Here is a 57,671-nt window from a genome sequence, read left to right on the forward strand (position 1 = left end):
AAAAAACCGTTCAACTGCCGAATTAATAAACAAAGTGTTTAAAGTAACAACTATCTGCTGATTTTTACGCCAGTAATAGTTATTTAAAGACATATTCAGTTTGTTATCATCAGAACATTACACAGTTAAGTGGATGAATAATGAGTATTAGAGCGTACAAAGGCATACAGCCAACATTAGCCAGCGGTTGCTATATAGATGAGTCAAGCGTGTTGGTTGGTGATATTGAGTGTGGAGCAGATGTCAGCATTTGGCCGTTAGTTGCCGCACGGGGTGATGTTAATCACATAAAGATAGGCGCTAGAAGTAATGTTCAGGATGGCTCTGTACTACATGTTAGCCGAGTAAGTAAGGAAAACCCGAAAGGCCATCCTCTTATAATAGGTGAAGATGTGACTGTGGGTCATAAATGCATGTTGCATGGCTGCGAGCTGGGTAATCGCATTCTCGTTGGTATGGGCGCTATTGTGATGGATGGTGCTATTGTCGAAGATGATGTGTTTATTGGCGCTGGCAGTTTAGTGCCACCAAACAAGCGCTTACAAAGCGGCTACCTTTATGTGGGTAGCCCCGTTAAACAGGCTAGGCCGTTAAAAGAGTCTGAGCGCGCTTTTTTGAGAGTGTCCGCCGATAACTATGTCAGACTTAAAAATGAGTATCTGCAAGAGAAATAAGCCACAATTTGTATACTTAAATTTTCAGGCTCTACAGTGAGCCTGAAATCTTAAGTTCAGTTAAATTTAATTTATCGACTTTAGCTGCAAATAGAATCGGCGTTTATATGAATGACGCCATTTTCATCCCACAGCTCTTCCTCTACTCGCTCATTGATCAATTCTTCTAGGTCAAACTGGTGGTTTTGATAAAAAGCCGCCATTTTGTTGACCCCTACTCCACTAATATGGCAATGCATGATTAAGCCAGAAACAATGAGCCGAATGACCATTTTTTCTTCTAGTACTTCAAAACCATCTTGAATTTGAACGGCTTGGTTCACAGCATTTCTCGTACTGTTTTTATAACCGGTTCAATAAGAGGCCTTACATTGCGCCAAACATAAAAGCTTTCGGCTGCTTGGCCAACTAACATACCTAAACCGTCAGCTGTTTTGATAGCTTGATTACATTCATGTGCCCAAGCCATAAAAGAAGTTGCATGTGACTTGTATGTCATATCATAAGCAAATGATGCGTTGGTAAAAATACGTGGTGCGATGTCCGGTAAGTCACCGTCTAAGCTTGAAGACGTGCAATTAACAATTAAGTCGAAGTCCGTTTCGGGTAAATCACTAAAGCCTGAAGCACTAACAGCCCCTTCATTTGCAAACATATCAGCAAGTTGCTGGGCTTTGCTGGCGGTACGGTTGGCAATATGAATGTTACTCACCTTGGCCAATATTAAGGGCAGAATGATGCCTCGTGTTGCCCCACCAGCACCGATGAGCAATAAGCGCTTACCGTTTAGCTCTCCCCACAAGCGTTGTAAATCCTGTACTAATCCAGCTCCATCGGTGTTGTCACCTAATATTGTGCCATCTTCACGCTTATATAGCGTGTTAACAGCCTCGGCCACTGTGGCACGCGGGGTTAATTCATCTGCGAAACGAAACGCGTCTAACTTAAAAGGGGAAGTAACGTTCGCGCCTGTATATCCCTTTGCAAAAAACGTGTTAATTGCATCACTGAACCCATCAGCATCAGGTTGCTGGCGTCCGTATTCGATATTCTGCTCAGTTTGCTTGGCAAACAAGCTGTGGATCAAAGGGGATTTACTGTGCTCAATAGGATTACCAAAAACTGCGTATCGGTCCATAATCTCAAAGGTCGTATTAAATTTGTGAGGCAAGACTAGCGTAAATTACGATTCGACTAAATAGTTAACTGTCCCATATACCATTAGGATTAAAGATTAAAAGCACAAAAGAAGAAGCGACAAGATCATGTCGCTTCGACCATTGTTAGAACGTGTAACCTACCATAATAGAATACACCCAAGGATCTATATCCACAGACACTTGCGCTGGCAAACCCAGTACATCAAATTTCGCTTTTGTATCAATATCGATATAACCCACAGAGGCGTTTATCAACCAATGTTCATCTAATGTGTAATCCATGCCTATTTGCGCGGCAATACCAAATGACTCATCAAGACTTAAATTGCTAAAAGACTGAGCTTCTCTACTACCCAGAAATTGTTCATCGAAAAAAGCTGTGTAGTTCAGGCCAACTCCCAAGTACGGCTGGATCGTCTCGGATACTGGAAAATAATAGAGCATGCTTAATGTAGGAGGCAATTGCTTACTTTCAGCTAATTTACCATCACCGAGACCTAATTCATTATCGAGTGTGTTAATCAGGGTAATATCATGTGTAAATGGGCTGGCAGCTAGCAATTCTAAACCTAAGTTACTACTAAGCATATAAACGACATTTAAACCGAGTTGGGTATTACTGTTTACCGATGCGCCCATACCCACATTACCTGCGCTTTGCACCGTCACATTTGAACTAGATTCATCAGGAGCGACCGTCGTTAAACCTGCCCGCAGAATGATATCTCCGGCGTCGTGAGCATGGGCTGTGCTCACTATGGAGGCTGTTAAAGCTAAACTGGATAACACTATTTTGAAGACTTTCATTTTTACCTCTGCGTATAAATTATGACGGCAGTGTAATGAGCAGATGGAAGTGATTATTGATTTGCATCAATATTTTTAGCAGGGAATTAACGACAAGAAGTCATTGGGAGTGTAAATTTGAGCTGGATCAATTTAGCGATTAATTGGCACTGAGCATCATCAATTAGAGCCCAGTACCTTTGCGGAATATAGCTGCGATACTATTCGTTTAGCCAATCTCGAGGATGGAGGAAATCTCGATAAAGTATAGCTTCTGGACTTTCTGGTTCTGGGGTGAAATCGTATTCCCAGCGCGCGAGCGGTGGCATTGACATTAATATCGATTCTGTACGCCCCCCGGTTTGCAAACCAAACAAGGTTCCCCTATCCCATACTAGGTTAAACTCCACGTAACGGCCTCGCCTATATAACTGAAAGCTTCTTTCTTGCTCAGAAAAGGACATGTCTTTACGTTTTTCTAAAATAGGCACGTAAGCATCTAAAAATCCATTACCTACTGCCTGCATAAATTCAAAACTACGCTCGAAGCCCCATTCATTTAAATCATCAAAGAATAGCCCCCCGACTCCGCGGGTTTCATCTCGATGCTTTAAATAAAAATACTCGTCACACCATTTTTTATATTTACTGTAAACACCGTCCCCAAAAGGCTCACACAAATCCTTTGCTGTTTGATGCCAATGGAGTACGTCTTCATGCACAGGGTAGAAAGGCGTTAAGTCAAAACCGCCACCGAACCACCAGATTGGTTCTTCACCTTCTTTTTCGGCAATGAATATTCGTACATTGGCATGGGAAGTTGGAACATGTGGGTTTTTAGGGTGAATGACGAGAGATACGCCCATAGCTTGAAAGCTCCGCCCAGCAAGCTCTGGGCGAGATGCTGTAGCAGATGCCGGAAGTTGCCCGCCATATACATGAGAGAAGTTAACACCACCTTGCTCAATTACGTGACCATTGGTGAGCACTCGCGTGCGTCCGCCGCCCCCCAACTCTCGCTGCCAATTGTCTTCTATGAAGCAGCCTTTGCCATCGGCCATCTCTAATGTTTGGCAAATGTTGTCTTGCAAGTTAAGTAGAAATTGCTTTACCGATTCTATATCGGTCACTTGTGGTTGGAACATGGTTTAATTATCTCTAATGGTTTGGCCGCTATGACCATGAAGAATTTTACTGGGGCTGAGGGATCCGCCAAGAGAACCTTCGATTAAGACGACTTGATCAGAAAAATAAGATTTAACTTCATCGCTGTTCAACGCTGGAGGATTCCCTGCGGTGTTTGCACTAGTGGAAATAAGCGGTTTATTGACTCGGCTGCATAAATCCTTGATGACAGGATGGGCACTCACTCTCACCGCAATGAATTCAGAATCCCCTGTGACCCATGCCGGTGCATTTTTTGCTTTTGGCAGCAACCAAGTCACTGGACCAGGCCAACTTGAGAAAATCTCTGTTCGTTTGGTCATTTTAATTGCGTCGTCATTAACGTAGGGCAATAACTGTGAGTAGTTGTCTGCTACTAAGATCAGTCCTTTACTGACATCGCGCTCTTTCAAAAGTAATAACTTTGATACCGCTTGCTCATTGTCAGGATCACAACCTAAGCCAAATACCGCTTCTGTTGGATAGGCAAAAACCTTCCCTGCCAGAAAGTCGATTAAAAAAGGATCGTCAGAGTGATTTGTTGTCATTTTTATATTGCTTGTGGTTTAGATGGCCCTGAGTGTAAAACAGGACGCACAAAGGATAAACCTAAAGACGTTATTGCGCTGGCTGTTTGTGACCACATTTACGTTCTGGGCACTGCCAAATTGCCCCTGCAGCTGCTTTCTTTTCCTGCATAACAGGCCAAGCGCATTTTGGACATCCGTGGGCTACCGGTGTGAAATTAAGTGCATAGTTGCATTTCGGATATTGATCGCAAGGATAGAAGTTTTTGCCATATTTGTTCGCTCGCTTGATTAAATGCCCTTTATGGCAAGATGGGCATTCTATTTTATCTGTCTCGGGGGCTTTATTCGATTTGATATAATGACATTCAGGAAAGTTGCTGCAGCCGATGTACATGCCATAGCGCCCTTTACGGATCACTAACTCAGATTCGCATTCGGGACAATGAGAGCCTTCAATAACGGTAAGTTCTGTATTGTCGGTGTCATGAAGGGGCTTACTATATTCACAGGTTGGATAATGACTGCAACCGATAAACGGCCCGTTTTTACTGTGCCGTAATTGCAGTGGAGCCTGACACTCAGGACACGGCCCAGGATCAAAGACGGATTCGTGAGTGTCAAATAATGAATGATCGATTTTAGACATGCAGCGGATTTACCTTGGCAATCACGGGTTTATTATTTAAACCCGTGTTGGTGGGATTAATGTAACGGCCCTTCAGGTTCATCAAACAACAAATCTTCCATTTGTGCATAGGCGTTTTCTTTACCAGGCACGTTAAATAGCACCATGAGTACCACCCATTTCATATCCTCTAAGCAAAATTCTTTAGAGTCTATTTCCATAACACGGTCAATGACCATTTCTCGCGTTGTGGAATCAAGAACATTAATATGCTCTAAGAACATCAAAAACCCACGGCATTCAATATCTAGGCGCATTTCTTCGTCATGTGTGTAAATACGTGTGACAAAAGAAGTTGGCCCTTTGACTAGGTAGGGTTTGATATCGGTTTCTTGCAAGGCTGCAAGCTTCTCGAGCCAAGATAACGCTTTATATATTTCATCTTGATGGAAACCAGCACGCACCAGCTCATCTGTCAGCTCGTCCTGATCAACGCGGATTTCAGTTTCACTATGAATAAAATTTTCAAATAGATACATGAGGATATCAAACATGTTACTTCTCCCCCAATTTAAGGTAACCACCTGGGACCGCTGTCACTAGCCCACGCAATTCATATTCTAACAATTGAGACATAACCTCAGCAACTGGCATGCCACATCGCTCAACAACTATATCCAACGGTGTGGTTTCAAAATCTACACTATCTAACAATTTGTCAGATGCCAAGCTTTGTCTCGCGCTTTTTTGCAATTCATTCTGTTGGGTATTCAAAAAGTTAAGCGTCAAATGTTGATATTCATCACTGATGTCACTGACACATTCCACCAGCTTTGCGCCTTGTTTTATCAAGTAGTGACACCCTTTTGACAACACATTATGAATGTTACCCGGTACGGCAAAAACATCTCGATTCTGCTCCAACGCATAACGCGCGGTGATTAAAGAGCCACTCTTTATCGCTGCCTCAATTACCAATGTTCCTAAGCTCATACCGCTGATAATTCGGTTTCTCCGTGGAAAGTTTTCAGGTTTCGCTGGTGCATCAGGATAAAACTCAGATACTAACGCTCCATTTTGCTCAAGTATCCTGCTTGCCATATTCACGTGACGTTTAGGATATATATTACTGAGACCTGTCCCCAGCACGGCAATGGTCTTTCCTAATGCTTGCAACACACCTTCGTGAGCCAAACCATCAATCCCCAATGCAAGCCCACTAGTAATCGTCCACCCACTTGTCGATAAGCCTTGAGCAAAATACTTTGCATTTTGCTTGCCAGCGGCAGAAGGGTTACGGCTGCCCACAATGGCGATTTGATGCGTGTTTAATAAATCTTTATTTCCACAACAATATAATAGTATGGGTGGTCTGGCAGTTTGCAATAGCACTTTAGGGTAATGCGTTGAGGTAATATTAAGTAAAGAATGGTGATTTTGCTCAGACCACAGCATGCATTTATCAAGTTGTTGCTCATTTGGCCTTAATAATTGTTGAGCTTGAGCCTCGGAAAATCCGTATGCGGTTAGCTGTTTTGAATCAGCAACAAATAAATCCGCTATTTGTATGTCATATTTTTGCACAATAACTCTGAGCTTTGCGACCGAAAAACGCGGTAGTTGAGCGAGTACCAACCATTGACGGTTTTCTTCTTCAGAGGGTCCTAGGTGTTTCGCTGTGTTTTGTTGGTACATAGGGCTCCACTTAATCTGGTAGCCCTAAGGTTTAGCAACGATAGCGCCTTTTCGAATAACTGTAGACGAACGCGTGACGAGTGCATAACTTACTTTAGAAAAGACGTTAAAAACTAAAAGCTCCCCTACCTTCATCCAAGGTTGAGGTAATACATCACCTTGTTTAAATAATCGCTCTATAGTTTGTGTTTCGTTTAGGTATTGGGCGGGCTCTGCATCTATCACGGCCGCACCCTGTTGATATATCCCCATGACCGTGCCACGAGCAATGTCGTCGCTTCCCACATCAATAATGACTACACTAAACTTGCCTGACAACTGATACTGGGAAACATCAGCGATAATATTCCCTCTTTGCTCTGTGGCAGCGGTTATGTTCGTCACCGATTCAACTTCCTTGGTAGCTAACTCTTTTATCAGCCGATCCCCTCTTTTCACTTCTAGTTTTGCAGATGACAAAGTAACTAAGGATTGCTGAGGCATCTCTGGGGCGAGCGATTGCCCTTGGGCCACGTGGCGTATATGAATACCAAGAAATTCGCCATTTTGATTGAACAGTGACTGCTGTTTGCGTACAACACGGTATTCGCCCATGGGTAATGCCTCTTGGTTGACCAAAACAAGGTCACCGTTGGCGAAATACTCTGTGCCTTTGGTGTTACCCACAATGGCTGGTAAGTCTGCATACTCCTGCTCGCTTAACACCAACTCATGATTAAAATAGGGTTGAATTTCGTGCCAAGGGAGCACAGCAATGGGTTGTTGGGACTTCAAAACCTGTTTTGTTGACGGCGAGCGCACAATATAGGGTTTTTGCTCACCACGAATTAAATCAACAATAGGCTGGCCCTTAGCATTGATACTTAGGCGCAATTGATCACCTGGAAATATTAAATGAGGATTGATGATTTGTGTATTCGTGCGCCATATTTGCGGCCAGTGCCAAGGTTTATGTAAAAAAAGGTTTGAAATATCCCATAGGGTATCTCCAGGTTTTACAACGTAAGTTTTGGGCGCGCTATCTTTTAGTGTAATCACGTTAGCATAGGTAAAAAATGGCAAAAGCAATAGCACAAGGCTCAAGCGAAGAAGATTATTAAACATGTGGCGAAGTACCTTGTTTTTGAGGCTATTATGTTTTTATTCCATATCGGTTAGAATAGCCTGTTATTGCAAAGATTAAATAGCCTGATGCTCAGGTTAGTATGATTATTAATACCAAGAGCACCGATCCCCTCTTCGATAGACCATTCTTAGATTTGGGCACTAGGTACAGAATTTTTTGAACACCTCTCAGCAAATTTAACGATTTGCATGGGAACAAAACGAGTTAAGTGTAGAACATGGCCATATTAGACGTATTAAGATTTCCTGATGAGCGCTTGCGCACCGTTGCCGCGCCGGTAGAGAAAATAGACGGCACCATTAAAACATTAATAAGCGACATGCTAGAAACCATGAAAGATGAGAATGGAATCGGCTTAGCAGCAACCCAAATAAATGTGCACAAACGTGTAGTGGTGATTGATGTATCAGAGAAACAAGATAATCCACAAGTGTTTATCAATCCTGAAATTACCCACATGGATGGCACAACAATCAGTGAAGAAGGTTGTTTATCTGTCCCTAATAATTACGCCAAAGTAGAACGCGCGGAAACAATAACCGTAAACGCGTTAGACGAAAATGGCGATGCATTTACCTTAGATGCTGACGGGCTATTGGCAATCTGCATTCAACACGAGCTAGACCATTTAAAAGGGAAGCTTTTTGTGGATTACTTGTCGCCGCTTAAGCGCCAGCGCATTCGCACCAAACTAGAAAAAGAAGCCCGCTTAGCAGCCAAGGGGTAAGAGGTTACATTGAAATCAGGACTTAACATTGTCTTCGCTGGTACGCCAGAATTCGCAGCGACCCATCTAGCGGCATTGCTCCAATCTGAGCATCAGGTAGTCGCAGCTTACACACAACCCGATAGACCGGCTGGACGAGGTAAAAAACTTCAGGCTAGTGCAGTTAAGCAGCTCGCAGAACAGCATGACATTCCAGTATATCAACCCGCGTCTCTTAAATCAGAAGAGGCTCAACAGCAACTGGCCGCGTTAAATGCTGATGTTATGGTCGTTGTCGCTTATGGTTTAATTTTACCGCAAACGATTTTGGATACGCCTAAGCACGGTTGCCTTAACGTACATGGTTCACTGTTACCCAAGTGGCGTGGCGCCGCGCCTATTCAAAGAGCGATCTGGGCGGGAGACGCAGAAACAGGTGTCACTATTATGCAGATGGATAAAGGCTTAGACACAGGTGATATGCTGCATGAGTTACGCATTACAATAGAACCGACCGATACCAGTGCGACTTTATATAGCAAGTTAGCGGAGCTTGGCCCAAAGGGATTAATCGAAACTTTGGCTTCTCTGAGTGACATCACGCCTAAGGCACAAGATAACCAGTTGGCGACTTATGCAGAAAAACTATCCAAACAAGAAGCTAAAATCGATTGGAACATGACAGCAGCTCAGTTAGAACGCAATGTACGTGCGTTTGACCCATGGCCCGTTGCATTTTTCGAAACAAACAACGCCGCCGTAAAAGTGCGTAGCGCTCAAGTACAAGCAACATCAGCGCAAAGCGCCGCTGTGCCCGGGCAGATTGTGCAGGCTGATAAACATGCTATTGGTGTACAAACTGGTGAAGGTATCTTGTTAATCAACACGTTACAGTTACCGGGCAAAAAACCACTCGCAACACAAGATATCTTAAATGGCCACAGTGACTGGTTCAGTGTGGGCACAATCCTTTCATGAGCCGAACTAAAGGTAGATATCAACAGAATTTACGCGCCGATGCTGCTCGTGTGCTTTTTCAAATATTAGAGCAAGGTATGTCAGCAAGAGAATGCTTACCCAATGCTCAACAAGATCATAATGAAAAAGACAAAGCATGGTTACAAGAAATGACCTACGGCGTGCTTCGCCAGTTGCCCTTGCTCCAACATTGGTTAAGATTGCTGCTAGATAAACCATTAAAGAAAAACGTGAAAATAGTCGAGCATTTAATCATGCTGGGCTTTTATCAACTTGCTTTTTCTCGGGTATCAACCCATGCGGCGGTCTCTGAATGTGTAAATGCATGCGCTCCGCTCAATGCCGTCGCTACCAAAGGATTGGTCAACGCTGTTTTACGCAACTTTATCCGTCAGGAAATGGCTAACGAGTTACCTGATAATGAACAAATACTAAGCGGTCAGCCGAAATGGTTATATAAAAAATTATTAACTGCTTACCCTGAAAAACACACGCCAATATTAGAGGCGATGCAAGTAAAAGCGCCTATTTGGTTACGTGTAAATCAAAATCAAAAAAGCACTGATGAATATTGTCGCCTCCTGGATGAAAATGACATTTTCTATGAAAGGCAAGATGAACAACCCCAAGGCTTAATATTGTCTAAAGGATGTGATATCACCACATTGCCTGGCTATGACGAAGGGTGGTTTGCTGTTCAAGATGGCGCGGCGCAACTCGCAGCAAATTTGCTTAACAGCCAACCTAATGAACGTATTTTAGATTGCTGCGCAGCCCCAGGGGGGAAAACGTGCCATATATTGGAGCTAGAGCCAAAGATAGCTAGCTGTGTTGCAATGGATATCGACCCTAGCCGTCTTCAACGGATAGAAGAGAACTTAACGCGACTAGGCCATCAGGCAAGTCTTATCTGCGGTGACGCAAGTGAACCTAAAGCATGGTGGGATGGTGAGCAATTCGACCGCATTTTACTTGACGCCCCCTGTTCTGCGACTGGCATTATTCGTCGTCACCCAGATATAAAATGGTTACGCAAATCCAGTGATATCGATACACTTGTTGCATTACAAGCCAAGATTATTGATGCCATATGGCCATTACTAAAACCCGGCGGCACCATGTTATACGCGACCTGTTCTATTTTACCGGCGGAAAATCAGTTACAGATTTCCGCATTTTTAGAAAGAACAGCGGATGCTGCTTTAGATCCTGAGTTCAACAATGACGCAATAGATAAACCAGGCCGACAGATTTTGCCTGGAGAAAAACACATGGACGGTTTCTATTACGCGCGGCTGCTAAAATCGTAAAAAACCGTATATTGTCTAAACAGAGCAACACGTTAGAATGAATCTAGAATGAAAATAATAATTATCGGTGCAGGCCAAGTCGGTGCAACGCTCGCAGAAAACCTAGTGGGTGAAATGAATGAGATCACCGTAATAGATTCTGACCAAGACACACTGAGGCAATTGCAAGATCGATTAGATTTACGTGTAATTAACGGCGTAGGCTCCCACCCCGATGTGTTAAAAAAGGCCGGCGCTGAAGATGCCGATATGCTCATCGCCGTGACCAGCAGTGACGAAAGCAACATGATGGCCTGCCAAGTGGCATATAGCCTATTTAAAACACCGACCAAAATTGCACGTGTCCGCTCAGAGCAATACATTATTTATCAAGAACAACTGTTTAAGCACCAAGATGTGCCAGTGGATCACTTAATCGCCCCTGAGCAATTAGTCACCAAAGCAATTAAACGGCTTATTGATTACCCTGGTGCGTTGCAAGTGGTCGAATTTGCTGATGGCAAAGCCAGTTTAGTTGCAGTAAAGGCATACTATGGAGGCTTGCTAGTTGGACACGCACTATCCACCTTAAAGCAGCATATGCCAAACGTAGAAACGCGCGTCGCGGCAATTTACCGCCGAGGTCGACCTATTCGTCCGCTAGGTACAACCGTAATCGAAGCTGATGACGAAGTTTTCTTTATTGCGGCGACTAAGCATATTCGAGCGGTCATGAGTGAACTGCAAAAGCTAGAGTCCAGTTACAAGCGCATTATGATCGCTGGAGGTGGTTTAATAGGTGCAGGCTTAGCGAAACTACTAGAGCATAACCATAACGTAAAACTAATTGAATATAGTCAAGAGCGTGCGAAATACCTCTCTGCACATTTAGACAAAACCATCGTCTTTTATGGTGATGCATCAGACCATGAATTGCTTACCGAAGAAAACGTTGAACAAGTTGATGCGTTTATCGCTGTCACAAATGACGATGAAGCAAATATTATGTCAGCCATGCTCGCCAAGCGCCTAGGTGCTCAAAAAGCCATGGTATTGATCCAGCGCAGTGCATATGTGGATCTGGTTCAGGGTGGAGAAATAGATATCGCTTTTTCTCCTCAACAAGCCACTATTTCGGCGTTGCTGACTCATATACGTCGCGGAGACATCGTTAACGTTTACTCTCTAAGACGCGGGGCGGCTGAATCGATAGAAGCGATTGCCCATGGGGATCAAAATACCTCTAAAGTCGTCGGGCGGGAAATTCGCGATATAAAGTTACCCCCTGGCACCACAATTGGCGCTATCGTCAGAGCAGACGAGGTGATTATCGCCCATAGTAATACCAAGATTGAAGCTAACGATCATGTTATTTTATTTTTGGTCGACAAGAAGTTTATTAGTCATGTCGAAAAACTGTTTCAACCGAGCGCCTTTTTCTTTGGGTAATTACATAGCACTGTTAGCCTAAAGACTAGATTGGCGAACGAAACGAAATAACCTAAAATCCGCTCCAACATCTGGCTAAATTAAAGGAATATACATGAAAAAATTAAGTATTGTACTTACTGTTGCAGCACTCAGCATTCAACCTCAAGCCCATGCAGAGGGTTGGTTAGACTCAATCAAGAGCATGCTTGGAATGGAAACACAGCAAGAAGCTGCGACGCCCTCAGTCTCAGGCATGGTTTCCTCAGTAACAGAATCTCTTGGCGTCACACAAACTCAAGCATCTGGTGGTCTAGGGGCGATTTTTAACTATGCGAAAGAGAATATATCCTCTGATCAATACAGCCAACTAGCTGACGCACTTCCCGGCGTTGGTGGCTTGTTAGAATCGGTACCAGATATAAGCAACATGACAAGTGAAGGCGGTTTAGGTGGTATTTTAGATAAAGCAGCCAGCTACAATGAATCACTCAAAGCAATCAATGATGTGAAGAAACAATTTGAAGCTCTAGGCCTAAAACCCGAAATGATCACGCAATTCGTTAGTAAAGCGCAAGCTTATTTAGATACGCCCGAAGGTCAACAAGCCAAGCAATTGCTAACGCAAGGTCTAGGTAAGTTATTAGGCTAAGCCATTAGAACGCATTTTCTATTGAGTAAAATAGAATAATTTAGAAATGAAAAAGCCACTGTGTGGCTTTTTTTAGTTCAGATAGATTCGGTTAGCGTCAAAAATTTCTCCGAAAATTGCACTTTCCTCAAAAAAGCTAAAAATTCACACAAATGCTCTTTGCATTACTTAAGTTTAGGGTTAAGGTTTTTATACGCTGCTCAGGAAGAGGTCGTGTCAGCTCGATATGTCATGGTGAATTTATGGAGGAATATTATGCTAAATTTCAATTCATCCCCGCAAAAATCCCTTTTAACATTACAGATGCTATTAAGCATATGTTGTATGTTGCTATCGTTTTTTACTGTCGCTCAAGAAGAGTCTGAAGAAGATGCTCTAGCGAGAATGCAAGCTCAGCTCAATGGTGAAGTAATGTCACGCCCGTTTTTAGCTGAGCGCCCCAAAGAAGTTGATAACTATATTGAGAGCATGCTTAAAAAGAACGTTAAGCCTCCCGAATACCAAGGCACTTATTGGCGCCGTGGCTACACATGTCGTGATTTACTACGTTACGACTGGACACAGTATCGAAACTGTCGCTACTACCATAGATACTATGGCCGGTATTATTACTAAAACCACAATTTAATCAATAACATAAGTAAAGGTAATTACTATGAAAAACTATGCTCGTGCAGTCAAAGTTGCATTCGTCGGATTCGCTATTTTGGCCTTAACAAGTTGTGCAGCGGTTCACACCTCAATCGCGAAAAAGGATTTAGACGTTCAAACTAAACTCAGCACCTCAATCTTTGTTGACGCAGTGCCACCAGAAAAACGTAAAGTGTATTTAGAAGTGCGCTCCGCTGTAATGGAGTTTGATCGCAACGCATTTAGACAAGCTCTTAATGAACAAATTTCTGGTAGCGGTAATGGCTACTCTTTTGTTGATAGCCCAGATGAAGCCCAGTACACCATGAGTGTATTTGTACGTAATCTTGAAAAAGCGTCTCCTAGTGCAGCTGAAAACTATTTGTCTAGTGGATTCCAAGGTGTAGCTGCTGGTTCAGCCATTGGGTATGCAACAGGTGGAAGCTATCGTGGAGCGGCTGCAGCGGGTCTTATTGGCGGTTTAGCATCAACCGCGGCAAACGCATTTGTTAAAGATGTGACCTACTTACTTGTAGCGGATATTCAAATTCGTGAGCGTGCTAAAAAAGGCGTTATCGTACGTCGTGATTCTAAGGTAAACAGCAAAATTTCTGATGATGGCGCAACGACCCAGACCTACTCTGAAGCAACAAATCAAAAAGAATATCGCACTCGCGTTGTTACAACGGCAAACAAAGCAAACCTCGAGCTAGAAGAAGCTCAGCCGCTTATGTTTGAGAAAACAGCTTACGCGATGGCATCATTCTTCTAAGCATCAATGCTTGGTTAAAATTAAAATTACAGGTATAAAACGGCTACTCAGAGGTGAGTGGCCGTTTTTTTATGTATTGATAGATACTTAGCGTTAACACTATTCTAATCTGTACCAAGGCCCTACTCGCCGAAAGCTAAGGGGCCTATTTGCACAACGACTTCAGGCTTTTGAATATGATTGTTTAAAAAGCAACTGGTCGCCAATCCGGCATTAGCTTCGCCAAAATGTAGGCGAGAACAACACAAGTAGGGAAAACACTTCTAAACGACCAAATAGCATTGCGAGGATCAACAGCCATTTCCCCGTATCAGACACATCAGCAAACGAACCGGAAACGGTTCCTAAGCCAGGTCCTAAGTTATTTAGCGTAGCGGCGGTTGCGGTAAACGCAGAAACGTCATCCATTCCGGTCGCAATCAGACACACCATAATGACAACGAAAATCATCGCGTATGCTGAAAAGAACCCCCACACCGCCTCTACCACTTTGTCAGGTAAGGCTCGGTCGCCTAATTTCACTGTATACACAGCCTTAGGGTGGATCAGGCGGTCAACTTCCCGTTTGCCTTGCAAGTAAAGCAAAAGCACGCGCACAACTTTTAGCCCACCACCGGTAGAACCTGCACAGCCTCCAATGAAGCTAGAAAAAATCAGCATGATAGGCAAAAAAGCAGGCCAGCTAGAAAAATCCGTAGTGGCAAAACCAGCCGTAGTACTAAAGGATACGGATTGTATTAATGCTTGATCGAGCGCTATCCCCGCATTGTCAAACCAACTAAATTTCATTAAAACAAAGAAATACACGGCAACAAGCACAAACTGGATCAAGAAAAAGGCACGTAATTCAGGATCATAAAAATATCCCATTAAAGTCCGGCCACTTGCTGCTGCATAGTGAAGGGCAAAATTTAGTGCAGCGATCCATAGGAAAACAACACAAACGATGTTGATCCAGGGACTATCAAAGTAACCCAGGCTGGCATCATAGTTGGAGAATCCACCGATGGCGACAGTTGAAAATGCATGACACAGGGCATCAAACCAATCCATACCTGCAAACCAATATGCAACACCACAACTGATAGTTAACGTAAGATAGATGTACCAAAGGTGCTTTGCCGTATCAGCGATACGTGGGGTCATTTTCGAATCTTTCACTGGGCCCGGTGTTTCAGCCCGATAAAGCTGCATTCCCCCGACGCCTAAAATGGGAAGAATAGCGACAGCTAATACAATGATCCCCATTCCACCGAGCCATTGGAGTTGCTGACGATAAAATTGCACCGCTTTGGGCAAATAATCGATACCCTGAATTACAGTTGCTCCGGTTGTGGTTAACCCTGAGAAAGCTTCGAAAAAGGCATCCGAAATAGACATCTCGGGTTGCTCTAAGAGAAGCAAGGGTAATGCCCCGAAGCTTGCTAACACAGTCCAAAAAAGAACAACAATTAGGAAACCTTCTTTAGCGCGTAAATCTTTACGATGCAGGCGATTAGGGTACCAAAACAGTAAACCAGTGCCCAAACACAATAGAAATGCGAGAAAAAAAGGAAGCCCGCTACCGTCTTTGAAGTACAAAGAAATAATAGCAGGAGGGATCATGGTCACACTGAATAACGCAACAAGTAAGCCTAAAATCCGAGTTATCGTTCGGTACTGCATTACTTAATTTTTACCGTCTTCAGTACACAATGCGATGTGCTTGAAAATACCAACATTAGTAATCGTTCTTTCTTAATCTTTTTATTTACCAAGGGATATACCTTGATTGTCCGTCCCTACAAAATCAAAAGCAATACACAAAGCCGAATAATAATAAAAACAGTCTTTTACGAGCACGAGGCGAGACGCCACTCTGTGTTATTTTTGCTCTAAAGGTGCCAAGGTAAATGTAAAGCTATACAACAAACCAAGGACATGGCTACTTTTATTCTTTAGAAATCAGTAACAAACAGGCACAGATTCAGTCACACAATTTTTTAACAAACAGAAGGGTAAAAACCGGCGCCAATTGGCTTATCTATTCGCTAATTTTCAATACGTTAAAAAAAACCACCAAACAAGATTAACATTTATTTAACACGCAGCACGCTATCCCTTATCGTTATTGGCTTATACTTTTACATCAATAAACTGTATTTTTTTCAGACAAAAATAGTTTAAGATTTAACCTTCCCTCTCTCCCGATTTACGTGTAAAGTCTTTCTCCCTTTTGGATAACACCAAATATTAATTAATAATGTTATCCACATTGGTAATTTCTTCAAAGTAGTCCAAATTTGATCGCCGCATTTAAATTCACCCCAATAAATTCAAGGGCTGTGGATCGTTGACTTGATCCACAACGATCGGTTTATTTACAACGCAAAAATTTATTCAACAGAGTTATCCACAAAATGATCTGATCTCCACATGGATGAATAGCGCTGTGTATGGCATCCTTTACCCGTTTAAATAATTCCTGAGAACAAAATACCTTATGAGCAACTCTGATCCCGCTACTACGCCCGTCATTCCTAATAACCCATTTATATTAGTTGATGGATCTTCTTATTTGTTTAGGGCTTTTCACGGCATGCCCCCTTTAACTAACTCTAAAGGACAGGACACTGGCGCAGTCTATGGTGTGATAAACATGCTGCGTAGCCTGATCAAACAATTTAACCCCACACATATGGCTGTTGTCTTTGATGCCAAAGGCAAAACTTTTCGGGACGAGATCTATACAGAATATAAAGCGAACCGCCCTTCAATGCCTGAAGAGCTGCGCAGTCAAATTGCCCCTTTGCATAAGATCATTCAGGCGATGGGCTTGCCCATTATTGTAGAATCTGGGGTTGAAGCAGATGATGTGATCGGCACCTTAGCCGATCAGGCGAGTAAACTTGGGATCCCTACCCTTATCAGCACAGGAGACAAGGACATGGCTCAACTAGTTAATGAGCATGTCACACTCATTAACACCATGAATAACCAAATAATGGATCCCCAAGGTGTTGTGGAAAAATTTGGTATTCCCCCTGAGTTAGTTATCGATTTTCTGGCGCTCAAAGGTGACAAAGTCGATAACATTCCAGGAGTTCCTGGCGTTGGCGATAAAAGCGCAGTAGGTCTACTGCAAGGGATTGGTAGCATCAACGAGATTTACCAAAACCTCGACAAAATAGCCACGTTGGACTTTCGCGGAGCCAAGAAGATGGCTGATAAGATGCGAGAGTATGAAGAACAGGCTCGTCTTTCATACACATTAGCAACCATCAAACTTGATGTTGAAATGGATTGCAGCCCAACCAGTCTTTCACCAACAGAGGCTAACTATAGTGAACTACGAGATCTATTCGCTGAGCTGGAGTTTAAACGTTGGCTGAAAGAAGCAACTGACGCACTAAGTGGAAACGATCAACTAAGCCAAGCAGATCAAAGTAACGACGAGTCAGCACAAAATACAGATATAAAAGCCAATTATCACACTATCTTGACGCAAGATGCTCTAGACGATTGGTTGAAAAAATTAAATAACGCAGCGCTTTTCGCTTTTGATACCGAAACGACCAGCTTAAATTATATGCAGGCAGAGCTCGTCGGTATGTCATTTTGTATAGAAGAAGGTGAAGCCGCTTACCTCCCCCTAGCTCACGATTACGCAGATGCGCCAGAGCAATTAGATCGTGACACCGTATTGGCCCTATTCAAGCCTTTGTTAGAAGACAAGAATAAAGCTAAGGTCGGACAACACCTAAAATACGATAAAAATGTATTAGCGAATTACGATATCAAACTTCAAGGTATCGCTTACGATACGATGCTCGAATCATATGTGCTTGATAGCGTCGCAACCCGACATGATATGGATAGCTTAGCCCAGCATTACTTAGGTCTATCGACCGTTCATTTTGAAGATATTGCCGGCAAGGGTGCAAAACAACTAACGTTTAATCAAATTCCGTTAGAGCAAGCCGCACATTACGCTGCTGAAGATGCAGATATCACACTAAGGCTGCACAATCATATTTGGAAAAAGCTAAATCAATCACCGGAACTAGCATCTGTGTTAAGCGAAATTGAAGTGCCTTTAGCAACGGTACTGGCTAAAATGGAGCAGTTTGGCGTGTTAATAGATAGCCAGAAACTCGGTCAACAAAGTCAGGATCTTGCCTCACGGATCCTTCAGCTCGAAAACGAAGTTCATATTTTAGCAGGTGAAGAGTTTAATCTAGGTTCGACTAAACAATTACAAGAAATACTGTTTAAGAAGTTAGACCTACCCGTTTTGAAGAAGACACCAAAAGGGGCTCCATCCACGTCAGAAGAGGTACTGCAAGAGTTAGCACTTACATACCCACTACCTAAGCTACTGATGGAGTTTAGGGTCTTAAGTAAATTAAAAAACACATATACGGATAAGCTACCTAAGATGATAAACCAACGCAGTGGACGCGTTCATACCTCATATCATCAAGCTATTACCGCGACAGGAAGACTATCGTCTACTGAACCTAACTTGCAAAATATCCCGATTAGAACAGAGCAAGGTCGCAGAGTACGCCAAGCGTTTATTCCACGACCAGGCTACAAGATCGTAGCGGCAGATTATTCTCAAATTGAATTGCGGATCATGGCTCATCTTTCCCAAGATAAAGGGTTATTAAAGGCGTTTTCTCAGGGTAAAGACATTCACACCGCTACCGCTGCTGAAGTATTTAACGTTTCCTTGGAAGAGGTGACAACAGAGCAAAGACGCAACGCCAAAGCCATTAATTTTGGTTTAATTTATGGCATGTCAGCATTCGGACTATCGAAACAGCTAAATGTGTCACGCCAGGATGCGCAGCATTATATGGATCTTTACTTTGAACGTTACCCGGGCGTACTTAAATACATGGAAGACGCACGTGTTGTCGCCAAAGAAAAAGGCTACGTATCAACCGTATTTGGTCGTCGTCTTTATTTGCCCGATATTAATGCTAGCAATGGGTTACGACGCAAAGGCGCTGAGCGGGCTGCAATTAATGCCCCAATGCAAGGTACAGCAGCAGATATCATCAAAAAAGCGATGTTAAAAGTTGATGCCTGGATTGATACCTTGCCCAATGATCAAACCAGAATGATTATGCAGGTTCACGATGAACTTATTTTTGAAATAAAAGAACAAAATGTCGAAAGCGACAAAAATACTATCGTTGACCTGATGGAAAAAGCAGTTTCCTTAGATGTACCACTGATAGTTGAAGCTGGTGTAGGTGAAAATTGGGACGAAGCCCACTAAGAAAAGCGATATAAACACAAAAAATAACCGCTTTATGTAATTAAATTACAGAAAGCGGTTGGCATTTGAATGAACTTTGCTAATATCTGTGCTGTAGGGTACAGAGGTATGTATTTTCAGACCTTTGCTTCAGCCCCAGCAATTTGCTGGGGTTTTTTTATGCCTGAAGCTTCTCTCAAAAACCTTTTAAAAATTTTTTGAACATCCAATGAACTAAATCGAAAAGTCATACTCTGAATAAGTGTGTGTGTTCTAGATGTGAAAAAACCTTGTTCTTAAACAAGGTTTTTTTTTGCTTTTTCCCTTGAGCTAATCTTGTTCTAGCGCTTCATCAGCAACGTAGCCGAACCACTTGTCTAAAACGCGTTCACAGTTATCCAAGCCTAATCCATTTAGTGACGAGAACAAATGAATCGTTACGTCACCACAAAATGCAAGGGATGCCTCTCGCGCCATCAGCAATTGCGCTTTGCGCTTACCAGACTTAAGTTTATCAGCTTTAGTCAGCAGACCTAATACGGGTAAATCAGCGGCGACTGCCCATTGAATAAGCTCTTGATCTAGATCTTTAAAGGGGTGGCGAATATCCATCAACACAACAAGCCCTTGTAGACTTTCACGTTTTTGCAGATATTCACCCAAGGATTTTTGCCACTTAAGTTTGATGGCCATGGGCACTTTTGCATAGCCATAACCCGGTAGATCGACTAAACGACGCTCTTCATCTAGATCAAAAACGTTGATCAGTTGAGTGCGCCCTGGGGTTTTACTGGTTCGGGCTAAGCTTTTTTGCCGCGTCAAACGATTAAGCGCGCTAGATTTTCCCGCATTTGAGCGCCCAGCGAACGCTACTTCAATTCCCTTATCCGCACCGAGGTGGCTGATATCTGGCGCACTTAAATTAAACTTAGCTTGACTATAATGACTCACACTTGCTCCTAATAAAAAACGATTTTCTGATCGTCGCCTCAATCTATAATCGTATTATATCAGGTAAATACACATCGAAAGTGGTTGTTATGTCGTATAATATTGCGCAAATCCTTTGGAATTTATTTTACTGGCGCTGTAAATGTGTAAAATACGCAGTTACTATTCTGATAATGGTCAATTAATCAGCAGCTTAATGAGAAAGAATATGAAAATGATGGGTTTATTAGTTAGCGTTTTTTTAGGTTTATCTGCTAGTGCAATGGCAGCCGGTGATGTTGAAGCAGGGAAAACAAAATCTGCTTCGTGTGGAGCTTGTCATGGTGCTGACGGTAACAGCATGATTGATATAAACCCCAAATTAGCTGGTCAACATGCTAGCTATCTTGTTAAACAATTAAAAGAATTTAAACTTGCCTCGCAAACAGGCGGTGAAGAAGGCCGCAACAATGCTGTTATGAACGGCATGGCGGCAGTGTTATCAGAACAAGATATGTTAGACATAGCAGCTTATTTTGAGAGCCAAACGCCTTCTGAAGGAGAAACTCCAGAGGATGTTATTGAGGCGGGCAGTAAGCTTTATCGTGGTGGTGACTTAGAGCGTGGCATTACTGCATGTACCGCTTGTCATGGACCTCGCGGTAACGGGACGAGCTTGTCGGGTTTTCCTGATATCAGCGGCCAACATACAGCTTACTTAAAAGCTCAACTAGAAGCGTTTAGATCAGGCCAGAGAGCAAACTCTCATAACGGCATGATGGAAGACATAGCAAAACGCTTGACCGACCAAGACATTGATATCCTGTCTAAGTATATTTCAGGCCTTTATTAATCAGCATAAAACGACCCTTCTGGGTCGTTTTTTTTACACTAAAAAGCATAAATTCGAAAAGTAATAACAGAATACTATGTAAATGAGTTGTAAAATATTAGTTATCGTGTATTCTCTGTCACCAGAAAAACAATAAGGAATGCAAACAAAGCGTTTGCTCATGGAAGACAATTAGCAAGCAGTGCTAAAACTTAGTGCCTTTGGTGAAAAGGCAAGGACGATAATAATAAAGTGTCAGGAAGACCTATAACTATATTCTGTTTTCGTTAAAAAAAATAAAAGAGAAAACATGAAGGACCACCACTCTGTGTTCAGGATGAACAAATGTCGGGATTCGTGTCGTAAGACACATCTGTGATACGAAAGGCGATAGCTTAGCTATCGCCTTTTTTCTTAGTTAAATTTCACTCCTTGTGTGCCGAACCATATTTAACCAGCCTAATTTAAGGTAAAATCTGCGCAAATATTGTGGAGGTTAAAATGCCTAGAAAAAAGAAGTCTCGTAAAATCGGTCAAATAGGTACGCCATTGGCACCTAAAACTAACCGTAAACCCGCACCAGCCAGCCCCAAACGCAACAAGAAAACCTTGGGAAAGCCAGCAGGAACGCGCAATAACCCAGAACAAACTAATTCTCAGAGTAAACCAAATAAAACAGTTAAAGACCCTAGAGTAGGCAGCAAAAAGCCAATACCGTTAGTTGTTGATGACAAGCCTAAAGCGAAAGTTGCAAAGCCTAAGTTCTTTTCACCGGCCCAAGAGCTAGAAAGTATTGAGCAAAATGAGCGTTTCGCCCTACTCTTAGAAAAATTTGATTCAGATGTAGCATTAACTCGCGATGAAAAAGCTTTTGTGAATAAGCTAACTGCAAGGCATCAAGAGTTATGTGATTTACTTGGGATAGCAGATGAAGATGACAGTGCTGAGAACAGTGAAAGCTCAACTGAAAATGATCTTTATGAACAATTCGATTCTATAGACATAAACAAGTTTAAGTAAGTATTCATATGAGTTCTATTGCTATAACACTTATCGTTGTTGCACTTCTCATTGTAGCGTCATTAGCATTCTATGCTGGTAAGCTTTTGTTTATGCTGAATAAGCAAAACAAAAAAATGGCGCAAACTAAGAAACAGCGAGTTGAGCGACTACTTGAAAGTATTTACACCATTTCTTTGGCCATGGAGCAGCAACAATGCAACCTGTCAGAGGGAAGCATTCGCTTATATCATCTGCATGAAAGCTTACCTATTGATGACAAACCTGATTTCCAAGGCCGCTACCCTGGGCTATATGCTTTGTATGCCAAAGTAAGTGATTTGCCAACACATGAAGCACGAGACAAACTTTCAACCCTTGAGCGCAGAAATCAAGATGACATGCGTGAAGCGATAGAAAGTGAGCTTGAAAGCCAAATTTTAAAAGACGTAGCGAAGTTAAAAGCGTTTACCCCCTAAACGCTTTTAACTTTAGTCGTTTCATAACAAAAACAATCAGTAGTATGGTCATTTACCATACCGACCGCTTGCATAAACGCGTAACAAATTGTGCTACCTACAAAAGAGAAGCCCCGCTTTTTCAGCGCCTTCGCCATCGCATCAGATTCGCTTGATGTCGTTGGCACTTGGCTTTTATCGGTCCACGAGTTAAGAATCGGTTTAGCGTCGACAAACGACCAAATGAAATCTGAAAAGTCAGACCCTTCACGCTCAATTTCTAAAAAACCTTTCGCATTTTTTATAATCGAATTTATCTTCAACCTGTTTCTTACAATTCCTTTATTTTGCATCAAACGCTCTACATCTTGTTCGGTCATTTGACTAATACGAAGTGGGTCAAACTGATGGAATGCTTGATAATAGTTATCTTGTTTTTTAAGGATCGTAATCCAGCTTAGCCCTGCTTGCTGACCGTCTAAACACAGTTTTGCGAAAAGCTCGTACTTATTTTGCACAGGACGACCCCAAACATTATCGTGATAATCTTGATATATCGGATCCTGAGAAACCCAGGCACAACGAGTATGGTGCATTTTTCGTCCTTTAAACGCTCAATAGCGTATTAATATGGTTATTTAACCTACATTCATTGCTGCACAGCAGGTATACTGTCCGGCGTTTTTTCGAATTATTTTGTGGCAGCAATGAATGAATAAGTTTGATAGTACAACCTTTCAAGGATTGATTTTATCACTCCAAGACTACTGGGCAAGACAAGGGTGCGTAATCATTCAACCCCTCGATATGGAGGTTGGTGCAGGTACGTTCCACCCAATGACTTTTTTACGCTCGATTGGTCCTGAGCCTATAAGCAGCGCTTATGTTCAACCGTGTCGTCGACCGACTGATGGTCGTTACGGTGAAAACCCAAATAGATTACAGCATTACTACCAGTTTCAAGTCATGCTAAAACCCTCACCGAGCAATATTCAGGAACTTTACTTAGGTTCGCTGAAAGAGCTTGGTTTTGATCCGCTGGTACATGATATACGCTTTGTAGAAGACAACTGGGAATCCCCTACACTTGGTGCTTGGGGGCTTGGTTGGGAGGTTTGGTTAAACGGCATGGAAGTCACTCAATTTACCTATTTCCAACAAGTAGGTGGTATTGAATGTTCGCCGGTGACAGGTGAAATAACTTACGGTTTAGAGCGCCTTGCTATGTATATTCAAGGGGTCGATAGCATTTACGATCTTGTTTGGACCGACGGCCCTATGGGCAAAGTGACTTATGGCGACGTTTTTCACCAAAACGAAGTTGAACAATCAACGTACAATTTTGAATACGCGGATGTAGACGCGTTGTTCGGTATGTTCGACCACTGTGAAAAAGAAAGCCAAAAAATGATTGAAGCCGGGCTACCGCTACCGGCTTATGAACAAGTCATGAAAGCATCACACGCATTCAACTTATTAGATGCTCGCCACGCCATCTCAGTAACAGAACGTCAACGTTACATTCTACGCGTGCGTACACTTTCAAAAGCCTGCGCAGAGGCTTATTACCAAGCACGAGAGAAGCTTGGATTCCCTATGTGTAAGAAGGAGGCTTAATTCATGCGTTACGAAAACCTACTCATTGAAATCGGTACCGAAGAATTACCACCGAAAGCCTTGTGCAAACTCGCTCAAGCGTTTGCTGATAATATGCAAAATGCCTTAGACGCAGCAGAACTAAAATATGCTTCGGTCGAATGGTTCGCCTCCCCTCGCCGTCTTGCAGTGAATGTCATTGATTTAGCTGAGCAACAAGAAGATAAACTCATAGAGAAGAAAGGTCCTGCAGTGTCCGTCGCATTCGACGAAGCAGGTCAAGCGACGAAAGCGGCCCAAGGTTGGGCGCGCTCGAACGGTATTACCGTTGAGCAAGCGGAGCGCTTAACTACAGACAAAGGCGAATGGCTTTTGTTTAAGGGTGAATCCAAAGGTGAAACCATATCTAGCTTATTACCATTGATGATTGATGGTGCGCTTAAAAAGCTACCTATCCCAAAAGCAATGCGCTGGGGAAGTAGCTCGATTCAATTTATACGCCCAGTACATACCGTCACAATCCTATTCGGAGCGGATGTTATCAAGGGTAACATTCTAGGTATTGATTCAGACCGTGTTATTCAGGGGCATCGTTTTCATGGTGAAAAGCAATTTAGTTTAGCTCATGCCAATGATTATCTTGCACAATTAGAAGCGCACTATGTACTCGCTGATTTTGCTGCCCGTAAAGCCAAGATACAACAACAAGTCAAAGCAACAGCACAAAAAGAGAATGCTGTAGCAGATATGAATGACGAGCTTTTAGATGAAGTAACAGCGCTAGTTGAATGGCCTGTGGTACTCACTGCTAGTTTCGACGAATCTTTCCTAGAGGTGCCAAAAGAAGCCCTCATTTACACGATGAAAGATGATCAAAAATACTTTCCGCTGCTTGACCAAAATGGTCAGCTCAAGTCACGGTTCGTTTTTGTCACGAATATCGAAAGCAAAGATCCTAAGCAAATCATCAGTGGTAATGAAAAAGTTATTCGCCCTCGCTTAGCAGATGCAGAGTTTTTCTTTAATACCGACAAGAAAACCACACTTGAGTCACGCCTTGAGAGCTTAAAAACAGTCTTGTTTCAGAAGCAGCTTGGTACGCTCTACGAAAAGTCTCAGCGTATAGCTGAGCTAGCCGGCACAATTGCATCCATGCTTGATAGTGATTCAGCTCTGGCGTCTCGAGCGGGCTTATTGTCAAAAACAGATCTAATGACAAATATGGTCATGGAGTTTCCTGACGTTCAAGGCGTCATGGGGATGCATTATGCTAAAAATGATGGCGAAAGTGATGCCGTAGCATTGGCGCTTAATGAACAATATATGCCCCGCTTTGCCGGAGACCAACTGCCGACTTCCCATATCAGTAGTGCAGTCGCTTTAGCAGATAAAATTGACACGCTAGTAGGTATCTTTGGTATTGGCCAAGTACCTAAAGGCGATAAAGACCCTTTCGCTCTTCGACGTGCTGCCATTGGTGTGTTGCGAATTAGCGTAGAAATGAAGTTACCGCTAGATCTGACAGAGTTAGTACAAGCATCAATTGATTCTTTCGCTGATAAACTTACACATGTGGACGACCTGACGTCTCAAGTGGTAGATTTTATTCTCGGCCGTTTTAGAGCCTGGTATCAAGATCAAAACATCGATATCGATGTTATCCAAGCGGTCGCCGCAAGACGACCAACTAAACCTGCTGATTTCGCTGCGCGAATTGAAGCGGTGTCAGGGTTCAAACGCCTTAGTTCAGGCCTTGCCTTGGCTTCTGCCAATAAGCGCGTTGCAAACATACTTGCTAAAAATAAAATCACCGGTAGTACAAATATTGATCCGAGCTTGTTTGAAAGTGAACATGAGACTGCCCTAGCAGACGCATTGAACTCGATAGAGGCCACCGTAAACGCGTTTGTTAATGATGCAAACTACCAAGGTGTATTTGACCAACTGGCAACCTTACACGTGAAAGTAGATGATTTCTTCGACAATGTGATGGTAATGGCTGAAGATGAAAAGGTAAGAAACAATCGTCTTGCCTTGTTGTCGAAGTTAAGAACTTTATTTCTACTTGTCGCTGATATCTCTATGTTGAATCAGCAGCAGTAAAGACGGCAAATTAATTTATGGCTTCAGGTACTCACATATGAACAAACTTACACAACTCTATAGCGTTATCGCAATAAGCTTACTTAGTGGGTGTGCGAGCTATACAGTAGAGCCGTACAAAGATGTTCAGCAACTTCCTGAACTTTATTTACGAGGGGTGTTTACGTGGTGGGAAGCCGACCCACAATATTTGCTTAGAAATCAAGGTGGTAGCGTTTATGCTACCACTATTGAACTGATTGCAGACGGCCAACCTTACGATTTTAAGTTTGCAGATAAAGATTGGACGCCTGGTTCAAGCTGTGGTTATAGAAGCAAATTTAGGGACCAAGATATAACTTTAAATGAGCCTGTCTACGCTGATTGCAATACCACAGATGAAAACTTTAAATTTATCCCAAAAGAAACAGGTCGCTATACATTTTCGATTAACTTTTCGAATATTGATAAACCAATCGTTAAAGTATCTAAATTGTGAACTAATTTGTATATAACTTAATCTATCTTTTGTGCTATATATCAATATGTTAGATTAATTCGAATAGACGGTGATTTTGTATTTTGATAAGTTTCAGCGGTAAAATTTATATCAAAGTAGCGCGAGCCATCGCAATTGGCGCGATAGGCACATCGCTAATTACCTCTGTCATTCTCTACTTTAACGCCATCAGTAGCGAACAAAGTAAAGCTGAAGCACTAATCGAGCAAATTGGTGCAACAATACGTAGCACTGCGTCCATTGCTTTATACGTTCAAGATCAGGAGCTGGGACAAGAAATTGTTCAAGGCCTCGTGATCAACGATTTGATTGCTGGTGCTTCATTATCAGACTCTCTTAGTCTAAATGTTAGTTATGGTGATCTTAGTGATAATAAGGGTGTAATTCGTACACAGGTACGCCACCCTTTTATTCCCGAACAATCCATAGGTCATTTACTGATCCATCCAAATCGGAACTATATTCAACGTATTGCGCAACAAAATGCGATTAACGATGCTCTGTTGCTCTTACTTTATTCCGCCATAGCCGCGCTTTTCGTATCCGTATTAATCCATAAATTATTAACTCAACCAATTCAAAACCTCACTCAGAGTTTCCTTAAAATAGATCCGCGCAATACTGAAACCATGCGTACATTGATCCACAAAGATAACGATGAAATTGGTCAACTCGTTCAAGGTATCAACGACCTAATGGGTGAATTGAAAATAACCTTAGAAAATGAAACGGGTTTACGTAAAAAAACGCAAGCGTTAGAGAGCAAGTTCCGACTTATTTTTGAGCAAGCGAGTGCAGGTATCTGTTTGATTAATAGCGATAATATGATTTCTGTTGCTAATCCTGCCTTCAATGTCATTATGCCAAACTGGGCTGAAGGCGTACCCTTTACGCATTTATTTGAAAATGTCGATCAGCTTGCTAGTTTACTCATCAGGATCAGAAACGAAGAGTCGGTCAACCATCTATCTATTGATTTAAAGTGTCAGTCACAATCAGGGCAAGCAAATAAATGGGTACACTGCTTATTCTCACGGGTAACTAGTCAGCGAGCGACTATTCGTCAGACATCTTCTAACGGTCATAGTCCTCTTATCGAAGTTATTATGTATGATATTACTGTTCGGGCAGAAAAAGAGCGTAGAGCTCGGTTTGAAGCTGATCATGACGCATTAACACACCTAAAAAATAGACGTGCTGGAGAATCTGTCATCGAATCCTTGATTCAAAAGGTCAATGTGATGGATATGGCCCTAGTCTTATTTATGATTGATTTAGACAAGTTCAAACCAGTGAACGATACCTACGGTCATGATGCTGGTGATAGGGTGCTTATTGAAGTGGCGTCTCGATTAAAGACAGTTTTTGATGGAAAGGACGAGCTTTGCAGCCGTTGGGGGGGCGACGAGTTTGTGGCAGCTTACGTAGTTAACACAATCAACATCGCAGAGATTGAAGCCTTAGCCCAATCAACATTGGATAGCTTAAGGCACCCAATAGAGATATCGAGCGATATTAGCTGCAAAATTGGCGGTAGTATAGGTGTCGTTATAGCGCCTCAGCATGCTAACACCACTAAAGCCCTATTAGCATGTGCTGATAAAACGATGTACAAAGTTAAAGAAAATGGTCGCGACCATTTCGAAATCTACAACCCTGACTGGCAATAACAATCTACATTTCAGTATATTCGTATAGATAGCTGATTACGACAATGCAGAGTTAACCGCTGCTAGCGCGTGCAACTCGGTAGTATCAAATAACGGTACGTCGGTATCTATTTGCTTAACGAGTAAAGATATTTCGGTGCAACCTAGGATGACGCCTTGGCACCCATCAGCTGCTAAAGCGCTAATGATGTTTAAATATTTCTTTCTCGATTCATCTTTGATTTTACCCTTACATAATTCCTGATAAATAATATTGTGCACGACAGCCCTATCGTCAGCGTTCGGAGTAATAACTTCAATGCCAAATTTATTAGTTAAACGTGAGGTGTAAAAACTCTGCTCCATGGTAAACGCTGTACCTAACAAGCCTACACGCGATATATTTTCTTGCTGTAGAACTTCTGCTGTCGTATCAGCAATGTGCAAAACAGGAACTGATATAGACGCCGTTATTTCGGGAGCAACTTTATGCATAGTATTGGTACAGATTAATAAAAAGTCAGCACCGGCTTTTTCAAGATTAATCGCCTCTTCGCTGAGTATTTTCCCTGCCTCTTTCCAATCGCCTTTTTGCTGCAAAAACGCAATATTTTCAAAATCTACGCTACGTAGGATCAGACTTGCGCTGTGTAATCCCTTTAAGCGATGATTTACTTCTTGATTAATGAGTCGATAGTACTGAGCCGTCGACTCCCAGCTCATGCCACCTAGCATACCAATTGTCTTCATTTTCACCTCACCTCACTATAATTGGGTTTCTACCAATCCCATTGAATAAAAACAGCGTAATATATTGCAAGGAAGACAGCGAATAAGATACATATTATGGACATTCATAATCCGTTTTCGCTATGTATATGTTGTAGTAAGTGAGAACTTTTATCCGCAAATCCCCTAACATTATTTCTATCAGGCAGATTTTCTTGGCTACAACAAAAAAGCCACACCTAAGGTGTAGCTTTTCATTTCACGAATGTTGAACGCTTAAAGAAAGGTACTAAACGTCTAGGTTAGCAACTCTTAATGCATTATCTTCAATAAATGCACGCCTAGGCTCTACGTGATCTCCCATAAGCGTTGTAAACAGTTGGTCTGCTGCAATCGCGTCTTCTACTTTAACCTGTAGCATACGACGTGAGCCAGGGTCCATTGTTGTTTCCCATAGTTGCTCTGGGTTCATTTCACCCAATCCTTTGTAGCGTTGAATGTATTGACCTTTCTTAGATTCAGCCATCAACCAATCTAAACCTTCAGCAAACGAGAATATCGGCTTAACCTTATCGTTACGTTTAACGTAACCACCCTCTTCAATCAGACCGTTAATAGCTTCGTTTAATTCACGTAAGCGGGTGTATTCGATTGATTCAATAAACTCCTGATCGATTTTGTATTCAGTATCGATACCATGTAAACGGATAATAAGCGCGATGTAGTAATTATTGCGTTCGCTATTAACTCTAACTTCGTAGCTATAAGTAGCACCATCAACTTCATTTCTTGTAAGACTATCAGTGAAGCTTTTAGCTACGACATTTAAGCTGGCTTCGTCCTGTAGGTCTTGTAATGAAATAACTTTACTGTACACAAGGCTGGTTAAAATGACTTCAGGCATAACACGACTGACACGCTTAATCATTTTCATGGCGTTTTGGTATTGATTAACCAACTTCTCTAGCGACGGTCCGCTAAGCCCAGGGGCTTCTTCATTCACATGAATTGACGCATTATCTAACGCGATGGCTGTTAAATATTTAGTTAAAGAGTCGTCGTCTTTCAGATATTGCTCTTGTTTGCCTTTCTTGGTTTTATACAAGGGAGGCTGAGCGATATAGATATAGCCGCGCTCAATAATCTCTGGCATTTGACGGTAGAAAAAGGTCAGTAAGAGCGTACGAATGTGCGAACCGTCCACGTCCGCATCGGTCATGATAATAATACGGTGATAGCGCAGTTTTTCAGGGTCGTATTCATCACGTCCGATACCACAACCTAAAGCGGTGATCAGTGTTGCGACTTCTTGAGAAGACAACATTTTATCGAATCGCGCTTTTTCAACGTTAAGGATCTTACCTTTAAGCGGTAAAATTGCTTGGTTTTTTCTATTTCTGCCCTGCTTGGCTGAACCGCCAGCAGAGTCCCCTTCCACTATATAAAGTTCAGAAAGAGACGGATCTTTCTCTTGGCAATCGGCTAGTTTTCCTGGCAGACCGGCAAGATCTAATGCGCCTTTTCTGCGGGTCATGTCACGCGCTTTACGCGCAGCTTCGCGAGCACGTGCAGCATCTATTATTTTATTAATAATGATTTTACTGGCTGACGGATTTTCTAATAGAAACTCATTCAGTTTTTCGCCCATTACGGTTTCAACTGCAGGACGTACTTCTGAAGAGACTAATTTATCTTTAGTTTGAGAAGAAAATTTAGGGTCTGGCACTTTTACAGATACAACAGCTGTTAAACCTTCACGCGCGTCATCACCGCTGGCGCTGGTTTTATTCTTTTTATTGTGGCCTTCTTTCTCCATAAACGCATTAAGAGTACGCGTTAAAGCGCCACGGAAACCTGCTAAATGGCTACCCCCGTCACGCTGAGGAATATTATTCGTAAAACAGAATACATTCTCTTGGAATGAGTCATTCCACTGCAACGCCACTTCAACTGAAATTCCGTCATCACGTTCGCTATTAAAATGAAAAACTTGTTGATGAACAGGAGTTTTATTTTGGTTCAAATATTCTACGAATGCTTGAATACCACCTTCATACATAAAGTGATCACGTTTACCATCACGTTCGTCTTCAAGAATAATACTGACGCCTGAATTCAAAAATGAAAGTTCACGAAGACGCTTTGCTAGAATATCGTAGTGAAATTCAATCCCAGTGAAGGTTTCTTCGCTTGGCCAAAAGCGGATGCTAGTACCTGAGGTATCAGACTCTCCTATTACTTCTAGTGGCTTTTGCGGAACACCATGTTGATACTCTTGTTCATGCACCTTACCAGCTCTGCGTATCAATATTTGTAATCTACGAGACAAGGCATTTACAACCGAAACACCTACACCGTGTAAACCACCTGATACCTTATATGAATTGTCATCAAATTTACCGCCAGCATGAAGAACGGTCATGATGACTTCTGCTGCAGATACACCTTCTTCTTCATGAATCTCGGTAGGAATTCCACGGCCATCATCTTTAACAGACACTGAGCCGTCCGTATGGATTTTGACATTAATGTTAGTACAGTGACCGGCAAGAGCTTCATCAATTGAGTTATCTACAACTTCAAATACCATATGATGTAAGCCTGTACCATCGTCAGTATCTCCGATGTACATTCCAGGACGTTTACGTACAGCGTCTAATCCTTTTAATACTTTAATACTCGACGAATCGTACTTATTCTCTTCTGCCATTCGATTAACTCTCCTCTCTCACCTGGCCATGTTCCACGTGAAACATTTTTTTATTTTGGTATTTATCTATAAATTCTAGCTGATGCGCTTCTATAGCAGTCACGAAAAGCTGTGTGTTTGATTCAAGAAGCTTGTCTATAAACACTTCTCTTTTTGCTGCGTCTAATTCCGCACCAACATCATCTAATAAGAAAATACAGGTCTTTTGGGTGTAGGACATCAAACACTGTGTAGTAGCCAACTGTAAGGCCGCTACGAGCATTCTTAGCTGTCCGCGTGACAAAACCTCATGTGCGGGTTTGCCATCTATCTTGAATCTAACGTCAGCCTTATGAGGACCAACGCTAATGTAACCATTTCTATAATCTCGGTCTGAGGCTTTCGCTAGCGCTTCAATTAAATCAAGGCCTTTTTCCCATCCCCTATAATACGAGATTTCAACGCAAAACTCAGGTAAAAAATGCTCCAAATTAGAAGTAATTAGCGGGATAAGCCGTTCCATCATCGTATTTCTGAACTGAGTGAGCGTTTCGCCATACTTTGCTAGATGTTCAGTCCAATATATTCTCTGAGGATCCGCGTAACCAACTTGGTGTTTACGACACAAAGCATTGTTGTGTTTGAGTAACTTTGTATAACTATTGGAGCAAATAAGAAAAGGATGTTCCACGTGGAACAAACACCAATCGATATACTTGCGTCTTAACTTAGGAGACCCTAACAAGATATCTGAACTTTGTGGTGTAAATATTTGAACGGGCAACTGGCTAACTAATTCGGAGATCTTATTTCCCCTCACCCCATTTATACTCACACTAACCACGTCATTAATATTTCTGGAAATACCTAAGCGCTTAACTGATTCTTGATCAGTACACTGACAAAAAACGGTAAACGATTCTTGATCACTTTGAATAACGTGTTTGTGTTTGGTTGTGCGAAAAGAGCGCCCAAAACCTAGGTAGTGGATAGCCTCTAAAATTGAGGACTTACCACTACCATTAATCCCAAGTATAAAATTGACACCATGGCTGGGGTTAAGACTAACCTGTTGCAGATTTCGCAGATTGCGGATCTGGACTGAGTCCAGCTTCATAATAAACTCAACAAAAAACGAACTATAGTCTCATCGGCATAATGACGTACAACGCAGAATCATCAGAACCATCTTCGATTAATGCACTGCTATTTGAATCAGCAAGAGTGAACTTAACTTCTTCAGCGTTTAATGCGTTAAGAACATCTATAAGATAAGCAACATTGAAACCGATCTCTAAATCATCGCCTTGATAATCTACATCAACGATTTCGACAGCTTCTTCTTGCTCTGGGTTATTAGCCGTAATTTTGACTTCGCCCGAAGATAAATTAAGGCGCACACCTTTGAATTTTTCATTAGATAAGATAGACGCACGAGAAAACGCATTCTTTAAACCAAGTTTGCTAGCGATAATGTTCTTATCACCATCTTTGGGTAATACTCGACGATAATCAGGAAAACGCCCATCAACTAACTTACTGGTAAAAATAAAGTCGTTTGAAAAAATACGGATGTGATTTGAACCAACCTGCACCTTTAAAGACTTATCGCTGTCTTCGATTAGCCGTGTAATCTCCATAACCCCTTTACGAGGGATAATAACCTGGCGGTTAGGTAAAGTTGCATCTGTATAGTTTAAGCGGCATAGCGCTAATCTGTGGCCGTCTGTGGCAACCGTCCGGATAACATTATCTTCGGTTTCTAACGACATACCATTTAAATAATAACGGACGTCTTGCTGCGCCATAGAAAAATGCACGCTGTCGATCAGGCGTTTCAAATTAGACTGGGAAATTTCAAACTCTAACTCACCCTGCCAATCTTCCAGATTTGGATAGTCAGTAGCTGACAATGTCGACAAGCTATATTTGCTTCGACCACAGCGTATAATGGCTTTGCTACCGTCAATGTGAAAACTAATTTCGCTACCTTCAGCTAAGCCACGAATAATGTCTAAAAGCTTCTTAGCAGGAACGGTAATTTCGCCCTCTTCTAATTCACCGGTTAGGGTTACGTTTGAAATTAACTCCACTTCCAAATCAGTCCCCGTCAACCACAATGCATTATCACTTACTTTGATTAATACATTGGAAAGGATCGGCAATGTGTGTCTACGTTCTACCGCCCCAGAAACTAACTGTAAAGGCTGTAAAAAATTTTCCCTGCTTATGCTGAATTTCATCTTAATTCTCGTAACTTTTTATGAAGATAAGGTGCGAATTAAATTTTGATAGTCTTCTTTTATATCATGACTCTCTTCTCTAAGCTGCACTATTTTCCTGCATGCGTGCAACACAGTCGTGTGATCTCTACCACCGAACGCATCACCAATTTCCGGCAAACTATGATTGGTCAATTCTTTAGATAATGCCATAGCCATTTGCCTCGGCCTAGCTACGCTACGACTTCTACGTTTAGATAAAATGTCAGCCATTTTAATCTTATAGTACTCGGCCACTGTCTTTTGAATATTATCAATTGTCACCAACTTTTCTTGCAACGCTAACAAGTCTCTTAGCGCCTCACGAACGAAATCAATTGTAATCGGACGACCAGTGAAATTTGCATTAGCAATAACACGGTTGAGAGCTCCTTCAAGCTCACGTACATTTGAACGCAGGCGTTTGGCGATAAAAAACGCCACTTCATCAGGTAATATGATTTTATTTTCTAACGCTTTTCGCATCAAAATTGCCACTCGAGTTTCAAGCTCTGGTGGTTCAATTGCGATAGTGAGGCCCCAGCCGAAACGCGATTTAAGTCGGTCCTCTACCCCATCAATTTCTTTAGGGTAACGGTCAGAGGTCAGAATAATTTGTTGGTTGCCCTCTAAGAGCGCATTAAAGGTATGAAAAAACTCTTCTTGAGAACGCTCTTTGTTGGCGAAGAATTGAATATCATCGATAAGCAATGCATCTACAGATCTGTAATATCGTTTAAATTCTTCAATTGCATTATTTTGCAGCGCTTTAACCATATCTTGCACAAAGCGCTCAGAATGCATGTACACCACAGTCGCATCTTTCTTATTGTCAATAATTCCATTACCCACAGCGTGCAACAAGTGAGTCTTACCTAAACCCGTCCCACCATAAATAAATAAAGGATTGTAAGCTTTACCTGGATTATCAGATACCTGCTTCGAAGCGGCCCTAGCTAATTGGTTAGACTTACCTTCTACAAAGTTATCAAACTTATAATTGAAGTTGATGTTACTTTTATGCGATGCGGCAAGTTTAGCGTTAGGGGTTGCGCTATTAGTTTCCGTTTGCGTACTAGCACTACTGCGCGCTGTTTGATGCTTCTGCAGAGATTTAATGCTGTTCTCTACAACCGATGAAGTAGAAGCGGTAGCAACACTCGCAGGGTTACTTTGTTGTACATTGTTAGTGGCAGATTTAACTTCGATTCTCAACTGGGGTACGGCATCATTGGTGCAAAACTCAACAAACAATGCTTCTATTTGAGCAATATACTTATCTCGTACCCAATCCAAAACAAAGCGATTAGGTGCAAAAAGAGTAATGGCGCCGCTTTCTTCATTTGCCACCAACGGCCTTATCCACATACTAAATTGCTGCGTCGGCAAATCTTGCTGAAGTCTTTCGAGACAACGATTCCATAAAGACATTAAAAAACTTACTCCGAACCAACAAAATAAAGGAAAAATGAAGACCAATTAGATAAAAAGACAAAAGAAGGTAAATTAAAAACTGGGCTTTAACGATTAACTATTCAGCAACAAAACGATGAATATAGGCTGATTATCCCTTTAATCTGTGCATAAGTAAATGGTGGGTTTTCAGTAAAAAGGGTAAAACCAAAATACAAGTATAACCATATGATTAGTATAGTTATTATATATTAATAGAGTTGAGACAATTTTGATAACTTTATAGATAACAATCAATAATCAGGCCATATTTCGGCGTTATAGCGAAAAATCATTAAAATAATGTGGATAAATCCCCTAATGATGCAATAGTTACCCAAAGGGGCACAAAAACAGCTAATGATCATTAATTACACAATGATCTGGATAACTCATTGACAAACGTTGGCCGGATCTCTAGAATTCAGCGTCCTTTTTGAGCATGCAAGTGTTCATTTGTTTTTAACCTTATGTAGCGGAACTAGGTCATGAAAAGAACTTTTCAACCAAGTAACTTAAAGCGTAAGCGTTCACACGGTTTTCGTGCCCGTATGGCGACTAAAAATGGCCGCAAGGTTATTGCCAATCGTCGTGCTAAAGGCCGTGCTCGTTTAACAGCTTAATCATTTAAAGTGGGTGAAAATTCATTTTCTCGGGAGTTGAGACTTTTAACTCCCACCCACTTTGAATTTGTTTTCAAAAATGCCACCCCTGCTGTATCCCCAAATTTAACTTTACTTGCCCGTCACAATAATAGTGCTAATCCTAGGCTAGGTATAACTGTTGCTAAAAAACGTGTCAAAAAAGCACACGATCGCAATCGTATTAAACGTATTGTACGTGAAAGTTTTCGCAATCATCAGCAAAGCTTACCTAACATTGATATAGTAGTTGTCGGCAAAAGTGGGCTTGATAAGCTCTCAAATCAGGAACTATTCCTAGTTTTAAGTAAGTTATGGAAAAAGTTAGCCAAGCGCTGCGAAAAATCCCAATAAGTTTGATTAGACTATACCAGCTATGGCTTTCACCTCTGCTTGGTCAAAATTGTCGTTTTCATCCAACTTGTTCTTACTATGCAATTGAAGCAATAAAACAGCACGGAATAATAATTGGTGGTTGGTTAAGTATCAAACGCATACTAAAATGCCACCCGCTGCATTCTGGTGGGATAGATCTGGTGCCCGAAAAGAAGAAGCAAAACAAGCACTGAAATATTTGAATTTGCCCATATAAACACAACGGATAAATTCACAAAACGTATGAAGGTCGTCGCCTAGGCAATACGGCTTAAATTAATAATGTAGTTAATATAGAGTATTTTATGGAATCCCAACGCAGCTTTTTATTAATTGGCCTTGCCATGGTCAGCTTTCTTTTATGGCAACAATGGCAAGTGGACTATGGTCCTCAACCAGTGCAACCTGTAGAAAGTCAACAAACAACGGGTAGTGATGCCCCATCAGGGAATGGTGACGTACCAATCGCTACCCCAAATAATCAAAATGCGTTACCTAGTCAAAGCGTGGCAGGTAAAGTGATTTCAGTAACGACTGACACACTGCAATTGAGCATTAATACAGTTGGCGGCGACGTAATTTCAGCAAACTTACTTAAATACCCCCTTGAGCAAGGTTCAGAAGGCACTTATAGCCTACTTCGCCCTAGTGGCCCAACTATCTTTGTCGCTCAAAGTGGTTTAGTCGGTACCAACGGCATAGACAAAACTGCTCGTCCTACCTACTCAGTTGCCCAAGATAGCTACGTAATGCAGGGTGACACACTCACGGTTCCTCTTACCTACACAGCAAAATCAGGTTTAATTGTCACCAAAGAGTTTATATTCAATAAGAATAGTCACGACGTAAAAGTGAATTATCATGTTGAGAACACCTCTTCTGACGTAAAAAGTGTTAAGCAGTTTGGGCAGTTAAAACAAAGTACCGCAGATCAAGGCGGCAGCATGTTTATGCCGACTTATCGCGGCGGCGCATTCTCAACTGAAGATGAACGTTACGAAAAGTATTCTTTCGATGACATGCAAGACAAAAACCTAAATCAAACAACGCCTGCTGGTTGGGCGGCAATGATTGAACACTATTTTGTTTCTGCTTGGGTACCGCCACAAGATCAAACTAACAGCCTTTACAGCAAAATGACCCAAAATGGTAACGCCATAATCGGCGTTGTCGGGCAATCTGTAGACATAGAGCCTGGTCAAAGTGTTGATATTCAGAGCTCTCTTTACCTTGGCCCTAAAGATCAGGATACCCTGAAACAAATCGCTCGCGGCTTAGATTTAACGGTTGATTACGGCTTCCTATGGTGGATATCGCAACCGCTATTTACCTTCTTACAATTCATTCACAGTTTAGTGGGTAACTGGGGTTTCTCGATTATCCTTATCACTATCGTCGTTAAAGGGGCTATGTACCCTCTAACGAAAGCACAGTATGAATCAATGGCAAAAATGCGTGCCTTAAAACCTAAGATGGACGCATTAAAAGAACGTTATGGCGACGACAAGCAGAAAATGCAGCAAGCCATGATGGAAATGTACAAGAAAGACAAAGTAAACCCTATGGGCGGTTGCTTCCCTCTTCTTCTACAAATGCCAATCTTCTTAGCCTTGTATTGGGTGTTGTTAGAAAGCGTTGAATTACGCCACGCTGACTTTATCTTCTGGATCACCGATTTATCTGTAAAAGACCCGTACTTCGTGTTGCCTATATTAACCGGCCTTAGTATGTATCTTCTTCAGAAGCTACAGCCTATGACGATGACAGACCCAATGCAGCAAAAAATAATGCAATTTATGCCTGTTGCAATGAGTTTATTCTTCTTCATATTCCCTGCAGGCTTAGTGCTGTATTGGTTAATCAGCAACATCATTACCCTTATCCAGGCGAAGATAATTTATGCGTCAATGGAAAAACGCGGTCTAAAAACCAAGTAACCACACATTGGTCAAAAGCCCGCCCTTCACAACAATGATAGGCGGGCTTTTTTATATTCAGCCCTAGCATTACAATAAAATTATTCAATCAATAGGAAATCACCATGCCCTCATTTGATATTGTGTCAGAGATTAAATTAGAAGAAGTTAGAAATGCGGTAGATAACGCCAACCGAGAGCTTTCTACTCGTTTTGACTTTCGCGGCGTAGAGGCAAGCTTCGAGCTAAAAGAAAGTGTTGTTACCATGTCTAGTGACAGTGACTTTCAACTAAAACAAATGCTAGATATTCTTCGCGGCACTTGTGTAAAACGCGGTGTTGATACCGCCGCTTTTGAAGAAAAAGACGTACAACACATAGGTAAAATATACAAACAAGCCATTGCCTTTAAAGAAGGTATTGAACAGCCTGTGGCGAAAAAGCTAATCAAAATGATAAAAGATGCAAAGATTAAAGTTCAAGCTTCAATTCAAGGCGATCAAGTGCGTGTTACTGGCAAAAAACGCGATGATTTACAGCAAGTCATGGCATTGGCTAAAAGCGGTGATTTCGATCAACCACTGCAATTCACTAACTTTAGAGATTAGGCATCACAGTGACTTCTGAGCAACATACCCCAGACCAAGACACCATAGTAGCGCAAGCGACCGCTAGCGGCCGTGGTGGCGTAGGCATAGTGCGTGTCTCAGGCACATTAGCAGCCAAGGTGGCTGAACAGATTATTGGCCACGTACCACCTGTTAGAAACGCACAGTACGTTCCGTTTGTGTCAAACACTGGGGAAGCACTCGATCAAGGTATTGCCTTGTATTTCAAAGCCCCTCACTCCTTTACAGGCGAAGATGTATTAGAACTTCAAGGGCATGGCGGCCAAGTTGTTTTAGACATGCTAATCAAAGCGACATTACAAATACCTAATGTACGCCTTGCAAGGCCTGGTGAATTTAGTGAGCGAGCCTATTTAAACGACAAGCTCGATTTAGCCCAAGCTGAAGCAATTGCCGATTTAATTGACGCCAGCTCAGAGCAAGCAGCTCGCGGAGCCTTGCGCTCATTACAAGGCGAGTTTTCAACGCAGACTAATCACCTCGTTGAACTACTGACGCATCTGAGAATATACGTAGAGGCCGCAATAGACTTTCCCGATGAAGAAATTGATTTTCTCAGTGACGGTAAAGTACAAAACGATTTATCTGCAATAACTGCCCAGTTATCAGCAGTAAAAAACAAAGCCCAACAAGGCAGCTTGTTGCGTGAGGGCATGCGGGTCGTGATTGCTGGTAGACCAAATGCAGGTAAATCAAGTTTATTAAATGCCTTAGCTGGTCGCGATGCAGCCATTGTTACTGCGATAGCAGGGACAACCCGTGACGTATTAAAAGAACATATCCATATCGATGGCATGCCATTGCATATAATTGACACAGCTGGCCTTAGGGATAGCTCTGACGAGGTAGAACGTATTGGGATTGAACGTGCTTGGCAAGAAATAGAACAAGCAGACCGAGTTTTGTTTATGCTAGACAGCACCGACACTCAAGAAAGCGACCCATATAAGATTTGGCCTGACTTTATGCAACGCTTGCCTGACAAAATGGGGCTTACTGTCATTCGCAACAAAGCGGATCTGTCAGGTGAAAGCATTGGTAAAGTCGAATATAAAGGCTATCCCGTTTTTCAACTCTCTGCCAGTCACAAGCAAGGTATCGACGTTCTCGCTGAACACCTAAAAGAATGCATGGGTTTCCATTCCTCAAATGAAGGGCAATTTATCGCGCGGCGCCGGCATATCGAAGCAATTGAACGTGCTGAAGAACATTTATTATTGGGCAAACAACAGCTAGAAGACAACCTAGCAGGCGAGTTACTTGCTGAAGAACTTCGCTTAGCACAATCCTACTTAAGCGAAATTACCGGTGAATTTAGTTCAGATGATTTGTTAGGAAAGATATTTTCATCGTTCTGTATTGGTAAATAGTCGCAAATTCTTTTAATCATCCCCAACACCCCAGCAAAATGTGATGCGTCACCTTGGCGCGTCTCGTTTTCAGCAGCGATTAGTGTAACGTTCAAAAAACACACATATAAATCATTTATCTTGTCACTAGGTAGTTGATAACAAACCTTAAGTTAAATATACCTAACCCCAAAGTTTATTTTTAATCGTAGTCACATTATCCCTTGAGTTCAGACGTAGTCGCGCACATCTATGCAAGGTACAATAACGACTGTAATTTAATGAGAAAGAAACTCCATGATAGATTTTGAGATAGTGGTTGGCAGTATGTTAGGTGCGAGTGAATACGTTGCTGACGCATTACAAGAAACACTGAGTAAGCACGGCCTAACGTCCAATATTCATTTAACACCTGATTTAAATGATGTATCTCGAGACGCCACCTGGATAATTTGCACCTCAACCCATGGGGCCGGAGATTTGCCAGATAATATTCAGCCATTTGCTAAGCAGATAGCAAAAACAGATACAAGTGATGTATCTTTCATCGTCATTGGATTAGGCGATAGCAGTTATGACACCTTTTGTTTTGGCGCAGCTCAAATGGAAAAAGTACTTAAAAATAGTGGTGCTAGAATGGATGCCCCTGCCCTAAATATAGATGTACTCCACCACCCAATACCAGAACAAGCCGCTGTTGACTGGTTAGAAACCTGGTTAAGTAGTAGAGGATAACATTTGAATACTTGGTTAAATGAAGCCGAACAAAAAGCGCTCAATCAAAACCTTAGTAATGATGCTCGGGTGCTCTACTTATTGGGCTTAAAACCTTCTATCGACCAAGCAACGGGCAAAACACCGGCATTAAATTACAAGTCTCTTTTGGCTATGCTTAATGCCAAAGAAACAAAGTTCACGCTTGGGCGTCAGGTAAACGCTTTAATAAAAGAACTGCTTCAAGTTGAGTTAGTGGCCTTTGTTGAAGATGTCGATTTAAGCAAAAGCTTCAACGGTAAAATACTGTTGTTACCTTTGTTAATGCTAAAATCCGATAATTACACTCAGCTGCATTTACAGTGGCAAAAGATGAGTGCTGATTGGACACCAAACAGCGCGTTATATAAAGATTTGGCTAAACTTGTCGGGATTATCGACAGCGAATTTTCCGACCACGAAATCGGCGATTTTGTCGCTTATTGGTTAGGCAGACCTGAAACCCAGTTCACCCAATTTCAGTGGACTCAAAAATTTGTTTTTAACGTCAAACAAAAGCGTTTAGCGAAAAATATGAGTGCTATTCATAAAGTCGGCAATCAAGTCGTCACGGCTAAACCTGGCGTCGTGGCCGATGAAAACGCCAAAAACCTTGTTGCTAAGTATAGTGGCAAGCTAAAGTCTACCTCTAATTCATGATCATCAACGGAACATTACCATGCAAAGTTTGAAAGACAGAATCGAACAACTCGGTAAAACACTTGGCAAGCAAAATATTCCTGAATCTTATACCGACTACAAAACGGTAAGATTAGAACATGAAGCATTAGCTAACCGAGATGTGCGTCAGTTACAAAAGGAAGGAAAGCGCAGTCGCATTCAAACCTTGCACGGTCGTTCTGATCTAAATCCAAAGTGGACATTCGATAACCTCATCGAAGACAGCGAAGATGTAAAAGAGGCTATCAGCATCGCCCATTCGTTTATTGCAGCTCATGAAGATACAGCGTGGCGAAAAAGCGGTTCACATATGATGATATTTTACGGAGACTATGGCCGTGGAAAATCGCATACCGCAGGTGCCATTGCTCACGAACTTATTAATCAATATGAAATTACAGTGTTATATCGGCAGCTTTCAACCTTATTAGAAATGCGGTTTTTCTCATACGACTACAGCGCAACTGATAAAGTAGGTGAGAAGTTTCGCGAAATTAATCAGGAACTACTCGATGTTGATTTGCTGATACTCGATGAAGTATGTGTCAATGAGTCATCCCTTAAAAAGAATGCGCAAAGTTGGTTAGGTAATCTGCTCAGACAACGTTTAGCACACAATAAGAACTGTATATTGATAACCAACCATAATTTAGCTCAGCTTGAGCAAGCCCTCGGTAGCTACTGCTTTGAGTCTATTAAAGAGTACGACACCTACAAAGTACGCTTTGAAGGGCCAAGCAGGCGTAAAGAAATCATCCCTTCTCAAGTAGAAACTCACAGAGCAACCGGTTACCAACCTAACCAAGTTAAATAATCCAACGTGCTTGTGGTTCAGTAGGTGTAAATGGCGAGTACTAAAGATCTTAATTCACTAAGATCTTTAGTGGTTAGATCTGCCAAAAAGATCTTTTACTCACTCGTTAGATAAACAATTCTCCTGTCAATTCGAACCAAAAAAGCTCCTTTAATACCTTTCTACTGCCCGAAAAACTTAGCTCAGCGACTAATTTGAAAAAAAAGAAATAATTTTTTTGGTCTAGATCTACTAGTTATACACAAGATGATCGACGATCGAGATCTACTAAGGTAAAGTCAGCTATAATCACGATTGCAGGAAGATCTTAGTGAATAAGATCACATTTTATGCACAGTTAGATCAAAACTTATCCTTTATTGTGCACAAGATCCTGTATAACTGCTGTATAATCGTTACATATCCACTTGATAATAATTGTCTCAGATCGGCTTGTGGATAAGATCGCTACTTACCCCCAAGCTATACAATTTAGATCAATGAATGATCACAACAAAACTTTGCTCGTATCTGTTTGATATATAATGAATTAATAGCCTTACACACAGATCTTGCGATCACTAATAGTAATAACATTAAGTAAAGATCTAAATAGATCTTATAAAGATTAAGCAAGATCGGTTCGATCTTCTGACTGAATTTTAAGCATTTAAATTCAGCAAAATAACATATAGAATACGCGCCCCTTTTTTGGGATATGCATGATTGAAGAGGTATGAAATGTTTTATCAACAACAATTTGATGTCATCGTTGTCGGTGGTGGTCACGCGGGTACTGAAGCGGCACTTGCGGCTGCGCGCATGGGCTCAAATACGCTGCTACTGACCCACAACATTGAAACCTTAGGTCAGATGTCATGTAACCCAGCAATTGGTGGGATCGGCAAAGGCCATTTGGTTAAAGAAATCGATGCTTTAGGTGGCAGCATGGCCACAGCTATCGATAAAGCTGGGATCCAATTTAGAACGCTTAATTCAAGCAAAGGCCCCGCAGTTCGTGCTACTCGCGCTCAAGCAGATAGATCTTTATATCGATCTGCGATACGTGACATTGTTGAACATCAAGATAATCTGACCATTTTCCAACAGTCTTGCGATGATCTCATTGTTGAAAATGACCAGGTCACAGGTGTAGTCACACAGATGGGCCTTAAATTTCACGCCAGAAGCGTTGTGATTACTGTAGGCACGTTTTTAGGCGGTACCATCCATATTGGTATGGAAAACTACAAAGGAGGCCGTGCTGGCGATCCTCCTTCCATTGCTTTAGCCGATCGCTTACGCGCTTTACCTTTTCGTGTTTCACGTTTAAAAACAGGTACACCGGCCCGCTTAGATGCAAGAACGCTTGACTACAGCGTGATGCAAGAGCAGTTGGGAGACAGCCCTACCCCAGTATTTTCATTCATGGGAAAAAGAGAAGATCACCCAAGACAAATTGCGTGTTATATCACTCATACCAACAGCAAAACCCACGATATCATTCGTGGTGGCTTAGATCGTTCTCCTATGTACACAGGGGTTATTGAAGGGATCGGGCCGCGTTATTGCCCATCAATAGAAGACAAGATCAATCGTTTTGCAGATAAAGATTCACACCAAATATTTGTTGAACCAGAAGGCTTGAACAGCATTGAAGTTTACCCAAATGGTATATCAACGAGTCTGCCGTTTGACGTTCAATTTGAGTTAGTTCGTTCGATCAAAGGGTTTGAAAATGCACATATTATTCGACCTGGTTATGCGATCGAATATGATTTCTTTGATCCACGAGATCTAAAGCAAACCCTAGAAACGAAATTTATCAAAGGGTTATTTTTTGCTGGCCAAATCAACGGTACCACGGGCTACGAGGAAGCCGGCGCACAAGGCTTAGTTGCAGGTGCGAATGCCTCACTGCAATGCCAAGGCAAGGATCCTTTGATCTTACGTCGGGATGAAGCATACATGGGTGTATTGATCGACGATCTAGCCACCATGGGTACCAAAGAGCCTTATCGTATGTTCACCAGTCGTGCTGAATATCGTTTGCTGTTACGTGAAGATAACGCCGATATCAGATTGACAACAAAGGGTCACGAACTTGGCTTAGTTGATGAAGAACGCTGGCAAGCCTTCAACCGTAAGCTAGAGGCAATCGAGCTTGAGCGTCAACGTTTACGCGATACTTGGGTTCATCCTAAACACGCCGCAGCTGACGTATTAAACCCGTTATTGAAAAATGCACTGAGTAAAGAAAATACTTTAGAGGATTTGATTCGTCGTCCCGAAATGACCTACGAAACCTTAATGAAAGTAACTGACTTTGGCCCAGGGATCGCCGATCCAAAAGCGGCAGAACAGGTAGAAATACAGATCAAATACGCTGGATATATTGAGCGTCAACAAGAAGAGATCGCTAAATCTCGAAAGAACGAGAATACCTTGATCCCGGTTGATTTTGATTACAGCCAGATATCTGGTTTGTCTAATGAAGTTGTCGCAAAATTGACTGATGCAAAGCCAGAAACCTTAGGCCTGGCCTCTCGTATATCTGGTATAACACCAGCTGCAATTTCATTATTGCTTGTTTATTTGAAAAAGCATGGATTGCTTAGAAAATCAGAGCGTAAATCAGCCTAATGACCGATAATTTCCATACCTTAGCGGCAAAATTGCAAGAATACATAAGCCTGACAGATTTACAGGTTTCTGAAGAGCAAATCAGTAAGTTAGTCGGGTTCGTGCAATTAATTCATAAATGGAACAAAGCGTATAACTTGACCTCAGTGCGGGATCCTGAATCTATGTTGATAAAACATATAATGGATTCTATTGTGGTGGCGCCTCATTTACAGCAAAGCCATTATATCGATGTAGGAACTGGCCCAGGTTTGCCTGGGATCCCCCTTGCGATCATGTTGCCGCAAACACACTTCACTTTGCTTGATAGCCTAGGTAAACGCGTCAGGTTTATGAAACAAGTCGCTTATGAACTCAAACTCGACAATATTCAACCTGTGCAAGCCCGGGTCGAAGATTATGCTAGTGCTCATGAACTTAACGGAGTGCTCAGTCGCGCATTTGCCTCATTAAATGACATGTTAACTTGGTGTCAGCATCTTATTGATAGCAACGGAACATTCATTGCGCTTAAAGGGCAATTACCCCAACAGGAAATCGACGAATTGCCTGAGGGCTTTGTTGTAACTGATACTATTGCGTTACATGTTCCTGAATTAGAGGGTGACAGGCATCTAATCAAGATTGTTAATACCAATCCCCGTTAATAAGTGTCCCCTCACTAACGTGGAATGGTATAAGACATAATTGAGCATTTCTTTTTCGCCTTAAAAGCATTATCTTCTGCAGATAATTTTTTTACTACGCTAGTTAGTTGTATAAAACGGATTAGCGATAAATAACACTGGAATATTATTTTGGGAAAAGTCATTGCCATTGCCAATCAAAAAGGTGGCGTCGGTAAAACTACTACTGCGGTAAATGTGGCTGCTTCTATGGCAGCGACCAAGCGTAAAGTCTTGTTGATCGATTTAGATCCCCAAGGCAACGCCACTATGGGTAGCGGTGTTGATAAATACGACGACCCCAATACCTGTTATGAATTATTGATTGAAGAAAAACCCATTCAAGAAGTGGTGATTAAAGAGACCTCAGGGAAATACGATTTAATTGCTGCCAATACGGACGTAACCGCGGCGGAAATTAAGCTGATGGAAGTGTTTGCCCGAGAGGTGAGGTTGCGCAACGCATTGGCGCCTGTGCGTAATTATTACGACTTTATCTTTATCGACTGCCCGCCTTCACTTAACCAGTTAACGGTGAACGCAATGGCCGCGGCTGATTCTGTTCTTGTACCAATGCAGTGCGAGTATTACGCCCTTGAAGGTTTGACGGCATTGATGGATACCATCAAAAAGCTCGCGTCGGTGGTGAATCCTGAATTAACAATTGAAGGGGTATTGCGCACCATGTACGATCCGCGTAATCGCCTTGCGAATGATGTATCTGAGCAGCTAAAGCGACATTTTGGTGAACAAGTGTATCGTACAGTTATTCCGCGCAATGTGCGCTTAGCAGAAGCGCCAAGTTTTGGTACGCCAGCTATGTACTATGATCGCTCATCAACAGGATCGAAGGCGTATTTAGCTCTTGCAGGTGAAATATTGCGTCGCAGTAAGAAAGAAAGCGTTGCTAAAGTTAGTTAACTGAAATTAATACGGGTCGAATAGAGAAATACATGTCAGCGAAGAAACGTGGGTTAGGAAGAGGTTTAGATGCATTATTGGCTACAAGTCAGGCGTCGCGTAATGCACAGGACAACCAGCCTGAGCAAAACGACAGTGAACTACAGCAGTTAGCAGTCGAATTCCTCAAACCAGGAAAATACCAACCCCGTAAAGATATGTCTCCAGATGCATTAGAAGAACTTGCATCTTCGATTCGCTCTCAAGGCGTTATTCAGCCAATTATCGTGCGTACCCTAGGGAATAATGAATTTGAAATTATTGCCGGTGAACGTCGCTGGCGAGCTTCCCAGTTAGCGGGTTTAGAAACTGTACCTTGTTTGGTTAAAGATGTACCCGATGAGGCTGCCGTCGCTATCGCACTGATTGAAAACATTCAGCGTGAAGATCTTAACGCAATGGAGGAAGCTCAGGCGTTAGAACGTCTGATGAGCGAGTTTGAATTAACCCATCAAGAAGTGGCTACAGCCGTCGGTAAATCTCGTACCACAGTGACCAATTTAATGCGTCTTAATAATTTACATGATGACGTTAAACTCCTATTGGAACACGGTGATATAGAAATGGGCCACGCCAGAGCATTACTGGGCTTAGAAGGGGATGCTCAGTTAGAAGCTGCTCATATTGTGTCAGGTAAAGGATTAACCGTTAGAGACACCGAGAATTTAGTGCGTAAATTCCTCGAACCTGCCACTCCTAAAGAAGAGAAAAAGCTCGATCCTGATGTGGTACGTTTACAAGATAAATTATCGCAGAACTTAGGTGCTCCTGTGCAGATTGCGCACAATGCAAAAGGTAAGGGTAAGGTCGTAATTAACTTTTCGAGTTTAGATCAATTAGACGGAATTTTGTTGCACATAAAGTAATGTTACAAATAGGCAGTCGAAATACCCTTTTCAGTTGTAAATTCGTCGCAGATAAGTATACTTTCGGCGCTTTTGAAGGTATCAGCAAGTAGAGGAATAAGTTGATAGCGAGTTTAACCGCACCTGGTCGAGCGTTGGCGAAAAATATTTTTTATTGCCAAATGACTATTATCATCGCCCTAAGTGTATTTTTTGCGGTAATTTATGGACAAAACTCGGCAATATCATCCCTGTTTGGTGGAGTAATATGTTTACTCCCAAACGTCATTTTTGCCTACTTTGCGTTTAAATATGCCGGTGCGAGTAAGAACAAACTGGTTGTTCAGCAATTTAATAAAGGCTCAAAACTCAAATTCTTCGCCACAATCGTATTATTTATCGTGGCATATCAATGGAAAGGGCTACAGCCTTTGCCGTTGATGTTGAGTTACGTTGTGACATTAGTCAGTCAATGGCCAGTAATAATTTTTTTAGGTCGCGTTAAACAGTAACGAGACCAATACAGATTTTTTAACTTTACATACTTGGGTGGCAAAATGGCAGGATCTGCTGGCGAACAAACCATTAGTGGTTATATTCAGCACCATTTGACCAATGCAGCGGTCGGCGAAGGTTTCTGGACCTTTCACGTCGATACATTAGCGTGGTCTGTGGTACTCGGATTAGTATTTATATTGAGCTTTCGCGCGGTCGCGAAAAAAGCAAGTGCAGGCGTGCCAGGCAAATGGCAAGCTTGTGTAGAACTTATTGTTGAATTTGTTGATGACACAGTAAAAAGTACCTATCACGGTAAGAGTGCGTTAATTGCTCCTTTAGCATTAACCATTTTCGTATGGGTATTACTGATGAACTTGATGGATTTAATTCCAGTCGATTTCCTACCGACGGCTGCTGCATTAATTGCAGGTGAGTCAATGGATGTCATCGCTGCGGGGCAGTCACATACTTATATGAAAGTAGTACCGACAACTGATGTAAACATGACCTTTGCCCTATCGCTTGGTGTGTTTGCGTTGATGATCTTTTACTCGGTAAAAATCAAAGGTTTCGGCGGTTTCATGAAAGAGCTTTATGCTCATCCTTTTAATACGCCTTGGTTATACTGGTTCAACTTTATTCTTGAGTTGGTGTCTTTGGTTGCCAAGCCGTTGTCATTATCACTACGTTTGTTCGGTAACTTATATGCCGGCGAGCTTATCTTTATTCTTATTGCAGGAACGATAGGTGTATGGCAATTGCCAATTCACTTCTTGTGGGCTGCATTTCACTTGTTAGTTATTCCATTACAGGCGTTTATTTTCATGATGTTGACCATCGTGTACTTAAGCCTAGCGAGTGAAGAACACTAGTTTTACAACGTTTTATTTTTTTAACATTAACTTAAACACAAAGGTGAAAATCTATGGAAATCTTAGGAAATCTTTATATCGCGGTTGGTATTTTGATAGGACTATGTGCATTGGGCCCAGCGATCGGTTTCGGTCTTCTAGGTGGTAAATTTCTTGAGTCAGCTGCTCGTCAACCTGAGCTAGCTCCTCAACTACAAGTTAAAATGTTCATTGTTGCTGGTCTTATCGATGCAATCGCAATGATCGGTGTTGCAATCGCTCTTTTCTTATTGTTCGTTGAAAGCGCGAAGTTTGCTGTTTAAGCACCTAACTAGACAATAACGAATATAGGAGGAGCGGTTTTGAATATCAATGCCACTCTATTTGGCGAACTAATAGCATTTATATTCTTCGTGTGGTTCTGCATGAAGTTTGTATGGCCCCCAATTATGGGCGCTATTGAAGAACGTCAAAAGAAAATTGCTGATGGTCTTGCTGCGTCTGAACGCGGTGAAAAAGATCTAGAACTTGCTCAAGCGAAAGCGACAGAGCAGTTGAAAGAGGCGAAAACTCAAGCAGCTGGAATTATCGAGCAGGCTAAGAAGCGTGGTTCTCAAATTGTTGATGAAGAAACGCAACGTGCCCACCAAGAGCGTGAGAATATCATTGCTCAAGGTCATGCTGAAATCGAAGCTGAGCGTAACCGTGCAAAAGAAGATTTGCGTAAGCAAGTCGCAGTGTTAGCTGTTGCCGGTGCTGAGAAAATTCTTGAGCGTCAAATTGATGCTGCAGCGCAAAGTGACATAGTTGAAAAACTTGTCGCCGAGCTATAAGGGGAATTTGAGCTATGTCTGAATTGACAACGATTGCTCGCCCTTACGCAAAAGCTGCGTTCGATTATGCGGTTGAGCAGAAAATTATCGCAGGCTGGCAGGAAATGCTGGTTTTCGCAGGTGAAGTAGCAAAAAATCCAGACATCAAAAATTTAATGTCTGGGGCCGTTGCGCCTGACACCCTAGCGGAAGTTTTTAACCAAATCTGTGGTGAACAACTTGACCAACATGGTCAGAACCTAATTAAGGTTTTGGCTGAAAATAAACGTCTTCAAGCACTTCCTGAAATATCAGAGTTGTTTAACGAATTTAAAACTGAATTCGACAAAGAGATCGAAGCAGATGTTATTTCTGCTACCGAACTTAATGAAAAACAACAGGCTGAAATCAGTGGGGCTCTTGAAAAGCGTCTTGCACGAAAAGTTAAGCTGAATTGTAGCGTCGACCCTACCCTGATCGCCGGAGTTAAAATCAAAGCCGGTGATACAGTGATTGATGGCTCGGTTAAAAGTAAATTAAACCGTCTCACAGACGCGTTACAAGCATAACGGGGAAAAGAGCATGCAACTGAATTCCACTGAAATTGCAGAACTGATCAAACAGCGAATTGAACAGTTTGAAGTAGTAAGTGAAGCTCGTAACGAAGGAACTATCGTTGGTGTAACTGACGGTATTATCCGTATTCATGGCCTTGCAGATGTAATGCAAGGTGAAATGATTGAGCTTCCTGGTAATCGCTACGCTATCGCATTGAACCTAGAGCGTGACTCTGTTGGTGCGGTTGTTATGGGCCCTTACGCTGACCTTCAGGAAGGCGCAAAGGTAACTTCATCAGGTCGTATCCTTGAAGTACCAGTTGGTCGTGGTTTGCTAGGTCGTGTTGTTAACACGCTTGGTGCACCGATCGATGGTAAAGGTGCAATTGACGCTGATGGTTTTGAGCCTGTAGAAAAAATTGCCCCTGGCGTAATTGAACGTCAGTCGGTTGATCAGCCTATTCAAACTGGTTATAAATCAGTTGATGCCATGATCCCAGTTGGTCGTGGACAACGTGAATTGGTTATCGGTGACCGTCAAACAGGTAAAACTGCTTTGGCCATTGATGCGATCATTAACCAGAAAGATTCTGGCGTTAAATGTGTTTACGTAGCGGTTGGCCAAAAGGCTTCAACAATTGCTAACGTAGTACGTAAGCTCGAAGAGCACGGCGCAATGGCTCACACTATTGTAGTTGCAGCATCAGCTTCTGAATCAGCAGCATTGCAATACCTTGCTCCTTATTCAGGTTGTACTATGGGTGAATACTTCCGTGACCGCGGTGAAGATGCGTTGATCGTATACGATGACCTATCTAAGCAAGCTGTTGCTTATCGTCAAATTTCACTATTACTACGTCGTCCGCCGGGTCGTGAAGCATATCCTGGTGACGTTTTCTATTTGCACTCGCGTCTTCTAGAGCGTGCGGCACGTGTTAACGAAAACTACGTAGAGAATTTCACCAAGGGTGAAGTAAAAGGTAAAACAGGCTCTTTGACTGCATTGCCAATTATTGAAACTCAAGCTGGTGACGTATCAGCATTCGTACCTACTAACGTAATCTCAATTACCGATGGTCAGATTTTCTTAGAAACTGACTTGTTTAACTCAGGTATTCGTCCTGCGGTTAACGCTGGTATTTCAGTATCTCGTGTTGGTGGTGCAGCCCAGACTAAAATCGTTAAGAAGTTAGGTGGTGGTATCCGTCTAGCGCTTGCTCAGTACCGTGAATTGGCAGCTTTCTCTCAATTTGCATCTGACCTTGACGAAGCGACTCGTGCTCAATTAGAGCATGGTGAGCGTGTTATGGAATTAATGAAGCAGAACCAATATGCACCACTTTCAGTGGCTGATATGTCTGTTTCATTGTTCGCTGTTGAAAAAGGCTACTTGAAAGACGTTGAGCTAGACAAAATCCTAGATTTTGAAGCCGCGTTGCACTCGTACATGAACAGCGAGTACGCTGAGCTGATTAAAACTATCAATGATACAGGTAACTTCAACGGTGAAATTGAAGCCACGTTAGCTGAAGCTTTAGAGAAATTTAAAGCAACACAAACTTGGTAATCAATGGCACTGCCTTAACGGCAGTGCATTCGTTGAATAATCGGAGATAGATTTATGGCTAGCGGTAAAGAGATAAAAGGTAAGATCGGGAGTATTAAAAATACTCAGAAAATCACCAGTGCAATGGAGATGGTTGCTGCGTCTAAAATGAAAAAGGCGCAAGACCGTATGACTGCAAGTCGTCCATACGCTGAGAATATTCGAAACGTGATCGGTCACCTGGCTAACGCTAACCTTGAATATCGCCATCCTTATTTAGAAGACCGTGAAGTAAAGCGTGTCGGCTATATCGTTATCTCAACTGACCGTGGTTTGTGTGGTGGATTGAACACCAACGAATTTAAAAAGGTCACTAAAGATGCGAAGAAATGGCAAGAACAAGGTGTAGAAGTTGATTTTGCAGCTTTAGGTTCTAAATCTTGTGCGTTCTTTAATCGTTTCGGCGGCAATATGTTAGCTGCTGAATCAGGCCTTGGTGATGCACCAAGTGTAAAAGACGTCATTGGTTTAGTGCGTATTATGCTCAACGCCTTCAACGAAGGTAAAATCGACCGCCTGTATTTGGTGTTTAACAAGTTTGTTAACACCATGGCTCAAGAGCCACTGATCGATCAATTGTTACCTTTGCCTAAATCTGAAGATAAAGCATTAAAGCACCGTTGGGACTATATCTACGAACCTGATCCAAAACCTATTTTGGATACGTTATTGGTTCGTTACATCGAGTCTCAAGTATATCAAGGCGTAGTTGAAAACGCTGCGTCCGAGCAAGCTGCTCGTATGGTCGCGATGAAAGCGGCCACAGATAACGCAGGTGACTTAATTGATGACTTACAACTGATATACAACAAGGCACGTCAAGCGGCAATCACACAAGAGATCAGTGAGATTGTAAGCGGCGCGGCTGCGGTGTAGGCAAAGGTTTTAGAATTTAAGAGGAATTAACATGAGTCAAGGTAAGGTCGTCCAAATCATTGGCGCCGTTGTGGATATTGAATTTCCACAAGATTCGGTTCCAAAAATATATGACGCATTGCGTATCACTGAAGGTGATCTGCAAGGTTTGACCCTAGAAGTGCAGCAACAACTTGGTGGTGGCGTAGTGCGTACAATCGCATTGGGTACGACTGATGGCTTGCGCCGTGGTTTAGCAGTAGAAAATACTGGTGAAGCTATTCAGGTTCCAGTTGGTAAGGCTACTCTTGGCCGTATCATGGATGTATTGGGTAACCCAATCGACGAAGCAGGCCCTATTGGTGAAGAAGAGCGTATGTCTATTCACCGTGAAGCGCCTACTTATGAAGATCAATCAAGTTCAGTTGAACTACTTGAAACAGGCATCAAAGTTATCGACTTGGTATGTCCGTTTGCTAAAGGTGGTAAAGTTGGCTTATTCGGTGGTGCCGGTGTAGGTAAAACCGTAAACATGATGGAGCTTATCCGTAACATCGCAATCGAGCACAGTGGTTACTCTGTATTCGCTGGTGTTGGTGAGCGTACTCGTGAAGGTAACGATTTCTATCATGAAATGAACGAATCTAACGTACTTGATAAAGTATCGCTAGTTTACGGCCAAATGAACGAGCCTCCCGGAAACCGTTTACGCGTGGCGTTAACTGGTTTAACCATGGCTGAGAAATTCCGTGACGAAGGTCGTGACGTGCTTTTCTTCGTAGATAACATATACCGTTATACACTTGCTGGTACTGAAGTATCTGCATTGTTAGGTCGTATGCCATCTGCGGTAGGTTATCAGCCTACGTTGGCTGAAGAGATGGGTGTGCTTCAAGAGCGTATCGCATCTACTAAGACTGGTTCAATCACGTCAATTCAAGCGGTATACGTACCTGCGGATGATTTGACGGATCCATCACCTGCTACAACGTTCGCTCACTTAGATGCGACGGTTGTATTGTCACGTGACATCGCCTCTTTGGGTATCTACCCTGCTGTTGATCCACTTGATTCAACTTCACGTCAACTTGATCCGCTTGTTATCGGTCAAGAGCACTATGAAACTGCACGTGGCGTTCAATCAGTTCTTCAACGTTATAAAGAGCTTAAAGACATCATCGCTATTTTGGGCATGGATGAGCTATCTGAAGAAGATAAATTGTCTGTATCACGTGCTCGTAAAATTCAGCGTTTCTTGTCACAGCCTTTCTTCGTTGCTGAAGTATTCACCGGTTCACCTGGTAAGTACGTATCATTGAAAGATACCATCAGCGGCTTTAAAGGCATTCTTGAAGGCGAGTTTGACGACCTTCCTGAACAAGCTTTCTACATGGTTGGTTCAATCGAAGAAGCATCTGAGAAAGCCAAAAAAATGTAAGCGTATCTTCGGATACGTTTAACTTTTTTTGATAGGAGGGTACATGGCAATGACAATTCAACTGGATGTAGTAAGCGCAGAAGATAGTATTTTTTCTGGATTAGTACAGAGTATTCAAGTAACCGGCAGTGAAGGTGAACTTGGTGTTCAGTACGGTCATGCTCCTTTGCTGACTACTATAAAAGCTGGAATGGTTAATGTGGTTAAGCAGTTCGGCGAAGAAGAATTGATTTATGTTGCTGGTGGTGTACTCGAAGTACAGCCCGGTCATATATCAGTACTTGCGGACACTGCGCTTCGAGCCAGCGACTTAGATGAACAAGCAGTTCTAGAGGCGAAAAAACGTCTTGAGGACAATATTGCAAATCCTAGTTCTGATTTCGAGTATGCAGAAGCAGCTGCAGAGCTTGCCGAAACCATCGCGCAGTTACGTTTGATTCAGAAGCTACGCAAATAATTGGAATAGAAATGTTTCATGTGAAACCCGGCTATAAGCCGGGTTTTTTGTATCTGCACGTTCAAGAATTGCGTAATACCAATCCGCATTAATAAGTGACCGCCTCAGAATGGGTCCAGCGGTTTTTGATTAAGGCGTCGTATGTAGTAATGGTTGTTCCCTTTCAAATAGTGAGAACGCAGAGCAAAAGCCGCTGGGGCATTCCTTGTAGGCGAGTTTTAAAAGGGCTTACACTGCGTTGCATGACTTCGAAAGAGAACAACTATTCATTCAGTCATGCGCCTTGTTTAAGCCCTTTTAAACTCTCGCTGAGTCATCACTTATTAACGTGGAATGGTATAAAGGGTTTCTATCGCTTTATATGATTATGTTTTAGCGCCTCTGAAAGACTCTGTAGCGTATTTCTTACTGAAGCCAACACACCATTGAAAGTATCGGCGTTTTGCTGTGTATGCGCGCTTTGAGGCGCTAAATCACTAAGTAAGTTACTTGCTCTAGTGAATGCATTGTTGTCGAATAGTTGTTTTGCTTGGTTTAGGGCGTCAGCGGTTGCGATATGATCGCCCTTTTGCGCGTATTGGCTTAATTCGTCTATCGCACTTTCACATTGCAAAATAGTTTGTGGCAGTTTGTTGAGATACTCGTCTAGCTCGTATTTAGCGTTGACGATGGCTTGCGCTACATCTACGCCTGGTAAATCTATACACATGTGTGCAAAGCGTAAAACCTGAGCAATTGAATTTTCTAAACCGGCTTCATCGTCGTTCAATGCTGCTCGTTCAAGTCGACCAAAGACCTTGCCCACATTGGCTAACCCAAACGACCCAGCGGCACCTTTAATACGGTGAATAGATTTGGCGATTGCTGGTAAATCCCGTACGTTCCATGCTTGTTCAATATTAGCCAACTCATCTCGTAAATCGACTATATAACCTTGGATCAGCGGCAGCATCTTGTCATCAGCAACCGATACTTGTTTGGCTGATAGGTTAAGGTATTGTCGTACTTTACGAATAAATACATCTCGTTCAATAGGTTTGGCTAAGTGGTCGCTAAATCCGATGCGAAGGTAGTAATCTATTTCGTGTTGCATGGTGTTGGCTGTTAAGGCAATAGCCGGGGTTTTATTACCCGATTTTCGAATATTTCTAAGGGTATCTACACCGTTTAACCCTGGCATGTGAATATCTAATAGCAATAAATCGAACTGACTAGCCCGTATAGCGTCTATCGCTTGGTGGCCGTCGGCAACCTCGGTTACCGTAATATTCATACGCTTCAGTAGCAAAGCAACAAGCTCTCGGTTATTCGGGTGGTCGTCTGCCAGTAGCACCTTGCAAGCACCAAATTTAGGTACATGAGATTCGTGAGTTATTTGGTGAATACTCGATAAATCAATTTCTTGAGCGGTGTTTAACCAAGCAACATCCGTAGGGGTATCAAGCTTAATCGTGATAGTAAACGTGCTGCCTTTGCGCGGTTGGCTTTTAGCATTAATGTCGCCTCCAAGTCCTTGTGCTAAGCGCTTCGCAATACTTAAACCTAAACCTGTGCCCCCCACTTGGCGATTGATTACACTATCTGCTTGGGTAAAAGGATTAAATAGCTTCTGCATGTCGTTTTGACTTATCCCCTCCCCAGTATCCACTACATTGATGGTTAAGGTTGAGCCTGCGGCCTTTACATCTAGGCATATATGACCACTGTGGGTAAACTTAAGGGCGTTATTAGTTAGATTGAACAGAATCTGTTTTAGTCTAGTCGCATCAGTGATGATTTTTTCCGGCAGCGGAAAGTCGTAATTTACATGGAACCCCAACCCTTTATCTTTTGCGCGTTTGCCCACAACCGACTCAATTTGACCAAGCAAAGAAAATAAGTGGCAAGGCTGTGATTTGAAGTCCAGCTTATTCGCATCGATCTTACTTAAATCAAGTATATCGTTGATGATACGTAGTAAATGGGCACCATTTTGGTAAATGATACTGGTGACGCGCTCCTGCTCGGTTTTATCAATGTCGCCAAGTAACATGCCATCTGCGTATCCAATGATAGAAGTTAGCGGTGTACGAATTTCATGACTCATATTGGCCAGGAAATGATCTTTTGCTAAATTCGCTTCAATAAGTTCTTGGTTAGATTGGGCAAGCTTTTGGTTTGCTTCGCGTAGCGCTTGGGTGCGAAATTCTACAGTTTGTTTTAACTGGGATTTTAGTTGGCTGTTGCGCAAGTTTACCAAACGCATTTTTTCTGCCAAAGCAAAGGCGAGAATAAGCGTATCTGCGGCAATACCGATAAAACCAAGTAAATAAATATCAACATTTATGCTTGGCAACACTCGAAGGTTAAGTAAGTTTCCAACCACATTTGGGATAATCACACATAACGAAGCGATGACAAAATAACGAGCAGGTTTATAGCCTCTTTTCCATGCCACCAGACCAACTGATAATCCAGTCAATAGCACTGCTGTGGTCAAAATAGACACGATAATCAAGCCAAGGGCTTGGTTATAAAACGCAATTGGTAAAGCGAGTAAACACAAACACCCTAGCGCCAAAAGAAAGAGCATGGTCCGTTTTGCCGTAAGATTTAGCCTGAAAAACTCTATTTGGAAAAAGGCGGAGAATGCGCACCCTAGTAGGAATCCGGGCATGAGCCAATCTTTAGCACTGAATAAGTTCAAA

Annotated in this window: 56 protein-coding genes (1 of these 56 running past the window's edge); 38 read left to right on the forward strand and 18 right to left on the reverse strand. The window is 42.2% G+C overall.

The genetic code is table 11. The features are described from left to right. The first annotated feature begins 140 nt into the window (after positions 1-140). Positions 141-674, forward strand: coding sequence for a gamma carbonic anhydrase family protein (locus GCHA_RS08245; RefSeq protein ID WP_007987024.1), 534 nt, complete (start codon positions 141-143; stop codon positions 672-674). A gap of 80 nt (positions 675-754) precedes the next feature. Here GCHA_RS08245 and GCHA_RS08250 read toward each other — a convergent pair whose 3' ends face one another. From GCHA_RS08250 to GCHA_RS08290, 9 genes are all read right to left on the reverse strand, one after another. Next, positions 755-997 (reverse strand): hypothetical protein, encoded by a 243-nt coding sequence (locus GCHA_RS08250; protein ID WP_007987027.1) that lies wholly within the window; start codon positions 995-997, stop codon positions 755-757. After that, the gene (gene aroE / locus GCHA_RS08255; RefSeq protein WP_007987030.1) at positions 994-1,812 is read right to left on the reverse strand and encodes a shikimate dehydrogenase; all 819 of its coding nucleotides are present in this window, start codon (positions 1,810-1,812) and stop codon (positions 994-996) included. The genes GCHA_RS08250 and aroE overlap by 4 nt, the downstream gene beginning before the upstream one ends. A 145-nt stretch (positions 1,813-1,957) precedes the next feature. Beyond that, positions 1,958-2,641, reverse strand: a complete 684-nt coding sequence (locus GCHA_RS08260; protein ID WP_007987032.1) for an OmpW family outer membrane protein — start codon at positions 2,639-2,641, stop codon at positions 1,958-1,960. A 200-nt stretch (positions 2,642-2,841) separates the two neighbouring features. Then, positions 2,842-3,765: an oxygen-dependent coproporphyrinogen oxidase gene (hemF, locus tag GCHA_RS08265; RefSeq protein ID WP_007987034.1), complete on the reverse strand. Its 924-nt coding sequence runs from the start codon at positions 3,763-3,765 to the stop codon at positions 2,842-2,844. Between the two features lie 3 nt (positions 3,766-3,768). After that, positions 3,769-4,332 carry an L-threonylcarbamoyladenylate synthase type 1 TsaC gene (gene tsaC, locus GCHA_RS08270; RefSeq protein ID WP_007987036.1) on the reverse strand — a complete coding sequence of 188 codons (564 nt, stop codon included), beginning with the start codon at positions 4,330-4,332 and terminating at the stop codon, positions 3,769-3,771. A gap of 70 nt (positions 4,333-4,402) precedes the next feature. Further along, entirely contained in the window at positions 4,403-4,960 is a 558-nt protein-coding gene (locus GCHA_RS08275; RefSeq protein WP_007987038.1) for a DNA topoisomerase family protein, read from the reverse strand. A 56-nt stretch (positions 4,961-5,016) separates the two neighbouring features. Next, the gene (locus GCHA_RS08280) at positions 5,017-5,493 is read right to left on the reverse strand and encodes a DUF494 family protein (RefSeq protein ID WP_007987039.1); all 477 of its coding nucleotides are present in this window, start codon (positions 5,491-5,493) and stop codon (positions 5,017-5,019) included. 1 nt (position 5,494) lies between these two features. Then, positions 5,495-6,634 carry a DNA-processing protein DprA gene (gene dprA / locus GCHA_RS08285; protein ID WP_007987040.1) on the reverse strand — a complete coding sequence of 380 codons (1,140 nt, stop codon included), beginning with the start codon at positions 6,632-6,634 and terminating at the stop codon, positions 5,495-5,497. Positions 6,635-6,658: 24 nt separating this feature from the next. Further along, positions 6,659-7,738, reverse strand: a complete 1,080-nt coding sequence (locus GCHA_RS08290; protein WP_007987041.1) for a LysM peptidoglycan-binding domain-containing protein — start codon at positions 7,736-7,738, stop codon at positions 6,659-6,661. Between the two features lie 239 nt (positions 7,739-7,977). On the opposite strand from GCHA_RS08290, the gene def reads away from it, so the two are divergent. The 7 genes from def (at position 7,978) to GCHA_RS08325 (ending at position 14,215) form a co-directional block, all read left to right on the forward strand. Then, positions 7,978-8,487, forward strand: coding sequence for a peptide deformylase (def, locus tag GCHA_RS08295; protein WP_007987042.1), 510 nt, complete (start codon positions 7,978-7,980; stop codon positions 8,485-8,487). Positions 8,488-8,496: 9 nt separating this feature from the next. After that, positions 8,497-9,444 (forward strand): methionyl-tRNA formyltransferase, encoded by a 948-nt coding sequence (fmt, locus tag GCHA_RS08300; RefSeq protein WP_007987043.1) that lies wholly within the window; start codon positions 8,497-8,499, stop codon positions 9,442-9,444. Further along, positions 9,441-10,754 (forward strand): 16S rRNA (cytosine(967)-C(5))-methyltransferase RsmB, encoded by a 1,314-nt coding sequence (rsmB, locus tag GCHA_RS08305; protein ID WP_007987044.1) that lies wholly within the window; start codon positions 9,441-9,443, stop codon positions 10,752-10,754. Before fmt ends, rsmB begins: the two co-directional genes overlap by 4 nt. A 48-nt stretch (positions 10,755-10,802) precedes the next feature. Continuing rightward, the gene (gene trkA / locus GCHA_RS08310; protein ID WP_007987045.1) at positions 10,803-12,182 is read left to right on the forward strand and encodes a Trk system potassium transporter TrkA; all 1,380 of its coding nucleotides are present in this window, start codon (positions 10,803-10,805) and stop codon (positions 12,180-12,182) included. A gap of 94 nt (positions 12,183-12,276) precedes the next feature. Then, positions 12,277-12,813, forward strand: a complete 537-nt coding sequence (locus GCHA_RS08315; RefSeq protein ID WP_007987046.1) for a DUF2780 domain-containing protein — start codon at positions 12,277-12,279, stop codon at positions 12,811-12,813. 255 nt (positions 12,814-13,068) lie between these two features. After that, the gene (locus tag GCHA_RS22320; protein WP_039992256.1) at positions 13,069-13,428 is read left to right on the forward strand and encodes a hypothetical protein; all 360 of its coding nucleotides are present in this window, start codon (positions 13,069-13,071) and stop codon (positions 13,426-13,428) included. A 40-nt stretch (positions 13,429-13,468) separates the two neighbouring features. Continuing rightward, positions 13,469-14,215: a complement resistance protein TraT gene (locus GCHA_RS08325; RefSeq protein WP_007987048.1), complete on the forward strand. Its 747-nt coding sequence runs from the start codon at positions 13,469-13,471 to the stop codon at positions 14,213-14,215. Between the two features lie 213 nt (positions 14,216-14,428). Here GCHA_RS08325 and GCHA_RS08330 read toward each other — a convergent pair whose 3' ends face one another. Next, on the reverse strand, positions 14,429-15,880 hold the full coding sequence (locus GCHA_RS08330; protein ID WP_007987050.1) for a TrkH family potassium uptake protein: 1,452 nt from the start codon (positions 15,878-15,880) through the stop codon (positions 14,429-14,431). Between the two features lie 817 nt (positions 15,881-16,697). On the opposite strand from GCHA_RS08330, the gene polA reads away from it, so the two are divergent. After that, positions 16,698-19,484 (forward strand): DNA polymerase I, encoded by a 2,787-nt coding sequence (gene polA / locus GCHA_RS08335; protein ID WP_039992257.1) that lies wholly within the window; start codon positions 16,698-16,700, stop codon positions 19,482-19,484. Between the two features lie 309 nt (positions 19,485-19,793). Here the strand turns inward: polA and yihA are convergent, their stop codons facing one another. Then, positions 19,794-20,414 (reverse strand): ribosome biogenesis GTP-binding protein YihA/YsxC, encoded by a 621-nt coding sequence (gene yihA, locus GCHA_RS08340; RefSeq protein ID WP_007987056.1) that lies wholly within the window; start codon positions 20,412-20,414, stop codon positions 19,794-19,796. Between the two features lie 208 nt (positions 20,415-20,622). On the opposite strand from yihA, the gene GCHA_RS08345 reads away from it, so the two are divergent. The 3 genes from GCHA_RS08345 (at position 20,623) to GCHA_RS08355 (ending at position 22,703) form a co-directional block, all read left to right on the forward strand. Beyond that, on the forward strand, positions 20,623-21,246 hold the full coding sequence (locus GCHA_RS08345; RefSeq protein ID WP_013752483.1) for a c-type cytochrome: 624 nt from the start codon (positions 20,623-20,625) through the stop codon (positions 21,244-21,246). Positions 21,247-21,726: 480 nt separating this feature from the next. After that, positions 21,727-22,245: a Der GTPase-activating protein YihI gene (gene yihI / locus GCHA_RS08350; protein WP_007987060.1), complete on the forward strand. Its 519-nt coding sequence runs from the start codon at positions 21,727-21,729 to the stop codon at positions 22,243-22,245. 8 nt (positions 22,246-22,253) lie between these two features. After that, positions 22,254-22,703, forward strand: a complete 450-nt coding sequence (locus GCHA_RS08355) for a DUF2489 domain-containing protein (protein ID WP_007987062.1) — start codon at positions 22,254-22,256, stop codon at positions 22,701-22,703. Here the strand turns inward: GCHA_RS08355 and GCHA_RS08360 are convergent. Continuing rightward, positions 22,700-23,278, reverse strand: a complete 579-nt coding sequence (locus GCHA_RS08360) for a DNA-3-methyladenine glycosylase I (protein WP_007987064.1) — start codon at positions 23,276-23,278, stop codon at positions 22,700-22,702. The genes GCHA_RS08355 and GCHA_RS08360 overlap by 4 nt on opposite strands. A gap of 115 nt (positions 23,279-23,393) precedes the next feature. Between GCHA_RS08360 and glyQ the strand changes: the two genes are divergently transcribed. The 4 genes from glyQ (at position 23,394) to GCHA_RS08380 (ending at position 28,550) form a co-directional block, all read left to right on the forward strand. Then, entirely contained in the window at positions 23,394-24,299 is a 906-nt protein-coding gene (gene glyQ, locus GCHA_RS08365; RefSeq protein ID WP_039992259.1) for a glycine--tRNA ligase subunit alpha, read from the forward strand. A gap of 3 nt (positions 24,300-24,302) precedes the next feature. Beyond that, positions 24,303-26,381, forward strand: a complete 2,079-nt coding sequence (gene glyS, locus GCHA_RS08370) for a glycine--tRNA ligase subunit beta (protein WP_007987068.1) — start codon at positions 24,303-24,305, stop codon at positions 26,379-26,381. Between the two features lie 37 nt (positions 26,382-26,418). Continuing rightward, on the forward strand, positions 26,419-26,859 hold the full coding sequence (locus GCHA_RS08375; RefSeq protein ID WP_007987070.1) for an early set domain-containing protein: 441 nt from the start codon (positions 26,419-26,421) through the stop codon (positions 26,857-26,859). An 83-nt stretch (positions 26,860-26,942) separates the two neighbouring features. Further along, complete coding sequence (locus GCHA_RS08380; protein WP_007987072.1) at positions 26,943-28,550, forward strand: sensor domain-containing diguanylate cyclase; 1,608 nt, start codon at positions 26,943-26,945, stop codon at positions 28,548-28,550. A gap of 36 nt (positions 28,551-28,586) precedes the next feature. On the opposite strand, the gene GCHA_RS08385 is transcribed toward GCHA_RS08380, so the two are convergent. From GCHA_RS08385 to dnaA, 5 genes are all read right to left on the reverse strand, one after another. Beyond that, complete coding sequence (locus tag GCHA_RS08385) at positions 28,587-29,279, reverse strand: aspartate/glutamate racemase family protein (protein ID WP_007987074.1); 693 nt, start codon at positions 29,277-29,279, stop codon at positions 28,587-28,589. A 268-nt stretch (positions 29,280-29,547) separates the two neighbouring features. Then, the gene (gene gyrB, locus GCHA_RS08390; RefSeq protein WP_007987077.1) at positions 29,548-31,968 is read right to left on the reverse strand and encodes a DNA topoisomerase (ATP-hydrolyzing) subunit B; all 2,421 of its coding nucleotides are present in this window, start codon (positions 31,966-31,968) and stop codon (positions 29,548-29,550) included. Positions 31,969-31,972: 4 nt separating this feature from the next. After that, positions 31,973-33,064, reverse strand: coding sequence for a DNA replication/repair protein RecF (gene recF, locus GCHA_RS08395; protein ID WP_007987079.1), 1,092 nt, complete (start codon positions 33,062-33,064; stop codon positions 31,973-31,975). A 22-nt stretch (positions 33,065-33,086) separates the two neighbouring features. Further along, positions 33,087-34,190 carry a DNA polymerase III subunit beta gene (gene dnaN, locus GCHA_RS08400; RefSeq protein WP_007987081.1) on the reverse strand — a complete coding sequence of 368 codons (1,104 nt, stop codon included), beginning with the start codon at positions 34,188-34,190 and terminating at the stop codon, positions 33,087-33,089. Positions 34,191-34,208: 18 nt separating this feature from the next. Next, the gene (gene dnaA / locus GCHA_RS08405) at positions 34,209-35,639 is read right to left on the reverse strand and encodes a chromosomal replication initiator protein DnaA (RefSeq protein WP_007987083.1); all 1,431 of its coding nucleotides are present in this window, start codon (positions 35,637-35,639) and stop codon (positions 34,209-34,211) included. Positions 35,640-36,148: 509 nt separating this feature from the next. Between dnaA and rpmH the strand changes: the two genes are divergently transcribed. From rpmH to GCHA_RS08510, 22 genes are all read left to right on the forward strand, one after another. Next, the gene (gene rpmH / locus GCHA_RS08410; RefSeq protein WP_006994903.1) at positions 36,149-36,283 is read left to right on the forward strand and encodes a 50S ribosomal protein L34; all 135 of its coding nucleotides are present in this window, start codon (positions 36,149-36,151) and stop codon (positions 36,281-36,283) included. Positions 36,284-36,292: 9 nt separating this feature from the next. Then, positions 36,293-36,655: a ribonuclease P protein component gene (rnpA, locus tag GCHA_RS08415; protein WP_013755072.1), complete on the forward strand. Its 363-nt coding sequence runs from the start codon at positions 36,293-36,295 to the stop codon at positions 36,653-36,655. Beyond that, positions 36,616-36,870, forward strand: a complete 255-nt coding sequence (yidD, locus tag GCHA_RS22565; protein ID WP_083818813.1) for a membrane protein insertion efficiency factor YidD — start codon at positions 36,616-36,618, stop codon at positions 36,868-36,870. The genes rnpA and yidD overlap by 40 nt, the downstream gene beginning before the upstream one ends. 111 nt (positions 36,871-36,981) lie before the next feature. Continuing rightward, the gene (yidC, locus tag GCHA_RS08420) at positions 36,982-38,613 is read left to right on the forward strand and encodes a membrane protein insertase YidC (RefSeq protein ID WP_007987088.1); all 1,632 of its coding nucleotides are present in this window, start codon (positions 36,982-36,984) and stop codon (positions 38,611-38,613) included. Positions 38,614-38,717: 104 nt separating this feature from the next. Then, positions 38,718-39,200: a YajQ family cyclic di-GMP-binding protein gene (locus tag GCHA_RS08425; protein WP_007987090.1), complete on the forward strand. Its 483-nt coding sequence runs from the start codon at positions 38,718-38,720 to the stop codon at positions 39,198-39,200. An 8-nt stretch (positions 39,201-39,208) separates the two neighbouring features. Beyond that, the gene (mnmE, locus tag GCHA_RS08430) at positions 39,209-40,591 is read left to right on the forward strand and encodes a tRNA uridine-5-carboxymethylaminomethyl(34) synthesis GTPase MnmE (RefSeq protein WP_007987093.1); all 1,383 of its coding nucleotides are present in this window, start codon (positions 39,209-39,211) and stop codon (positions 40,589-40,591) included. A 276-nt stretch (positions 40,592-40,867) separates the two neighbouring features. After that, positions 40,868-41,305 (forward strand): FMN-binding protein MioC, encoded by a 438-nt coding sequence (gene mioC / locus GCHA_RS08435; RefSeq protein ID WP_007987094.1) that lies wholly within the window; start codon positions 40,868-40,870, stop codon positions 41,303-41,305. 3 nt (positions 41,306-41,308) lie between these two features. Continuing rightward, positions 41,309-41,983, forward strand: a complete 675-nt coding sequence (locus GCHA_RS08440; RefSeq protein WP_007987096.1) for a DnaT-like ssDNA-binding domain-containing protein — start codon at positions 41,309-41,311, stop codon at positions 41,981-41,983. A gap of 19 nt (positions 41,984-42,002) precedes the next feature. Next, positions 42,003-42,818, forward strand: a complete 816-nt coding sequence (locus GCHA_RS08445; RefSeq protein ID WP_007987098.1) for an ATP-binding protein — start codon at positions 42,003-42,005, stop codon at positions 42,816-42,818. A gap of 720 nt (positions 42,819-43,538) precedes the next feature. Next, positions 43,539-45,440, forward strand: a complete 1,902-nt coding sequence (gene mnmG / locus GCHA_RS08450; RefSeq protein ID WP_007987100.1) for a tRNA uridine-5-carboxymethylaminomethyl(34) synthesis enzyme MnmG — start codon at positions 43,539-43,541, stop codon at positions 45,438-45,440. Next, positions 45,440-46,087, forward strand: coding sequence for a 16S rRNA (guanine(527)-N(7))-methyltransferase RsmG (gene rsmG, locus GCHA_RS08455; RefSeq protein ID WP_007987102.1), 648 nt, complete (start codon positions 45,440-45,442; stop codon positions 46,085-46,087). Before mnmG ends, rsmG begins: the two co-directional genes overlap by 1 nt. 150 nt (positions 46,088-46,237) lie before the next feature. Beyond that, the gene (locus tag GCHA_RS08460) at positions 46,238-47,026 is read left to right on the forward strand and encodes a ParA family protein (RefSeq protein ID WP_007987104.1); all 789 of its coding nucleotides are present in this window, start codon (positions 46,238-46,240) and stop codon (positions 47,024-47,026) included. Positions 47,027-47,058: 32 nt separating this feature from the next. Continuing rightward, positions 47,059-47,931: a ParB/RepB/Spo0J family partition protein gene (locus GCHA_RS08465; RefSeq protein WP_007987107.1), complete on the forward strand. Its 873-nt coding sequence runs from the start codon at positions 47,059-47,061 to the stop codon at positions 47,929-47,931. Between the two features lie 101 nt (positions 47,932-48,032). Next, on the forward strand, positions 48,033-48,422 hold the full coding sequence (locus GCHA_RS08470) for an ATP synthase subunit I (RefSeq protein ID WP_007987108.1): 390 nt from the start codon (positions 48,033-48,035) through the stop codon (positions 48,420-48,422). Positions 48,423-48,467: 45 nt separating this feature from the next. Further along, a complete protein-coding gene (gene atpB, locus GCHA_RS08475) occupies positions 48,468-49,280 on the forward strand; it encodes a F0F1 ATP synthase subunit A (RefSeq protein WP_007987111.1) in 813 nt (270 codons plus the stop codon). Positions 49,281-49,333: 53 nt separating this feature from the next. After that, entirely contained in the window at positions 49,334-49,582 is a 249-nt protein-coding gene (gene atpE, locus GCHA_RS08480; RefSeq protein WP_006994918.1) for a F0F1 ATP synthase subunit C, read from the forward strand. 39 nt (positions 49,583-49,621) lie between these two features. Next, on the forward strand, positions 49,622-50,092 hold the full coding sequence (atpF, locus tag GCHA_RS08485) for a F0F1 ATP synthase subunit B (RefSeq protein WP_007987114.1): 471 nt from the start codon (positions 49,622-49,624) through the stop codon (positions 50,090-50,092). A gap of 14 nt (positions 50,093-50,106) precedes the next feature. Then, positions 50,107-50,640 carry a F0F1 ATP synthase subunit delta gene (gene atpH, locus GCHA_RS08490; protein ID WP_007987115.1) on the forward strand — a complete coding sequence of 178 codons (534 nt, stop codon included), beginning with the start codon at positions 50,107-50,109 and terminating at the stop codon, positions 50,638-50,640. 13 nt (positions 50,641-50,653) lie between these two features. After that, positions 50,654-52,195, forward strand: coding sequence for a F0F1 ATP synthase subunit alpha (atpA, locus tag GCHA_RS08495; RefSeq protein ID WP_007987117.1), 1,542 nt, complete (start codon positions 50,654-50,656; stop codon positions 52,193-52,195). A gap of 54 nt (positions 52,196-52,249) precedes the next feature. Further along, the gene (atpG, locus tag GCHA_RS08500; protein WP_006994922.1) at positions 52,250-53,110 is read left to right on the forward strand and encodes a F0F1 ATP synthase subunit gamma; all 861 of its coding nucleotides are present in this window, start codon (positions 52,250-52,252) and stop codon (positions 53,108-53,110) included. A gap of 31 nt (positions 53,111-53,141) precedes the next feature. Beyond that, on the forward strand, positions 53,142-54,527 hold the full coding sequence (atpD, locus tag GCHA_RS08505; RefSeq protein WP_007987119.1) for a F0F1 ATP synthase subunit beta: 1,386 nt from the start codon (positions 53,142-53,144) through the stop codon (positions 54,525-54,527). A gap of 43 nt (positions 54,528-54,570) precedes the next feature. After that, complete coding sequence (locus GCHA_RS08510) at positions 54,571-54,984, forward strand: F0F1 ATP synthase subunit epsilon (protein WP_007987120.1); 414 nt, start codon at positions 54,571-54,573, stop codon at positions 54,982-54,984. Positions 54,985-55,333: 349 nt separating this feature from the next. Here the strand turns inward: GCHA_RS08510 and GCHA_RS08515 are convergent, their stop codons facing one another. Beyond that, positions 55,334-57,671 carry the 3' portion of an ATP-binding protein gene (locus tag GCHA_RS08515; protein ID WP_007987121.1) on the reverse strand. It continues 692 nt past the right edge of the window, so the window shows 2,338 of its 3,030 coding nt (coding positions 693-3,030); the start codon falls outside the window, past its right edge; the stop codon is at positions 55,334-55,336.

The sequence above is a fragment of the Paraglaciecola chathamensis S18K6 genome (assembly GCA_000314955.1).
GTDB classification, from domain to species: Bacteria; Pseudomonadota; Gammaproteobacteria; order Enterobacterales; family Alteromonadaceae; genus Paraglaciecola; species Paraglaciecola chathamensis.

Bases quoted from the DNA above. Each gene is read 5' to 3' on its own strand.
- trkA (WP_007987045.1), top strand. From the start codon at position 10,803: ATGAAAATAATAATTATCGGTGCAGGCCAAGTCGGTGCAACGCTCGCA.
- GCHA_RS08445 (WP_007987098.1), top strand. From the start codon at position 42,003: ATGCAAAGTTTGAAAGACAGAATCGAACAACTCGGTAAAACACTTGGC.
- atpD (WP_007987119.1), top strand. From the start codon at position 53,142: ATGAGTCAAGGTAAGGTCGTCCAAATCATTGGCGCCGTTGTGGATATT.
- GCHA_RS08345 (WP_013752483.1), top strand. From the start codon at position 20,623: ATGAAAATGATGGGTTTATTAGTTAGCGTTTTTTTAGGTTTATCTGCT.
- atpG (WP_006994922.1), top strand. From the start codon at position 52,250: ATGGCTAGCGGTAAAGAGATAAAAGGTAAGATCGGGAGTATTAAAAAT.
- GCHA_RS22320 (WP_039992256.1), top strand. From the start codon at position 13,069: ATGCTAAATTTCAATTCATCCCCGCAAAAATCCCTTTTAACATTACAG.
- glyS (WP_007987068.1), top strand. From the start codon at position 24,303: ATGCGTTACGAAAACCTACTCATTGAAATCGGTACCGAAGAATTACCA.
- recF (WP_007987079.1), bottom strand. From the start codon at position 33,064: ATGAAGCTGGACTCAGTCCAGATCCGCAATCTGCGAAATCTGCAACAG.
- atpB (WP_007987111.1), top strand. From the start codon at position 48,468: ATGGCAGGATCTGCTGGCGAACAAACCATTAGTGGTTATATTCAGCAC.
- mnmG (WP_007987100.1), top strand. From the start codon at position 43,539: ATGTTTTATCAACAACAATTTGATGTCATCGTTGTCGGTGGTGGTCAC.
- yidC (WP_007987088.1), top strand. From the start codon at position 36,982: ATGGAATCCCAACGCAGCTTTTTATTAATTGGCCTTGCCATGGTCAGC.
- GCHA_RS08290 (WP_007987041.1), bottom strand. From the start codon at position 7,738: ATGTTTAATAATCTTCTTCGCTTGAGCCTTGTGCTATTGCTTTTGCCA.
- glyQ (WP_039992259.1), top strand. From the start codon at position 23,394: ATGAATAAGTTTGATAGTACAACCTTTCAAGGATTGATTTTATCACTC.
- GCHA_RS08315 (WP_007987046.1), top strand. From the start codon at position 12,277: ATGAAAAAATTAAGTATTGTACTTACTGTTGCAGCACTCAGCATTCAA.
- atpE (WP_006994918.1), top strand. From the start codon at position 49,334: ATGGAAATCTTAGGAAATCTTTATATCGCGGTTGGTATTTTGATAGGA.
- dnaN (WP_007987081.1), bottom strand. From the start codon at position 34,190: ATGAAATTCAGCATAAGCAGGGAAAATTTTTTACAGCCTTTACAGTTA.
- rsmG (WP_007987102.1), top strand. From the start codon at position 45,440: ATGACCGATAATTTCCATACCTTAGCGGCAAAATTGCAAGAATACATA.
- dprA (WP_007987040.1), bottom strand. From the start codon at position 6,634: ATGTACCAACAAAACACAGCGAAACACCTAGGACCCTCTGAAGAAGAA.
- GCHA_RS08330 (WP_007987050.1), bottom strand. From the start codon at position 15,880: ATGCAGTACCGAACGATAACTCGGATTTTAGGCTTACTTGTTGCGTTA.
- gyrB (WP_007987077.1), bottom strand. From the start codon at position 31,968: ATGGCAGAAGAGAATAAGTACGATTCGTCGAGTATTAAAGTATTAAAA.
- aroE (WP_007987030.1), bottom strand. From the start codon at position 1,812: ATGGACCGATACGCAGTTTTTGGTAATCCTATTGAGCACAGTAAATCC.
- dnaA (WP_007987083.1), bottom strand. From the start codon at position 35,639: ATGTCTTTATGGAATCGTTGTCTCGAAAGACTTCAGCAAGATTTGCCG.
- GCHA_RS08355 (WP_007987062.1), top strand. From the start codon at position 22,254: ATGAGTTCTATTGCTATAACACTTATCGTTGTTGCACTTCTCATTGTA.
- GCHA_RS08425 (WP_007987090.1), top strand. From the start codon at position 38,718: ATGCCCTCATTTGATATTGTGTCAGAGATTAAATTAGAAGAAGTTAGA.
- yidD (WP_083818813.1), top strand. From the start codon at position 36,616: ATGGAAAAAGTTAGCCAAGCGCTGCGAAAAATCCCAATAAGTTTGATT.
- GCHA_RS08465 (WP_007987107.1), top strand. From the start codon at position 47,059: ATGTCAGCGAAGAAACGTGGGTTAGGAAGAGGTTTAGATGCATTATTG.
- GCHA_RS08280 (WP_007987039.1), bottom strand. From the start codon at position 5,493: ATGTTTGATATCCTCATGTATCTATTTGAAAATTTTATTCATAGTGAA.
- mioC (WP_007987094.1), top strand. From the start codon at position 40,868: ATGATAGATTTTGAGATAGTGGTTGGCAGTATGTTAGGTGCGAGTGAA.
- GCHA_RS08275 (WP_007987038.1), bottom strand. From the start codon at position 4,960: ATGTCTAAAATCGATCATTCATTATTTGACACTCACGAATCCGTCTTT.
- atpA (WP_007987117.1), top strand. From the start codon at position 50,654: ATGCAACTGAATTCCACTGAAATTGCAGAACTGATCAAACAGCGAATT.
- yihI (WP_007987060.1), top strand. From the start codon at position 21,727: ATGCCTAGAAAAAAGAAGTCTCGTAAAATCGGTCAAATAGGTACGCCA.
- GCHA_RS08245 (WP_007987024.1), top strand. From the start codon at position 141: ATGAGTATTAGAGCGTACAAAGGCATACAGCCAACATTAGCCAGCGGT.
- def (WP_007987042.1), top strand. From the start codon at position 7,978: ATGGCCATATTAGACGTATTAAGATTTCCTGATGAGCGCTTGCGCACC.
- rpmH (WP_006994903.1), top strand. From the start codon at position 36,149: ATGAAAAGAACTTTTCAACCAAGTAACTTAAAGCGTAAGCGTTCACAC.
- hemF (WP_007987034.1), bottom strand. From the start codon at position 3,765: ATGTTCCAACCACAAGTGACCGATATAGAATCGGTAAAGCAATTTCTA.
- tsaC (WP_007987036.1), bottom strand. From the start codon at position 4,332: ATGACAACAAATCACTCTGACGATCCTTTTTTAATCGACTTTCTGGCA.
- GCHA_RS08260 (WP_007987032.1), bottom strand. From the start codon at position 2,641: ATGAAAGTCTTCAAAATAGTGTTATCCAGTTTAGCTTTAACAGCCTCC.
- rsmB (WP_007987044.1), top strand. From the start codon at position 9,441: ATGAGCCGAACTAAAGGTAGATATCAACAGAATTTACGCGCCGATGCT.
- GCHA_RS08325 (WP_007987048.1), top strand. From the start codon at position 13,469: ATGAAAAACTATGCTCGTGCAGTCAAAGTTGCATTCGTCGGATTCGCT.
- GCHA_RS08510 (WP_007987120.1), top strand. From the start codon at position 54,571: ATGGCAATGACAATTCAACTGGATGTAGTAAGCGCAGAAGATAGTATT.
- GCHA_RS08360 (WP_007987064.1), bottom strand. From the start codon at position 23,278: ATGCACCATACTCGTTGTGCCTGGGTTTCTCAGGATCCGATATATCAA.
- GCHA_RS08385 (WP_007987074.1), bottom strand. From the start codon at position 29,279: ATGAAGACAATTGGTATGCTAGGTGGCATGAGCTGGGAGTCGACGGCT.
- GCHA_RS08375 (WP_007987070.1), top strand. From the start codon at position 26,419: ATGAACAAACTTACACAACTCTATAGCGTTATCGCAATAAGCTTACTT.
- atpH (WP_007987115.1), top strand. From the start codon at position 50,107: ATGTCTGAATTGACAACGATTGCTCGCCCTTACGCAAAAGCTGCGTTC.
- polA (WP_039992257.1), top strand. From the start codon at position 16,698: ATGAGCAACTCTGATCCCGCTACTACGCCCGTCATTCCTAATAACCCA.